This window comes from Litoribrevibacter euphylliae, assembly GCF_042646085.1.
In the GTDB taxonomy this organism is placed as follows: Bacteria; Pseudomonadota; Gammaproteobacteria; order Pseudomonadales; family Litoribrevibacteraceae; genus Litoribrevibacter; species Litoribrevibacter euphylliae.
The window spans coordinates 172,658-230,328 of the sequence record NZ_JBHRSZ010000006.1 but is presented as its reverse complement, the minus strand read 5'-3'; the positions used below and the strand labels follow the sequence as shown (position 1 = coordinate 230,328).

Here is a 57,671-nt window from a genome sequence, read left to right as displayed (position 1 = left end):
CCGTATGACCATCAATAGTGATCGTTCTTCCTGCTGCGCTTAGCGTTGTTTGGGTCAGGATGGATTCACCTGAATTTGTCACCTGCCCTCGAGCAGTAAAAATTAAAGGAGAGGTCGTTGACGACCAAGCACTACCCGCAGGTCTGCTACTTACGCTGTAATCATCGCCTTCACCCGGACGAATCACGGTCACAGAAAAGCTGGCGGAAGACGCAGCATTAAAACAGTTAGCATCCTGTTGCAACACAAATCCACTGGCCTCAACCTCAAACTCAACACTACAGCCTGTGCTCATGGCCAACTTATGAGAATGCCGTAACCCCGCCATGACATCTTCATAAAAAAAGCGCTCATCATAAGCGCTTTGAGAAAAGAATCTGGGGATTGCCGTTGCCGCAAGAATCCCCAAGATGATGATCACCATAACCAATTCAATCAGAGAAAAGCCTTGCTGCTTGGTCATGATGATAGGGCATTAACAGTTAGTATCTAGGTTAGCAGCTTTATTAACATTCACAGCACCTGAAGCCGTTACTTCATATGTAAAATTACAAGTAGCAGGAGCACCACCTGCGGTCCAAGTAGTAGTCGTAGTCCCTGTTGAAGTAAAGTCATCATTTAACCCTGCTGCAATGCCAATACCATTTGAAGCTGCAGAAGGATACCCAAAGGTTGTACTACCTGTATTTAGATTGTCTAAATCAATAACTTGCCCTTCTAAAGTAATAGATGCTTGCCCAGTACTAGCTCCTTCCGCTAGCCATGCGGAATGAACAATTGCCGCGGCTGATTTGGCTGCACCAGCGCCAGCCTCAATAACAGCTGCATTCGCATCCGAACTCAAATTTGCAAAACGAGGCAATGCAAACGCAGAAAGGATACCCAAGATCACGATGACCATGACCAATTCAATTAACGTAAAACCTGTTTGTTGTTTCGTCATAAACTTTCCCCTAAAAAGTTCGTTCAATAATCCGTCACGCATTTCCTAATTTCGGTTATAGCATCCTAGCTACACCCCATGTTTTTCTCTTAATCAAACATTGATTTAAGTATCAATGTCCGTAACCACGGCACCATTACGAGCGTTGTATTCAATATCATAGCCGTCATCGGTTCTACGGTATGTATAACGACAGTTACCACTGATGGTATCGACCTGATAATCCGGATCATTTAATAAGTCATTGTCTGCAGATGGCGCATTATCCACCAGTAAAGCATCCCACAAACGTTTGCATCGTTCTGCACTGTCCATGACATCGCTATTGTTCGAACCTGTCCCCTGACCTGCATCGGTCGGCCAGCCATCAGAGCTGGTGGCAATATCATCGTTACCGTATCCGGTCACTTCATCGACGGCACCACTGAACCCATTCGCAACCCACTGGCTTCGCACCAGAATCACCGCCGACGCTAAAGCCCCACCGACACCCTCCACAGAAGATTCATGAGCGTTGTCTTGTGCATCCATCATTCTCGGCAATGCAACCGCCGCCAAGATAGCAATGATTGCTGTCACTATGACGAATTCAATTAATGTAAAACCGTTACTTTGATTCACTGCCTGAGCATCAACCATTTGCATATTGTAAGTTCGCATATAAAAAGCTCGCATGTAAAAACTCAATCGTGTTTTAAATTCTTCCTGGCCTGCATTGGCCAAATAAAAATAAAACAAATAGCTCAGTAGGTTATCTTTAATTATTAAACAATTAATTTAACAAAGTATAGACAATATCCTACAAATATACTGTTTCATCTTTGAGTCCGATCAATTACGGCGAAATATCTCGATGATCGCTGCTGTTTTCAAGACAAACGGGCAACCTTTACCGTTTCATCGCAGAACTCAATTCCCACATCGGCAGGAATACACCCAACGCCAACACCACCACCATGATCCCCATAAACACCAACAGAATAGGTTCAATGGCTTGGGAGAGCATCTTTAAATCGTAATCCACTTCTTCTTCGTAAAAATCGGCCACATCGTGCAAAAGTTTATCAACCGATCCCGTTTCTTCACCAACCGCAATCATCTGAAGAATCAAAGGCGTAAACATACCACTGGCTGCGGAAGTCCGCGCCAACGAATCACCACGTTCAATACCTCGCCTCATATCTGCCACTGCGTTAGCGATATAGCGATTACCAATACTGGCACCAATGATGTTCAGACTTTGCAAAATAGGCACGCCGGATTCCGACATCATGGCAAAGGAGCGGGCAAAGCGACTAAGCGCTACCTTTTCAAAAATCTTCCCCATTAAGGGCAGTTTTAGCTTTATTCGATCCCACCACAGTTCACCGTCATCGGTTTTGATGTAATAACGAAATCCGAAAAAAGTCGCCAACATAACCAATAAGATCACCCACCAATATTGAACACTGAACTCAGAGGTTGCCATTAAAATCACAGTAGGCAGCGGCAAGTCAGCGCCCAACTTAGAAAACACTTTAGAAAACTGCGGGATCACAAATAAATTAATAATGAACATCGCAACGGTAATCGCAATCACCACACTGGCCGGATAGCGAATGGCCTGTTTCACACGACTGCGCGTTTCACGCTCTAGTTCAATATGATCAATCAGCTTCTTAAATGCGTCATCTAACTTACCAGTACTCTCTCCCACATGAACCATGCTGACAAAGATATGAGAGAAGACATCGCCATGATGCCTCATGGATACAGCCAGAGAATTACCCGTAACCAGCTCAGAGGCAATTTGATTCAACACTTCGGCCATACGTTCATTTTTAGAGGTATCCGCCAACCCTCGAATCGCTTGAACAATTGGCATACCAGAGCGAGTAAGCGCATACATCTGACGACAAAACATGCTGAGGTCGTCGAGCTTTACCTTAGGTTTTGGCAGGAATTGCTTAAGATCGATGTGATTGGAACTCTCTTCAACAGTCTCTTCGATACGCACTGGCGTAAGCTGTTGAGACTGAAGCATTCCTGCGGCCGCATCGACACTGGAGGCTTCGATAACGCCTTCCACTTTGTCGCCTTGCTGGTTTCGACCGAGGTAGCTGAACTTCGCCATGTGTTAATCCCCTAAATCCGGTAAATCGAGATCTAAGGAAATCTCACCTGAAGAAAGCGAATCACTAATGGCATTGCCTGTTTCCTGATTCTGGCTGGTCGCTTCTTGCTCTAACGTTTCATCATCTGGCAGATTAGATGCTCGCTCATCTAACGAAGCACTGATACGGAAAACTTCATGCACCGAAGTAACCCCCGCCTTCGCATAACTCATGGCACATTCAGTAAGAGAGACATAATGCGGATTGTCTTCGGCGGCTTGAGCAAAATCTGCCGCACTATTGCGACGTAACGCATCCAACATCGCATCATCCATCTCAAGTAACTCATAGACACCGATTCGGCCAGAATAGCCAGTGTTATTGCACTGATGACAACCGCGACCTTTCACAAACACAGTATCTGCATGTTTCGGGCTGATGTTTTTCACCCAGGCACGTTCTTGTGATGACAGCTCATCGGTTTGATTGCAGTATTCACAAACCTTTCGAATCAAACGCTGAGCAATCACAGCACGCAAAGAAGACGCCACCAGATAGGCATCACAGCCCATATCAATCAAACGCATGGCCGTAGAGATCGAGTCGTTGGTATGTAAAGTAGATAGCACCAAATGCCCGGTCATTGCCGCTCGCAAGCCAATCTCTGCGGTTTCCTGATCACGCATTTCCCCGACCAGAATGATGTCCGGGTCCTGACGCAAAGCCGTTCTTAGCACTGAAGCAAAAGTAAGCCCCACCTTGGTGTTCACCTGAACCTGAGTGATTCGAGGTAAACGGTATTCAATCGGATCTTCGGCGGTAATGACCTTCTGTTCAGGTCGATTCAATAAATTCAATGCCGAGTATAAGGTGGTGGTTTTACCACTCCCGGTTGGCCCGGTAACCAAAATCATCCCATGCGGCCGATGAATCAAGGTTTCAAAACGCTTGCGAATGCCATCCGGCATTCCCAATTGAGATAACTCAAGCGTACCCTGAGATTGATCCAGTAAACGCATCACTACGCTTTCACCGTAAGGCGTTGGCAGCGTCGATAAACGCACATCAATGCTCTTATTCAAGATACGAATATTAAAACGACCGTCCTGCGGTAAACGTTTTTCAGAGATATCCAAGCCCGACATGATCTTCAAACGAGAAACTAACGCACTGGCAATACGCTTCTCTTTCATCACCTGTTCTTGAAGTTCGCCGTCAATTCTTAAACGAACCCGCAGAACGCCTTCATCTGGCTCAATATGAATGTCCGAAGCTCTCACTTGCACAGCATCCTCAAAGATACTTTGCAGCATCCGAACCACTGGTGCTTCCGACGCTTCACCGCTGCTGGCAATTTCTTCCAAGTCAAAGTCGGTTGATGATTCCAGCTCATCTTCCAACTCCGTCGCCAAAGACGCAATCTCATCTCGACGACGATAAGCGCGATCCAGCGAGTTCATTAAATCCTGCTCTTTTACAAAGGCAGGCAATACCGGACGCTTCAAGTTGCGTTGAAGCTCATCAATCGCCATCAGATCCAACGGATCAAGCATCCCAACCAGATAACCGTCAGGCTGATCGGCTAACAGGATGGCACGAAAACGACGCGCTTGAGTCTCAGGTAAACGGGTAATTAAATCGGTTTTAAGCTGGAAACGGACTAAATCCACAAATGGGTAACTGAAGTGATCGGCCATCACTTCCAGCATTTGTTGTTCGGTCACAAATTTCAGATCAATCAGTGCCTTACCAATCTTCTTACCACTGCGCTTTTGTTCTTCCAGCGCCGTCATCAACTGATCTTCTTTAATCAGCCCTTTGCTTACTAATAAGTCACCGATACGTATTCTTGGTTGTGCCATGTTACTTCTGCTCCTCAGCTTGTTTGGCTAAGGCTTCCAACTGCTTTTTGATTTGATTGGACTTCCTGGCAGCAAACTCTCTGCCGCTGGCTGGTAATGTGCCCGACTGCAACGCCAAAGAATAAGCTCTGTACGATTTATCCAAGGCCTCAAGTGCTTCTAACGAGAACGCCATGGCTAACCACCAGCGACCATCTTCCGGTTGGCGTTGAACCAGTAAGTCGTAGGCTTTAACAGCTCTTAAGTGATCGCCTTGTCGTTGATAAGCGCTGGCAGCCAATGCCAACAACTCACTCGATGAAGTGATGTCCACATTCTGCTGATCAAGATAGTTCACCAACACTTTTGGTGTCTTACGCAACAACAAACGCGCTTTCAATGCCATGTACTTAGGTTGATTAAAATCCGTCAGTAATTCATCGACTAAGGCTTCACTTCTCAACACATCACCCTGTTGAAAAGACGCCAATGCCTTCTCGTAGAGTTGAACTTCTCTGGTTTTACTCTTGGTTAACGAGCTCTTCAACTCAGAGTCAAAAGCTTCCGCAACCTTTGGCTCAGGTTTTACAACTGAAGGCGCCGGTTTAACAGAGGTTTGCTTCTTAGATTCGGACGAGACTGATGACTCGGTATGAGAGGCGTTAACTAATTTGGGCTCAGACGATTGCACCGAAGCCTTCATTGGTTGGGTAGGAATTGGTTGCGTAGGCACTCGTTCCGTTTGCTTTGGCAAAGGGCTTTCGATGTCCGTTGGATTCTCTGTCTGCGCCAAGGGTAATACCTCAGTCACAGTAGCCGCTGCAGGTTGAGCTTGTTGTACTGATTGAGGTTCTTGTATTGTTTGACTCCGAAACTCAGCGTCGGCTTGCTGACTATCCATCACTTGAGACACCTTAGTTTGGGGCGTCTCACCTCTCTGAGCATCGGCTTGTGACTGCATAGCAAGGTCAGGCTTGACTGTCTGAGTGGCTTCGTCATTCGTCGTTACCGGTAAATCCGTTTCAGATTCATTGTCCGAAAGAAACTGAGCAAGCTGCTTTCCTAACCCAAATTCTTGATACCCCAAAAAGCCGACACCTGCTAAAAGAACCAACACAATCAAGCTCACTAAAGGCCGGACCCGACGCTTAGAACGGGATTGGTCCGACCTCCCTTGGATCAAACCCAACACCGAGGTATCGGGGCTATCCGGTTTCCTGTCGAGATCGTTTAAAACGTCGTTGATTAGACTCATGCAACTTTCGCCTTAAATAATCTCTGCCAAAAAGAACGCTTAGCAGGCACCGCTTCGGTATCAACTAATGCCTTTTTCACATGCTCTCGGGTGACAATACTCTCGCCTTGACTGAAGGCCAGCAACAATGATTTTTGGGCCACCACATTAATAACGCGCGGCGTACCGGAAGTACCTTTATGCAAGGTTTTCAACGCTGGATATTCGAACAACTTCGCGCCATTGTAGCCCGCCACATGAACGCGCTGCGTGACGTATTGCTCTAGATCTTCGAAATCCAGGCGATCCAACGATGCCGAAAACGCCAAACGCTGTTTAAGTTGGCGAAAACGATCTTTAGCCAGCAAATCATTCAACTCTGGCTGGCCAAAGAGCACCATTTGAATCAATTTCTGTTGTTCGGTTTCAAGGTTACTGAGCAGACGAACTTCTTCAAGAGTATCTTCAGGCAGCGACTGTGCCTCATCAATCACCAGAATGGTACGTTTGCCTTCTTGAGCAATTCGAATCAATTGATCATTAATCGCTTCAATCAGTTGGTAATGGTCGAGCTGTTCAGCGTTAAGGACATTAAGCTCACGTGCCAAGGCTCGTCGTAACACCTCGGGCGGCATGGCCGGATTGGGAATGTATGCCGTTACGTATTCCGATCCTGTCAATTGATTCAATAATTTACGACATAGTACAGTTTTCCCTGTACCCACTTCGCCCGTGACTTTAACAAAGCCTTCACCGGTTCCCAGTGCAAACACAAGGGTATTAAAGCAATCTTTATGCGTCTTCAGATTGACGAAGAATTGAGTGTTAGGCGACAGCGTAAAAGGCAGTTTGGTAAAACCAAAATGCTTACATAACTGATCCATAATTTCCCTGGGATGCTTAGCCAACCTATCACCTACTTTTTATATGTTCGTTAACGAGTGACGTTTGAGTTTCTCTGAATGCGTTGAACGGCGGTTACTGAAAAAAGTCCGGAAAGCGTTGACGAACCTGTTGCAGTTCTTTTTCCCACACTTTCCCTTCAACGATTTTAGGTTTGAGCAAGATCACCAGTTCCACCTTTTCAGTCACATCACGCTCTTGAGTGAAGAGCTTTCCTAGGCCTGGAATGTCTTTTAACATCGGAACACCAGCTTCTAATTGCTGGCTGCGTTCTTCCATCAAGCCACCAATGACAACCACCTGACCACTGCGAGCCCGCACAATGCTGTCGGTTTCACGAATGGTTGAGAAGGCTAATGGCAGAATCAAATCTCCACTGTCGCCTAAGGTAACGGTTTTGGTTTGATCTTCCACTTTAGAAATGGCTGGATGCACGTGAAGAATCACTTCTGAGTCTTCACCAATATGTGGCGTCACATCCAAGGCAATGCCGGAGAAGAATGGCGTTAAGGTAATATCAGGCGTATCGCTGGTTGAAGAAGAAGTACTGGTTGTAGTACTCGAAACGTCGGTGACGAAGAACTCGTCAGAACCTACTTTAATCACCGCTTTTTGGTTATTCACGGTGGCAATACGGGGGCTTGATAGCACGCTCACATCACCTTGCGACTCGATTAAACTGATAATGGCATTGAAGTCGGTGAAGTTAAGGCCGAACTTAAAAACACCCTCAACAGAAGGATCAATCAAGGTGCTGAGATTACCAGTATCAAACCCTACCACCACTTCATTAGAGGTATCGGTAATATTCGAGCCAAACCCATTTCCGAAGGTATCCCACTGTATTCCCGCCTGATAACCATCCGATAAGCTCACTTCCAAAATTTTGGCCTCAATGATCACTTGTCGTTTCAAGCTTAATTCAGCCCGTTCCAACATCTGTTCTACATGTCGTAATTCAGACGGAAAGGCTCGAACAATCAATAAACCGGTATGAGGGTCGGTAATCACTTTGCGGCCATCGTCGGCGCCAATAATCATGCTGACACTGGTCAGCAAGTTACGCCAGAAATTCGACTCAGTAGTGGTTTCAACGCGCGCACTCTGAAGTGTTTCGGAACTACGGGATGAAGTCGATGACGTGGAGCTGTTTTCTTCCGTGCTCGAACTTGAGACCTGACCGCTGCTGATCAAAGTCGACGATTGGCCAATTCGAACAATGTTCGGATAATTGATCGGGAACACTTTGGTTTGAATTTCACGAGGAACGATTTGATAACCATAATCCTTTGGCAAGAAATCGAAGTTATAAATATCGCGTACGGCTTTTAATGTTTCTTCCAACGTTACGTTTTTAAGACGAATGGAAATATCACCGGATACACCAGGATGCACCACCATGTTCTTACTGGTGCCATCCACCAAGCTCATAAAGAACTGTTTCGCCGGGGTATCTTTGGCAACCACATCGAAACGAACTGTCTCTTCAGACGTCACTTCCAACTCAGGCACCATCAAATCCGCCAACACATCCGGTAACTGATGCGACTCCTGAACCGCTGCCGGCTCTGATTTCATCACTGGCACTGGTTGAAGTTCTTTCTTTGGTACCGACTGACAACCAGCCACAAGCGCAACAGCCAAAACACCCAATGGACGCAGACTCGTTAACGTTTGGTTCAACAACTTTTGATTCATACCTGTCACTCGGTCTCTCTCTTTATCTGAAAACCTTTCGTATCATTAATCGCCAATACTTTAAGCTTTCCATCCACTCGCAGAATTACTCTGTCTTCTTCTATTTTGAGCACCTTGGCTCCGTCGATCTTTACGCCTTCCGAAACCAGTGTTTCGTTAATAATCGCGCGCTTTCTGTCATCCGATATTAATATTTGGGACAAACTATACGTCGTCGAGCGATAACTTTTAGTCGTCGAGACTGCCCCATAACCAGGTGGCCGCATCGGATCAGCAAGCGTTTTAGTACCGATCAATAACACGCATAAAGACACACAAGCGACGATCAGCCGTTTTAACCGTACACTCAATCTCACAGTGGCCTCACTTGCATGCCGATGAAGAAAGCTATTGATAAACACCGATCAAATCCTTACTGGTACTCAGGGTATACACCTCTAACGACAAACGTCCCATAGGGTAATCTTGCATTTGAAACGCCAAATTTTTCCAAAACACTTTTTCAGGCAATCTTTCCACTTGCGATAGGTATTTCTTCACCTGACCGTATTGGCCTTCCATCTCAAGCAATAACGTATGTTGATACAAGTTAGCCTGTGCATTTGCATCGCCTTGTGACATCTTAGTCATACCATTCAAGGTCACTGGTTTTGCAGACAGACTTTTCACCGACGTTAATTTCAACCCAGACTCTTTATTCAGCAATGAGGCCAATACATCCGACATTTGTCTGGGCTCAATGAGTTTATCGGTAATTGCCTGAATTTCTTGTTGGTAACGCAGCGTTTGCTCACGTTCTTTTTCGATCTTTTCACGAATAGACTTATTCGGATCAAAGGTCGATTCAGCAATCACCTCAGCAATTTCCACACGTACAGAATCAATCTGCTTTTTAAGATCCGCTTCCTGAGCCATCAAACGATTACGATCAGCCAATAAAGGATCAAACACCAACAACTGAAACATCATATAAAGCGCCACCAACAAGGTAGCGAAAATAATGCCGCGCTCACGGACTGTCAGCGCATTTAACTTTTCAGAAAGCAGCAGCCACTTATCCTTCATTCTTACCTGCCCCTGCTTCAGTACTCAAAATAAAGTGAAGATAATTTTGATTATCCTCATCCCGCTCCAGATTGAATAAATTAAAAGAACGCCCTCTGAATGAATTCGCTTGTTTTAATCCATCGATATAACCCGGTAACACATCCGGCTGAGAAACCAACCCGGTGAGACGCATGCTCTGTCCTTCGGAGAGCACATCGATACGGGTTAACCATACCTGATGATGATCAAACTGATTTAAGTCCTGAAACACATTCGAAAATGCCTGAGCATCTTTTAACGTATCAGACTTAAGATAATTCAATAGTCTAATCTTGTTGTGGTTTTGATCCCGCAAAGTGCTTAACTGAGCTTCCAACGCCTTACTTTTCACTTTCTTAGGGTACTTACGTTTAGTCTCTTCCAGCTGTTGTTTCTTTTCACTCAAGTGACTCTGCTGTTGCTGAACCTCACGTTCCAGCTCAGGCACGGGATAATAAAGCGCAGCTGATACAGCAAACAAAAGTAGAATAGCCACCCCAAAATACTGCAACATTTTAGACGCTGGTAATACGATTACCGGGGGTCTGAAGTCATCGCTGTAGAAATCGACTTTTTGATTAATCCTCAAGCCAACCTCCAATCACTGCACCGATGGCAGAAATACAATGATCGAGAATTTCAGGCGACTCCGACTCATGGGAAATATTCTCTGTAAACTGCCAATGCCAAGGTTGTACCTGAACGTCCAGCTTCTCATTCAAGACACCGGCCAGTCGCACGTTATTGACATCCGCAGGCATTAAAATAATTCGATTCACCAAGCCTTTACCCAGCTGACTTTCGTAATAGTCCAAGGACCGTTTAATATCGAACATTAACTCATCGCATTGTGCCCGATCATAATCAGACAACGCCTCTTCATTGAGACCGCTGAGGTGATCCACCCCAATACCAAGGTTTCTTGCTAGATAGAGATTACCACTCTCCAACAAACGCATTTGCCCTTCAGAGGTTCCTAAAGACACCATGCCTGTGCTCTCGCCCTCAGTCACTCCGGATGCAAACAATAAATTACTTAAGGATAGATCCTTAATTGTAATTCCTCTGATCTCAAGGCCTTTGTGTTCGCAGGTATCCACAATCTGCTGGATGAGTGCTTTTTCGGCTACCGCGACATAGACCATATTCATACGGCCTCGATAAGCATCTTCCGGTAACTTAAAATACTGAATCGTTACGGACTCTAAAGGCTGACTAATAACATCTTTTACTTTCCATTTAATGGCATCAGCCATCTCTGCTTCCGGCACATCCGGCGCATCAATCAGTAACAGGTTATAAAAGTCATCCGACAGCGAAATATAAACTTCGCCATAGAGCCGTTCGCTTGAAATTAAACGTCTTAAGGCGCCCTGCCATTCATTGTCTTCATAAGGCAGAAACCCGGAAGACTTAACATGGAGTCCGTTTTTAGTAGACACTTTCGCACACGCCACACCGTTCGACTCTATCGAAATACCATTCAGCAGTCCTAAGCGCTGCTTCTTTTTCAATCTCGGCAGGCGTATCATTCAGTTCCTTACAACGTATAACAACGTAGCGTTCTAGAGTTCAAAAAGAATACAATTAATATACGATTGTATTAGTTTAGCAACATTTTTAAACCTTATTACTAAAGATTAATCGCTAACCATTAGAATTTATTGACAAAATGCTTGATATCGTTCTTTACCAGCCAGAAATCCCGCCTAATACAGGCAACATCATTCGCTTGTGTGCAAACACAGGTTTTCAACTGCATTTAATTCGTCCGTTTGGGTTTGTGATGGACGATAAGAAATTGCGTCGTGCCGGCCTGGATTACCATGAACTGGCCAATGTAGAGATGCATGATTCGCTAGACGATTATCTGGCAGCACGTCAGCCCAATCGCGTTATGGCCATCACGACTAAAGGAAGAACAGGTCACACAGCCGTTGAGTATCAGTCTGGTGATGCACTGATCTTCGGCCCTGAGTCACGTGGTCTTCCTATTGAGTTTATTGAGTCGTTACCAGAAAACCAGCGCCTACGTATTCCTATGCTGAAAGACAGTCGCAGCTTAAACTTATCCAACAGCGCGGCCATTATGATTTATGAGGCTTGGCGACAATTAGACTTTGAAGGTGCAGAAGCCCTATAAGCCAGCTAATTTAGCGCTCTCGCTTAATTCACAAGAAAGGACAGAAACAGCCTCATGGATGGACCAGCCCAAGCAGAGTTAAGCGAACCTTATTACACTCAAGTCCCACTCCCGGATTCCAAAGCAACCCTATTCCTGCTTGGCTTTTGTCTACTCTTTGGTATTCACTTTAATATTCAAAATACCGGTGGCACCGGGTTGGAAATGCCATACAACGCGGTGGTGTGGTGTGTTATCAGCCTACTATTTTCTGCCATGCTGTTTCGTCTTGCCAAGACCCGACAATGGGTAGACGACCCGGCACTCAAGCTCCTCGGCTTGATTATGGTGGCATTGGTTATTCCCATCGCATTTCAGGAAATTGCGGAAACCACACAGGCTGGCACTCGGGTGCTTGCCATTCTTGCAGGCCTACTTCTGACAGTACTTTTTTTTCAAAGTATCTTGGCCTACGACAGCTGGCAAAAAGTATTTTACCTTTTGGTTGCCGCCAGTGTGATTGAAGCCGCACTGTGCTTGATTCAGCAATATTTCCCGAGCATTGCCACGCTTGGTGTCTACAAAGAAGATTACGGGCGCCCCTTTGGCTCATTTCAACAACCCAATGTCAGCGCCAGCTTTATCGCAACAGGCGTTATCTGCAGTTTATATCTGATACTGAAACCTCACGATGAAACGACCACTCAGCCTAAAATTGCATTGCTTATGTCTTGTGCGTTAGTCGGCTCATCTGCATTGATTTTACTAGGCTCTCGTGCCGGCATCTTTGGCACTCTATTGGCCCTCATTTTCTGCCTACCACTGATTTATAACTATTTAACCACCCACAGTGAGCTCTCAGCATCGTACAAACCTCGGTTGTTTTGGGGCTGGCTTGTGTCAGCCATAGTAGGTGTATTGTTCGCAATCATCAGCATTCAGCAAATGGAGTCTGGCGGACGCAACCTCGAAACCTTTCAATCCACCGCGAACCGTACAGGTATTTATCTGCAAGCCTTAGACATGATCCAAGATAAGCCGTTGTCTGGCTGGGGGTACGGTAACTTTGAACGTAACTTTTTAGATTACTACGCAGAGAAGTATGACTCAGGAGAGTACACTCACCAGATCATTACCAATCTCGATCATCCTCACAACGAGCTTTTATTGTGGGCCGTAGAAGGTGGAATTATTCCGCCCTTATTACTCTTAGTACTTGCCGGGGTTTTGATCATCCGAGCAATGCGTCATTTAGGCATCGTATATGGTCTGGCGGCTCTAGCGTTGCTCATTCCCTTATCGTTTCATGCGAATACCGAATACCCTTTTTACCAATCCATTGCGCATTGGTTGGTTTTCAGTTTACTCACCGCTTGGTTGCTGTGGATTACCAGCACATCTACGATTAAGTGTTTTAAATTCGATTTTTTTGCACGTTGCTTCGCGGTAATCATTCCTATCATCACCATTCCTGTGATGGTGCTGTGTATTCAAGCAACGTATCAGGTGACGAAATATCACTCGAACAATAAGCAAGACTTCCATCATTTGGGCGATGTCATTCACCCTAGCGGAATCTGGAAGCGCTTCTTTTTTGATGTCATGACCTACCGCCTGATTGTGGGTCTGCAACAACAAGACCAGCAACAAATCAAAGCCTATGTACAATGGGCGGAAGAGTTTCTGCAGCACACACCAAGATTGTCGATTTACTACAATTTGGCCAATGCTCACTGGGCGCTAAAAGACTACGAGCAATCCATTAAGATTATGGAAGAAGCCGCTTACTTGTATCCTACCGATACAAACCTAAAAACAGCCATCGAGAAAACCAAAGCTAATCTTCAGGCAATACAAGAGCCATCGGCTTCCCAATAATGGGTGTTTCAAACTCAAGTCAGACGCGAAATCGAACGCATAAAAAAAGCAGCTCAGATCCAAGATCATGAGCTGCTTTTTTAGCAGTTGAAGCAAGCCTTAGTGAGTCGCTTCAGCCTGATCTGCTTCCTGCTGCTTACGCTGCATCGCTTCTGCAAAGATCGCATCGAAGTTAACCGGTGCTAACATGAACGGAGGCAAACTGCCTTTAGTTACCATGCTATCGATAGTTTCACGTGCGTACGGGAAAAGAATGTTCGGACAGAATGCACCCAGTGCATGAGCTAGACGCGGACCTTCCAAACCTTGAATCGCGAAGATACCGGCTTGCTTGATCTCAACCAATAGCGCAACTTCATCGTCTTGCTTAGCGGTTAGCGTGATGGTTAAAACCACTTCATAAAGATCATCACCTACTTTCGCGTTACCTGTATTCAAGTCCATGTGAACTTGAGGTTTCCATTGACTTTGGAAAACCTGAGGTGCGCGTGGCGATTCAAAGGAGAAGTCTTTTAGATAAATTCTTTGTAGTGCAAAACCAGCGTTTTGCGGTTGCTCAGCGTTCTGAGCTGCCTGATTTTCTTCAGCCATAACGATACCTATATTTTATTATTTTCCCGTACTGTAATCGCGATGCCTGACATGACCAATAGCTGGAGAATGAGCCTAGATACAGCACGGAGTGCTAAGAGTGACTTAACACTACACAACGATTTTGACAAAAACAACCGTTGAAAAGCGAAGATTGATCCCCACAGGAATTCAGGAAGAAAATATAGATAAGAAGAAGAGGTTTGAAGAGGCAGAAAAGAGATCTATTTAAAGATCTCTAAACTTCCGAAGATAAAGTGCTTCCAATAAAGCACTTCAAATAGAGCGCTTTGAATCAATTAAGCAAGTTGTCTAAGTTCCCGGCACGTTCAAGCGCATAGAGATCATCACAACCACCAACATGATGATCACCAATCCAGATCTGCGGAACTGTACGCTGATTACTTTTAATCATCATTTCACGACGCACTTCCGGCTGACCATCCACAATGATTTCTTCGAAATTAACCGCTTTAGACTTAAGTAGCTGCTTTGCACGAATACAAAACGGACAATAGTTACTGCTATATATAGTTACATCAGCCATTAAATCACCTCAGGTAAAAACTATCGGAGTATGAGAATGAGCTAAAAGTTCAACGTCAGAGTATTAAAACAGCTCAGACGGAAACTTACTCAACCGGTAAATTCAGGCTCGTCCACTCAGCCATACCGCCAGACAAACGAGTCACATCGGTAAAACCATGTTTTCTAAGAACAGAACCTGCGGCGTTAGAGGTTTGGCCCATTTTACAAACCACAATCACAGGTTTTTCTTTGCTCGCTTCCAACTCACCAACACGGGAATCCAATGAAGCGTAAGGGATATTCACAGAGTTGATAATATGACCTTTCTTATAATCGGCCTTTTCACGCACATCTAAAATCACCGCGTCTTCTTTATTCATACGCATGATAACTTGTTGAGCGGACAAGGTTTTACCACCCTTACGCGTTTCAGAAATAATGAATAACACCAACAACACAACCCAAGCACCTACCAACATTGCATTGTTAGTAGCAAACTCAAAAAACTGTTCCATGAATAAAATCTCACCGTCAATATCTTGTGGCGCGTAATAATACAGTGTCACACCCTATTTGAAAATCGAAGGATGTAAAAGGCTACAAAAAGCCGATGACCACTAAACCTACCAAACATGATGACCGGATGACAGCCCCATCAAATTTGCGTAAAATTGTGCCTTTTTTAATCGCTGACAAAAACAGCCAGAGAACGCATGACTAAACAAACTACTGCACTGATTATTCTTGATGGCTTCGGCCACCGTACTGACTCCGATCAAAACGCCATCCTGAATGCCAAAACTCCAGTTTGGGACAGACTCATCCAAGAACAACCAAACACACTGATCAACACATCAGGTATGGCCGTAGGGTTACCGGAAGGTCAGATGGGTAATTCCGAAGTGGGTCACATGAACCTGGGTGCAGGACGCATTGTTTACCAGAACTTCACCTTGATCACCAAAGCCATCGAAGATAAAGCTTTCTTCCAAAACGAAGTTTTATGCGCTGCCGCTGATAAAGCCAAAGCCAGTAATGGTGCACTTCATATCCTAGGCCTTCTCTCTCCGGGCGGCATTCACAGCCATGAAGACCACCTTAAAGCCATGGTTGAACTGGCTGATCAACGTGGTGTTAAAGAAATTTATGTTCACGCATTTCTGGATGGCCGCGATATGCCACCGCGTAGCGCTGAGCCATCAATCAAAGCGATGGATGAAGTCTTGGCCGCAACAGGCAAAGGCCGTGTAGCAACCTTAGTTGGCCGCTACTACGCCATGGATCGTGACAATCGTTGGGATCGCATCGAATCGGCCTACAAAATGCTGACTGAAGGCGTTTCGGATTACACGGCTGCAAATGGTGTGGAAGGCTTAGCCGCAGCGTACGAACGTAGTGAAGACGATGAATTCGTCAAAACGACGGTTTGTGTTTCGGGTGATCAAACACCAGCGACCATTAATGATGGGGACGCGATCGTCTTTATGAATTTCCGTGCTGACCGTGCTCGTGAGATAACCCGTGCGTTCACCGAAGACGACTTTAAAGGATTTGAGCGTAACAAACGTCCTGCTCTATCGGATTTCGTGATGCTGACTGAATTCGCTGCGGACATTAAAGCCAACTGTGCTTATCCACCATCCGAGTTGAAAAACTCTCTAGGTGAATACGTCTCTAATAAAGGTTTAACGCAACTGCGTATTGCTGAAACCGAAAAATACGCCCACGTTACTTTCTTCTTCTCAGGTGGTCAGGAAGCTGAATTCGATGGTGAAACCCGAATTTTGGTTCAATCACCCGATGTTGCTACTTATGACATGCAACCTGAAATGAGCGCGCCAGAAGTAACTGATAAGCTGGTTGCAGCCATTAAGAGCGGTGAATATGACCTGGTGGTTTGTAACTACGCCAATGGCGACATGGTCGGACATACCGGTAAATTCGATGCTGCAGTAAAAGCGGTTGAAGCCCTTGATGAGTGTCTTGGTCGTGTTACCGCTGCAATTAAAGAAGCCGGCGGCCACTGCCTGATCACCGCTGACCACGGCAACTGTGAACAAATGCTGGATTACGACAGCGGACAAGCTCACACCCAACATACAACCGGCCCAGTACCATTGGTATATGTGGGTTCAGGCGTATCAGTACAATTGAAAGATGATGGCGCTCTATGCGATATCGCACCAAGCTTATTGTCATTGATGGGCCAGGAACAGCCGGAAGAAATGACCGGTCATTCGCTGATTAATAAATAAGACGTTCTGCGCCTTATTTCGGAACAGCAACCCGCTTGTAGTTCCAAACTAAGAAGCATCACTCAAAAGCACCATCAAAAAGCGGCTGTCTTGATGACGCCGCTTTTTTATTTTCCTTGCTTCCCCTAGAATCAGCACTCGCCTAATAAGAAAACACCTAAATCAGACATTATTAAATGCGCGCACTGTCTAAGTTTGTTTTTACCACACTTGCCCTTTGCTTCCTGCTGTCGTCAGGGATCTCAACCGCTGAAAATATTTCAGACGTTGAGAAAAATCTGTCTCAGCAAAAATCTGACATTGCCAAACTCAAGAAGAAGCTTAGTAAGTTAAAAGTCGAACAGAACAAACAGAATAAAGCGCTGCAAGCGACCAGCAGAAAAGTAAGCAACGCCCGCAAACAACTGCAAAAAACACAAAAGTCACTTTCATCGACTCAGAACAAGTTATCGCAGCTGCGTGAGCAAAACCGGGAAATCACTCGTGAGCTAAATAAAAGCAAACAAGACATCCAAACACTTCTAATTGCGGTCTACAAAAATCAGGACAACAACCAACTCAAGCTTTTACTGAGTGAAGAGTCACCTCAGAAGCTGTCCCGCTTGCTAAAGTACCACCAATACTTGCAACAAGAGCAACTCGATAAGATTCAAGTTCACTTAAAGACGTTGGAAAAATTCAAACAAAACGAACAAGCGCTGACAGCAGAACTGGTTAATCTTCAAAGTCTTAAAAAAGCCCAGCAACAAGAGCAAGACGATCTTTCTAACGCCAAGAAACTCCAACAACAGCAACTGGCAGAGCTCAAACGTTCAGTTACCACAGAATCCAAACGTCTAGAAAAAAAGCAAAAAGATCAACAACGACTCAACAAGCTGTTGAGCGACATGAAGAAAGCGCTGGAAGATATCAACGCCCTTGGCGGCAGTCGCCCGTTTAAATCGGACAAAGGCAAAATGCCGTGGCCCGTCAAAGGCCGCATTATGCGTTCTTTCGGCAGCGCTCTCGCCGGCGGTAAGCTAAAGTCTAATGGAATCTTGATTGGCGCCCCTTCAGGCCGAGCAGTTAAAGCCATCCACAGTGGACGCATTGTGTTTGCCGACTGGTTCAGCGGATTTGGTTTACTAACCATTATTGACCACGGTGATGGTTACATGAGCTTATATGGGCAAGCCGAGTCTGTGGTTCGGGAACCAGGGGAATGGATTAACCGCGGTGATGTCATAGCTTATGCCGGTAATACCTCGGACACCGACATCGAAGGGATCTATTTTGAGATCCGAAAACAAGGGACGCCAATCAACCCGAAAAGATGGTGTACAGGCCGTCCATAACGGTATAGCATTAATCAGTTATATCGTTTAAGAATAAGTGCTTTACTGATTAAATCTTTCCGCGGAAAGACCGGTAATCAATCAAAAGCAGACAATAAAATATTAAGACCTAAGTAACGGTCAGACATTAATTTTCCGAATTGTAGGTGTATAAATGAACTTGACTGCTAAAAGCAGCTTGGCATTTTTATTTTCAACAGCCTTGTTGATTAACTCAAATTCAGCCAGTGCAGACTCTTCTCAATCAGTCACGCCCGTTCTTAATCCAGAAACAATCAATTCGGAAATAACAGACGCCGATTTGCGACTTTCAGAACTTCCAAGCTCGGAAATCGCCCCCTACATTATGGCGGCCGAAGAAGCGGAAGCTCAGCAAACTACTGCAAGCGAAGCGTCTGAAGACACTCCAGAAGTTGCAGACCAAAGCGACATTCCTGAAGATGCTCGTCTTCCACTCAAAGATCTTCGTCTTTTCGCAGAGATTTTTAACAGCATTCGTACTTCCTATGTTGAAGACGTAGACGATAAAACGTTATTGCAAAATGCCATTCGCGGCATGCTGTCTGGTCTTGATCCGCACTCAGCCTACCTGGATTCAAAAGTCTTCGAAGAACTGCAAATCAACACCTCGGGTGAATTTGGTGGTCTAGGTATCGAAGTACAAATGGACAACGGTTTTGTTCGAGTAGTTACCCCCATCGATGAAACGCCGGCGTCTCGTGCAGGGTTGAAATCGGGCGACCTAATTATGAAACTGGACGACAAACCAGTGAAAGGCATGACGCTTGATGATGCGATTAACATCATGCGCGGCGAACCAGGGTCTGACATCGTTTTAACCGTACTTCGTGAAGGTGAAGAACAGCCACTTGAATTCACTCTGACACGTGATGTCATCAAAGTGACCAGTGTGCGCCACCGTTGGTTAGAAGACGGCTATGCGTATGTGCGCGTTTCCCAATTCCAGGTGCAGACTGGCGAAGACCTAAACAAAGCCATTTCGAAACTTCAGGAAGACGATAAAGAATTAAAGGGCTTAGTGCTTGATCTTCGAAACAACCCTGGTGGCGTGCTTCAAGCCGCCGTTGATGTGGTTGATACCTTCCTAACCAATGGCCTAGTGGTCTATACCGAAGGTCGCATTGGTAGCTCTAAATCACAATTCCATGCGACGCCGAAGGATGTTATCAACGGCGCTCCGATTGTGGTATTGATTAATGGCGGCTCAGCATCTGCTTCCGAGATTGTCGCCGGTGCACTGCAAGATCATCGTCGTGCAATCATCATGGGAACTCAAAGTTTTGGTAAAGGGTCTGTACAAACCGTCATTCCAGTAGACGCAGAAAACGGCATCAAGCTAACCACTGCTCGTTACTACACGCCAAACGGCCGCTCAATTCAGGCGCAAGGCATCGAACCAGACATCACTATTGAGCGCGCTAAAGTGGAAACCATCAAACCACGCGTTCAATACAAAGAGGCTGATCTTGCTGGTCATCTGGAGAACGAAAACGGTGACGGCGAGAAGCACGAAGAGAAAGAGCAGCTGGCTGAACGTGACTATCAATTGTCAGAAGCATTGAATGTACTGAAAGGTTTCAACATCCTTTCTACCAACCAGTAATAACCTCAAAACGTTATTACTATGCTGTATTCTTTTTTTTCAAAAGCCCTGTGTAACACAGGGCTTTTGTGTTTCACCCTACTGATTTTCCCTCTGTCTCTTTCGGCTAATAGCACACCGAAAGTCACCATCATCATTGATGACATTGGCAACAATGAACCCAGAGGTCTGAGAACCGTCAACCTACTTGGCCCGGTAACCTTAGCTATTCTACCGGATCGACCTTATTCCAAAGAACTGGCAAACAAAGCACATAAACTGGGCAAAGAGCTGTTGCTTCATGCGCCAATGGAAAATCTCAGAGACATACCATTAGGCCAAGGCGCTTTAATGAGCACAATGGATGCATCACAATTTCAGCGTCAACTGATTAGAAATATTGACGCCATTCCTCATCTCATGGGCATCAACAATCACATGGGCAGTTTGTTGACCACCAAGCATCTTCAGATGAATTGGACCATGACGATTCTTAAAGAGAAGAAGCTCTTATTTGTCGACAGTAAAACCAACCCCAAAAGCGTCGCCAAAGATGTGGCCGTCATGCACGACGTACCAACGGTCTCCCGTGATATTTTTTTAGATCACGTTCGTACGACCGCCTTTATCAATAAGCAATACGAAAAGTGCTTAAGTATTGCTAAAAAACAGGGTAACTGCCTGATGATTGGGCATCCTTACCCGGAAACCCTGGACTACCTTGAACGCGTCTTACCAGAACTTGAAGGCCGAGGTTTCAAACAACAACCGTTATCAAGCCTGATTGAAAAAGAAACGCTGGCTCGAAGAGAGCACCGTAAAACGAAAAAAAGCCCAACATCACCTGTTGAGCTTTCTATGAAAACAAGTCAGTAATTGAAATAGATTCGTATAAAGGTCGAAGGACCTATAGTCGAACTTCAACTCCCTGCTTCGCCATGTATTCTTTTGCTTCTGGCACTGAGTGCTCACCAAAATGGAAGATACTCGCCGCCAACACAGCATCCGCCTTCCCTTCCACAACACCATCAACCAGATGCTGAAGATTACCTACGCCACCGGACGCAATCACAGGGATCGAAACCGCTTCACTGATCGCACGCGTCACACCTAGATCAAAGCCTTGCTTAACACCGTCCTGATCCATACTGGTTAGCAAGATTTCACCCGCACCGTATTCCGCCATTCGCTTCGCCCACTCAACCGCATCAATGCCGGTTGGCTTACGACCACCATGGGTAAAGATTTCCCACTTACCTTCATCAACCTTTTTACAGTCAATAGCGACCACGATGCACTGAGAGCCAAAACGCTCTGCGGCCTCACGAACAAACTCAGGGCGTTTCACCGCAGCACTGTTAATGCTGACCTTATCCGCCCCTGCATTCAGCATGGTTCGAATATCGGACAGCTCACGAATCCCGCCACCTACAGTCAAAGGAATAAACACCTCACTGGCAATGGCTTCTACTGTATGTACAGTAGTTTCACGGCCTTCATGAGTGGCGGTGATGTCTAGGAAGGTGATCTCATCGGCGCCTTGTTCGTTGTAGCGTTTAGCAACTTCGACCGGATCACCGGCATCACGGATATCCACAAATTGGACGCCTTTCACAACGCGCCCATTATCTACGTCTAAACAAGGAATAATGCGTTTGGCCAATGCCATAATTTGTTCCTCTATATCGATAGCTGTACTATCAAGTCATTCATGGAGTCCCTCAGACATTTAAATTTCACTTTCTCAACAGCACATCCCTGTGCTGATTCGAAAGACGCAATATCCATGTTGCTGTGAAATTACAAATGTCTGAGGCACTCTCTTTAGGCTCGTGCCACCTGATACTTGTTTCATTTAGAAAACAATCGAAACTGGGCACTTACTTAGCAGAGATAAATTGAAGTAACTTCTATGCCTGCCCATCCCACGAAGCAAAGTTCTTCAGCAACTGCAAACCAGCCGTGTGACTTTTCTCAGGGTGGAACTGCACCGCAAACAAATTGCCGTGCGAGATAGCAACATCAAAATCCAACCCGTAATGACAAGTGGCTTTCACTTCATCAACACGATCCGCCTTCACATAAAAACTGTGCACAAAGTAGAAGCGACTGTTGTCTTCAATACCATCCCAAAGCGGATGATCCATTTGTTTTACCTGATTCCAGCCCATGTGCGGCACTTTTAGCTTCTCACCAGCTTCGTCTTTCAGAGCTTCTCCGAAGAAACGAACCTTGCCAGGCAACAAACCAATGCAGTCAACACCGCCATTTTCTTCACTGTGCTCCATCAGAGCCTGCATACCGACACAAATAGCCAACACAGGCTTTTCAGCCACAGCTTTCTTAACCACATCGTCCATACCAAGACGACGAATTTCAGCCATACAATCGCGGATTGCACCAACGCCCGGGAACACGACTCGATCAGCAGCTTCAATTTCTGCCACGTCCGAAGTCACAATAACTTTGCTATCACACACATGCTCAAAGGCACTGGCTACGGAATGCAGATTGCCCATGCCATAATCAATAATTGCAATGGTCGACATGAATTACTCACTCTTCAAAACTAATGTCTGTCTTTTATCTAAACAGGAAGGTGTTATAGACAACCTTTGGTAGAAGGCATCATACCCGCCATACGCTCATCTACTGAAAGCGCCATTCTTAATGCACGACCGAACGCTTTAAACACAGTTTCAGCCTGGTGGTGAGTGTTTTTGCCACGAAGATTATCAATGTGCAAAGTCACTTGAGCGTGATTTACAAAACCGTGGAAAAATTCAGAGAACAGATCAACGTCAAAACCACCCACTGAACCGCGAGTGAAATCGACATGCATTTCCAAACCTGGACGACCAGAAAAATCGATCACGACGCGTGAAAGCGCTTCATCTAGCGGCACATAAGCATGGCCGTAACGAGTGATGCCTTTCTTATCACCAATGGCTTTGGCAAACGCCTGACCTAAGGTAATACCGATGTCTTCAACCGTATGGTGCGCATCAATATGAAGATCACCCTTTGCCACAATATCCATATCAATCAAGCCATGACGAGCAATCTGATCCATCATGTGATCTAGGAAAGGAACTCCGGTATCAAAGCTTGCTTTGCCTGTACCATCAAGATCTACCGAGATCTTAATTTGGGTTTCCAGAGTGTTGCGTTCAACTGTGGCCTGACGTGCCGACATGCTTGTGCCTCCAAAGGGGATTCCCGCAGGAATCAAAATAAACAATCGCTATTATTCAAATGGGCGATTATTATAACGGCTTTCTAGCAGGACTGCATTTATAACTGCCGCGCCTGATTTAGCGCTTTTTCTGGCAGTCATTTCTTGGGGAAATCCACTGTATTTCTCCTTCTATTAGCAGATCGGCTAAGCTTAAAAGAAACACTTAAGAGAGCGTTTACGTGCCTGTTATTTTAAGAAAAGTTACCTCGCCAGAGGGTCAAGATCATATCGACCTCACCAAAACCCTTGGTGAACTTCAAGAACTCATACTCAACGACCAAGTAGTTGAGAATTCAGACGAGAAAACTCAAACGCTGCTTCAACAGCATAACCAACCAGATAATCAGTGGATTGCTTGTGCCTTCTTCAATGACCGTATCATTGGCGCGATGACAGTAGAAGAATCAACAGGTCAAATGAAGTTGAACAACTTTACCGTTCGCCAAGTGACTCGTGATCGAGGCGTTGGTCACCGTTTGCTGGACCTAACCATTGCAGAAGCAAAAGGCAAAGTGGTTTTGCTGGAACTTACTCGCGACCAAAACGTCCGAATGAAAGATTGGCTAAATCAGTACAATGCAGAGTTCGTTTCAAACACCTCTGCCACCAGCCTGTATAAAATTATTCCGAGTGAGCATGAAGTATAACGACAGGATTCAGAACTATCGCTTTGGCCGCATCACGATTTTTCTCGTGGTTGCAGCCTGTCTGTATGTATTAAGTGAAAAACCCGAGTTATTGAAACTGAGCGAATACAGCACTGAATATCGAGATCAGCTAGCTCAAAAGATGGATCGTTTGTCATTGCAGTATTTCATTGATACCAATGTGGACGGCGAGTGTACTCTGGTCATCATGCAGAACGGTGAACCACAAGCACTCACCGAATACGATGAAACCAGTGATCTAGCTTGTAAGCGAATACTCCCTTACATCAAACCACCACAGTCGCAACCGGCCTCCAGCAAGGCATCTTTTTCAGACCAAGAGCTACTCGACATTCCACAAACCGACGATATTCAGTAAGCCAATTCGGCTCAGGAGCAACACCTACGGAAGGGTAATATGCCACCAAGCTCTCATAACATAACCTCTTCTGATTTGTTTACTGATTACTTGGTAATTGGCGCCGGGGTCATTGGTTTATCCATTGCCAAGCATCTGTCAGATGCGGGAAAAGAATGCTTGGTGATCGAGAAGCAAGGTCTCTTCGGTGAAGAAACCAGCAGCCGCAATAGCGAAGTCATCCACGCTGGTATTTATTACCCTCAAGGCTCATTCAAAGCTCGGCTTTGCGTGACAGGCAAGCATCAGCTCTACAACTATTGTCAGCAAAGAGCAATTGAGCACAAACCTCTCGGCAAGTTGATTGTCGCCACCTGTTCAGAGGAAGAAGAGCAATTGTCTCTAATTGAATCAAAGGCTCAAGCCAATGGTGTCCTCGATTTAGAGCGATTATCTCAAGCGCAGGTTAATGCCCTGGAACCTAATGTCAAAAGCACCTCCGCGCTGCTATCCCCTTCCACCGGAATCATCGATGCCCATCAATACATGCTGTCATTGGTCGGTGATATTGAGGACGCATCCAACGCCATTGTTTATAAAGCTGAAGTCACAGGGATCGAACCGACAGCAAATGGCTGGACAGTCTCCATCAACAATCAGGGAGAACAGTTAACGGTTCAATGTCGTTGGTTAATCAATGCCGCAGGCTTGCATGCAAATGCCCTTGCAGAACTCTACATGACAGATGTTCCGCCGATCCATTATTGTCGCGGCTTGTATTTCAGCTATTCGGGCACGCCTGTTTTTCAGCATTTGATCTATCCGGTTCCAGAAAAGAACACCGTCGGCCTAGGCATTCACGCGACACTCGATATGGCCGGTCAGGTCAAGTTTGGCCCGGACACCCAATACCTGGACAGCATTGATTATCAGATGCCCGTAGATAAGGCGTTGGCAGAGATTAAAGCCAAGTGGGCTCAAGCTATCAAACGCTACTTCCCTACTCTTGACGAACAAAAGCTTCAACCCAGTTACGCGGGCATCCGTCCAAAGCTCAGCGGCCCAAATGAAGCCGCCCAAGACTTCAGAATCGAAGGTCCAAATGAACATGGCTTATCCAATTTAATTCATTTGCTAGGCATAGAATCACCAGGTTTAACGTCATCTTTGGCGATTGGTGAGTACGTCTTACAGCTAATTGATCAATACGAGTCCTGACTGTAAATGAATAACTTCCGTAACCTATTGTCTTTTCATAACATACTATCGTTCCATAAAAAGTTACTGACTCACTTTGTACAGGATAACTGTCTGCAAGTTGCAGCAGCGCTCACCTTTACCACGCTGTTCGCGGTAGTGCCGGTCAGTTTTGTACTCTTCACGGTACTTAAATCCATTCCCGCCTTAGCTGAGGCCAATGGTCAGATTCAAGCCTTTATCTTCGACCACTTCGTTCCAACCTCTGGCACCGAAGTAATGACTTACCTCCAACAGTTTGCCAGCCAATCAACCCAACTTACTTTTATTGGCTTAGCCATTCTGATCATCACTGCGGTGTTGTTATTACGCACCATCGAACAAAGCATCAACCAGATTTGGGGCATCGCCCAAGGCCGCAAAGGCATGGTCAGTTTTCTGATGTACTGGGCGATTATTAGTCTTGGCCCGATCCTGTTAGCCAGCGGTTTATTGATCTCCTCCTGGCTGGCCTCGTCCGAGTTCTTATCACAGACCCTAGCCTGGATCAACGTAGGAAACTCGTTGTACAGCCTTATGCCTTGGTTGCTCAACGTCATGGCATTCAGCCTGATCTACATCGTAGTACCGAACTGTTATGTGCCTTGGCGGGCAGGCGTTTCAGGCGCACTCGTTGCTGCGACCTTGTTTGAAATAGCGAAATATGGCTTCACTTGGTTTGTTACCAACTTATCGTCTTACCATTTGATTTACGGAGCCTTTGCTGCCATCCCCTTATTCCTGTTATGGATTCACATCTCCTGGCTGATCACATTGTTAGGTGTTGAATGGGTTAAAGGGCTGGTGACTTGGCAAGCCACACAACATGCTGCGAAAGAATCCATCTTCCACCAGAGTTTACGAATTCTCGAGTTTCTATGGCGCAATCATGCCGATGGTCAAACCACCACGGCAGAAAGCTTAGGCCATTACCTCACCGAAATAGGCTGTGATCACTGGAGTGACATTCGACGCTTCTTACTGCAAGAGAACTTGATTGCAGTAAATGCTCGTGGGGATTTTTTGATTGGCCGAGACTTCCACCAAGTAAAGATTTCAGACTTGATGAGAAATGCACCGTGGAATCTTTCTGAGTGGGCCCAACACTTTAAACATCATTCCAACGAGCCTTGGCAGCATGATCTGCTAACACACTGGCAACAGCTCGAAGAAAGCATTGATGCCCAATTCCCACAGAACCTACAACAAGTGCTGACGCTGTTGTCGTCGAAAATAAAGAGTAACCTCTCGGACGACGCATAAAAACTGTTTTATGAAGAAGAGTTGAGCCATTTAGGGATACGATAAACAAGTCAAATTAAGTCTATGCGTAAATTTAGAAACCTCCCAAGACCAAAGCAAACAGAAATAAATCGAATATTCCCGGATTTACAAGAAGCAATTGAAAGGCATGAAGGTTATACATATATAGGCATAACAGTATTTGACCATTGGCTCAGTCGTGATGAGGCTAATCAATTATTAGAAAATGTTCCTGAGGATGAGCAAAAGCGCAGGAATCAATTACTGTATAACTTCAGTAAGAAACTCCTATCAGAGGCAGAAGTCTTGAACTTTAAGTTCATTGGAAAGTGGACGAAAGCAAAACCACTCTTTAGAAAATTTACGTCGCAAGAAGCAGCATTAGAGTATTTGAATCCAGCAGCAGGAAATAACCATAAAAGATTCTTTGAAGTTGTCCTACCAGAATTAAAAATTATTTTTATGGAAGGCTGGGATGATACAAACATCATGTATCTGAAAGATGCATCTGTAAAACCACTCATACAACAATGGGCTAAAGAAGCTGGGGTTTATTGCTTAGATATGAAGAGATAACAAATTAATCCTTTCTCATCCATTGGAATAATATGTCTGCTTTGACATAAAAGTGGCCCTTTCTTTCCCACTATCAAATTGACCATTAAGTAAACCAAACCACCAAAGTCAAACGCAAAAAGCCGATCTCTGAGGATCGGCTTTCACTCTCAAAAGTAATCAAATCAGCTTATTTGATGCCCATGCAGTTTGCATAGTAAGTGGTCGTCGCTGGCCAGTCAGAGAACACCCCAATCACGCCTACGTCTTGTGCGAGTACGTGCAGCACTTCCATCATGTCGCCTTCGTTATCAATGACATCCTGGCCACCCAGGTCGCCATTTACAGATTGGTAGTACCAACCACCGTTATCTTTCAATAGACCTGAACGCTCAAGCGTCCAAGTGATCAATTCCAACCCAGCGGTTTTTGCATTGATCGCATACTGAGAGGGTACGATGTCGCCGTTGCCACTGACATCCAACAGCATCCACATTGGCGGAGCCAGCACTTTCACGCCGTCAGCTACCCATGATTCCATTTCAGCCAAGCTCACGTTCACATCGTACATACCGTCTAGGAATACCGCCTGCTCACCAAATTCTGGCGCGTTATTTACCCAGTAAACCACGTCGTCATAGTTGAAAGACTGAGGCCAAACGCGGTTTGGTTTGATGCCAGCTTCCACATACTCATTAATCATCTGCTGAGCGTAATCTTCCTGTGTGAACTCACCTTCATACGGCATTTCAACTTCAGGAGATTTCAGCTCAGGCGTGAAATCTGCCCCCAGAGAGTTGATCAACTGAATGCTTTCTTTGTGAGTCATCAAGGTGCCACGAGCGCTGTATAAATCAGTACGCCAGTCCGCAGTGGCATTCATGTACTCAGCGATGCTGGTTGCACTTTTGTTTGCAGCGTCCATCTTACCTTTCAGCGTTTTGAATTCCGCCAGGGTAATGTCAGAAGTACAGCATTTGATATCAGCCGCATTAACCAAGTTACCTTCGCTGTCGAATTCAGGTGGTACTGAACAGCTTTGTGCCAGAGACGTTTCAAGGATATTAGTCGTGGTATGAAGGTCACATTGCGCATGACGACAAACCAACTCGCGATCTTTGGTGAAGGTCACGTCACATTCAACAATACCGGCACCCATTTTTGCAGCGGCTTCATAAGACTCCTTGGTATGCTCAGGGAACTGCATAGGTGCACCACGGTGACCAATAGAGAATTTAGTACGACGGTTTGTTTTTCTTTCACAGCTTTGAAGCTTCTCTTTTAGTTCACTCGCATCCATATCTGACACAAGATAAAAAGGACGCGGTCCAAGTTCTGCTTTGGCATTACGGTTACGCAGGTAGTCAAAACGGCTTTTCATTTGTTCCAGGCGCTGTTCCATGTCTTGGCTTTTTGGCGCCGCTTGAACGGGAAGGCTAATGGCAATCAGTGACATCAGCACACTGATCATAAGTGCTAGTAATCGCATGGTATCTCCAACTTCGTAATTATTGTGAGGAATGAAATTCCCTTGGTTGTTGTTGAGTTAGATCTGAAGTTTCTGGATATAACTTAAGAAACATTATCATTTAGTTGAGCTAACGTTGGAGATGCTAGGAACTAAATATTACGGTTTTATGCGATTTTCTTTATGGGTGTTAGTCGTTTAGATGTCGTTTTTGAACGCCTCTTCAAAAAACGTAGCTCGAACGTCCTGTGATTAGTCTCATCTACCTCACACCGCTCGCTTTGAGTAGAAATTTCTGCACGCACAAAAAAGGCGCCTTGAGACGCCTTTAGATTGCAAGCTCACACCTTTGTATTAGGGAACCTCTGAACAAGTCCGCTCTAGCTCAGCAGTGCTTAAGAGAATCAGCCTAAGCCTTAGATGCCAGAACCGTTCCAGTGGCAACCATAATACTGCCGCCTACGCGATTGAAACGTTTTTCAGCCGCCGGATCTTGAAACGCTTCCCTCGCCTTAGATGCCATATAAGCATAAGCCAACATCACACACCCAAGTACCAAGGAAATAACCGTCGCAACCAAGAACACATCCATCGCACCGAGGTCAGTAAGATTCACAAAGGTTGGTAGCATCCCTAAATAAAAGATAATCACTTTCGGGTTACTTAAGGTGATGACCAAACCAGAAAAATAGTTTGCGAACCAAGAGTTTTCTTCAACCCCTTCAACATCGACTGCCGTTGGTTGACTGCGCCATAGCTTGATACCCAGCCAAACCAAGTAAGCAGCACCAACGTATTTAACAATGGTAAAGAAGCTACCCATGGTTTCCGCCATAACGGCCAAACCAAATACCGCCATTAATAGGAACACTAAGTCACCGGTCACAATTCCAAGTACCACGACGGAAGCATGTCCGAAACCTGAAGACAAAGCACGAGCAACCGTTGCAAACACACCAGGGCCAGGCATAGCTGCCAGTAATAACATGGTTCCAGCTAATGCCAATAGGGATAATAACGTCATAGATCTAAACTCCAGATCAATCAAGCCGATGCTTATTCAGAAGAACCAGCCAACAAAAATTGATCAAGAATTGTACTATATCTTCCAGAATCCTTCAGCTTTTTCATACCATTAGAAAAAACCGCTTCAAGCTCTTGGCTACGAGGGCTTTGGCGACTGAAAAAAATAAACATATCTGCTTCACGCAGAGGCTTGTCATGATGAGTAATGAGATCCCACTGTGATTTAGGAAACATACTCCGAATCATCTGATAACCAACGACTACACTGCCTGGCGCAGCGTCTAAGCGACCCGCCATTAACTTACGATAGTTCTGATTCTCATTGGCTACTGTTTCAAGCTGAATACCATGTCGCTTCAATTGTGAAATATGGCTGTAGCCAATAACACCACCAATGGAATACTTTTTAAGGTCTTCAAATGTCGTCCAGTTAAACGGACGATCTTTACGATAAAAGAATACTTCTTTATCTCGAATCACACTTTCACGGGAAATAATAAAGAATTGGGTGTCACCTCGGTCGGAGTTAATAAACCACGGAAAGGTACCGTCACTCTGCCCTAATTTCACACGCTCATAACTGCGCTTCCAAGGGTAATAGTTGAGCTCGACTTGGTAACCTTCCAGTTTAAAGGCTTCTTTAACCAGAACTTCAGCAATCTTACCGTTTTGATCGTTTTCAGAAGTAAAAGGCGCCCACTCACCGATATCCAGTTTCACGGTTTCAGCAAAACTAGACTGACTTCCCCCAATGAGCAACAGAAGCCCTAAAACGCCGAAAAGAGTCCTAATTCGTTTCATCGTCTATAGCAATTCCTATTTAGGTTCTCTCACTATAGACGCTGTAGAGACTTTTGAGTTCGCAGAGCTCATAAACGAATATCTCAAACCATCCTTAGGTTTTGAAACGACTCACTAAATCCGTTAACTCTTGCGACAGCTGACTCAAGGTCTGAGAGTTGGTATGTGATTGTACCGATGCTTCATTGGCTTTTTGCGCTTCATTATGAACATCGGTAATGTTCATATTAATGTCTTCTGCAACAGAGTGTTGCTCTTCCGCCGCCGCGGCAATCTGAGTTGCCATATCACCAATATTACTTACCGAGCGCTGAATCGACTCAAACACAGCTTTGGTTTTTTCAGTGGTTTCTACTGTTTGCTTAGAATGATCTAAGCTGCTGGACAACTTTTCAGAAACCACATTGGTGCGCTTATTCAATGAGGAGATTAAGTTATCAATTTCCTCAGTAGATTCCGCCGTTTTCTGAGCAAGCGTACGAACTTCATCCGCAACCACCGCGAAGCCTCGCCCTTGCTCTCCGGCACGTGCCGCTTCGATAGCCGCGTTAAGCGCTAACAGATTTGTTTGCTCGGCAATGCCACGAATGGTATCCAAAATGGAGGTAATATTATTCGCCTCTTCGGCCAGTTCCGACATCGCATTATTGGAATCCACGATAATGTCTTCCAAGATGTTCACCGACTCTGAAGTTTCCTGAATAAACTGACGTCCCTGACTGGCTTGTTGTTGGCTCTCATCCGCAGACGAAGCCGTTTCACTGCAGTTCTGTGCCACTTCGTTAGAGGTTGCGACCATCTCATGGAAGGCCGTAGATACTTGCTCAATAGAACGCGACTGTTGATCAGAAATCGAGCGTACTTGCTCAGAGACTCGACGCGCGCCTTCCGCTTCTTCACCCACTTGACTGGCATTGGATTTAATCTCTGTGATGAGTTTGTGCACCACTTCTACAAAGCTGTTGAATGCATCGGCCATCACGCCCGATTCATCATTGGATTTCACTCTTAATCGTCGAGTTAAATCACCTTCACCACTGGCAATTTCCTGCAAGCCTTGAGTAATGACTTGCATCGGTTTGGTGATCACACTCGATAACCACAAACCAATCAGCGCGAAAACTACGATCAAACTGACACTGACGACTCCAATCACAGAAGCCAGTTTATTTGCTGACTGAAATACTTCTGACTCTGGAATCAAGCCTATGAATTTCCAACCTAAATCTGGCGACTTATAGATGCTCGCGAACCAAGACTTACCGTCTAGCTCGACTTCGACCATGCCTTCTGAAGAGGCTAACACCTGATACACGTCACCTAACTCGGTCAACTTTTTGAAGTTATGTTCCAAGTTCGATGGATCTGCTAACACAACCCCCGTATCTTCGATAAGCATCAAATACCCTTGCTCACCAAACTTAACCTTTTGGACCATGCTGGTTAGTTTTCCAAGGGTGACATCCACCCCGACAACGCCTTTCAACCCCTCTTTTGCATTAAATACTTTCAAATAATCTAACAGCGGAGTTCCAGTGGTAACGTCTGCATAAGCAGGTGCTCTTACCGCTTCATTAGGATTCCCGATCGAAGAGGTATACCAAGGGCGCTTTCGAGGGTCGTAATATTCAACGTTCTTACCTTTTGGCCACTGAATATAGCCACCATTACTCATTCCCAAATAAACAAAGGCTAGATCCGGTCGCGACTCGCCAAATTCCTTTAACAACTGGAAGGCTTTGGCTTCAACCTCGCTGTTTTGATCCGGCGTCATAGGTGCCGATGACTTGTCCATATACGTCATCACTGAACTGTCCAGGTTCTGAATAATCTCAGTTGACGCTAAATACACCGCATCTTCCGCCAAACCATTGAGATATAGGCTAAAAGCATTATCGATCTGACGAATTTCGTTAACGCTTTGCTTTTCAAAAGAAGTAACAGCGCTGTCTCTCACCGTCATCAAAGAAATCACTGTTACTAACAACACTGGTATGATCACACCAGCTAAGAGAGTCACCACAAACTTAATTCGAATGCTCACTTACGTCCATCCCCTCAGATGTTCCTTCTGAGCTCATTCACTCAGACTATTTTTTATACACCTAAAACTTCAATAAAAGCATTCCCGCAATACTTTTAACCACTGAATTCTCGGCGCTATTCTCGACACTTGTCTAACTATAGTAGCGGCCAAGAAAAGCTCCACTTTATGAACTTTTGTTTAAATTTCGACCAGACTTTTTGGTAGCTATAAAAACCCTTTGTGATAATCAAGACAACAAACAAGTATTGCTATTGGATCTGCCTTCTATATCCTTAGCCCTCATTTATCCATGCGTAATCGCTCAACTAAACTCTCCGAAAGAAAGCAGTTCATGGCTCAAAAAACGCCTTTTAACCAAACCGTCCTCAGCTGGTTCGATCAACACGGTCGCAAAGATTTACCCTGGCAAAACCCTATTACGCCATATCGTGTATGGGTGTCAGAAATCATGCTGCAGCAAACGCAAGTCAAAACCGTCATTCCTTATTTCCAGCGCTTTATGGACACCTTTCCTACGGTGACGGATCTCGCCAATGCCTCTCAGGATCAGGTGCTGAGCCTCTGGACTGGGTTGGGTTATTACGCACGCGCCAGAAACCTCCATAAAGCTGCACAAATTGTTGCCGAACAACATCAAGGTGAATTTCCAAAGTCAGTAGAAGGTCTGGTGGAACTGCCGGGTATTGGTCGGTCGACCGCCGGCGCCATTGCATCGATCTCTATGGGCATTTCGGCACCAATTATGGATGGCAACGTCAAGCGCGTTTTGACTCGTTTTCATGCCATCGAAGGCTGGCCTGGCACCAGCAAGGTAGAAAAAGAACTTTGGGCGATTGCTGAAGCCAACACACCGCCGGAGCGGACGGGTCACTACACCCAGGCAATGATGGATTTAGGCGCAACCCTGTGCACCCGCTCCAAGCCTGCCTGTGGTATTTGCCCGCTTCAGCCGGAATGTAAAGCCTATGAGCTAGGCACACCGACTGCGTTTCCACACTCCAAACCAAAAAAAGAAAAGCCAGTGAAAAGCGCTCGCTTCCTGATGATCCTCAACGATCACAATGAATTACTGCTGGAACAGCGTCCTTCCAAAGGAATATGGGGCGGCTTGTACTGCGTGCCTGAGCATGCGCCGGAAAGCACCTATCACGCCCTACCCGATTACGTTGAAACCGAGGAATGGCCTGCGTTTCGCCATACCTTCAGCCACTACCACCTCGACATCACACCGGTGCTGTGTCGAATTGTGCAAGAAAACCAACTAATACAAGAAGGTCAGCCATCATCAGAAAATTCATCAAAAGCCGCAGGAATCATGGAGCCAAAAGGCCACCTTTGGTATAACATGCAGCAAGAATTAACCGTGGGCACAGCCGCACCTATGGTCATACTCATCGAGACCTTAAAACGCCATTTGGCAGGCTAGCGAGCTAAAAACATACGCCCTTTAACAGAGAGAGTTTCATCATGTCACGACTGGTTATGTGCCGAAAATACAAGCAAGAACTTCCTGGTTTAATCGTTCCACCTATGCCAGGGCCAAAAGGACAAGAGATCTTCGAAACTGTATCTCAGAAAGCCTGGCAAGAATGGCAAAACCATCAAACCATGTTGATCAATGAAAAACATTTGAACTTGTTGAACCCTGAACATCGTAAATTTGTTCAGGAAGAAATGGATAAATTTCTTGATAACGCTGATTTCGAACAGGTTGAAGGTTTTGTACCAGTGAAAGACGCTGGTGACGTGCAAACCGTTGATGCGACTAAAACTGAAGACAAGTAACAGCAAAACAACTAAGTATTTAACAAGCGATTAGGATTCGACCAAAACTGCTTACACTTTGATCAGATTGACATTTTTTTATCAAAAAACTGAAAAAATTCACTGATGATAGTTGACAGGTTTCTGAAATCCTTGTTTAATGCGCACCACTTAGCCCAGATAGCTCAGTCGGTAGAGCAGAGGATTGAAAATCCTCGTGTCGGTGGTTCGATTCCGCCTCTGGGCACCACTTTATTTCTTAATAAAGAGTTGAAGCCTCGTCAATAGAACGGGGCTTTTTCAATTTAAGTCATCGAGACTTACCCTTGCCCAGATAGCTCAGTCGGTAGAGCAGAGGATTGAAAATCCTCGTGTCGGTGGTTCGATTCCGCCTCTGGGCACCACTTCCCAGCTTTAATTCAAAACCCTCGGTCGATGCTGCTGCACAGCGCGTTACAATTCCGCCTCTGGGCACCACTTCTTACTCGAATTTGAAAATCCTCATATCAATGCTGCTGCACAGCGCGTTACAATTCCGCCTCTGGGCACCATCTCCCTCTAAGCCCTACTCTGTTGTTCCAGCCAATTTAAAATAGCTTGGTTTGTTTCTTCCGGTTTTTCTTGTTGAATCCAATGTCCGCAATCCAGACTGACCAAGTCCACATTCGGCACAAACTCGCTTAACCGTTCAAACTTGGGGATTATGTCGCGATCGCCATAGATCATCAAAGCGGGATGCTGAATGATCGGGTTCACGTCAGCCAGGATGTGCCAGTTTCGGTCAAGATTCCTGTACCAATTGATACTACCAGTGAACCCTGACGCCTCGAAGGCGGAGACAAAGACGTCTAGCTCGCTCTCGCTCATTATTGGATCACCTAAGGGTTGAACTGCTTTGGCAAGATTAATCATTGCCATGCCAGTTTCAGGTGGCGCAGGAGGTATGTTTTTACGAAACATATTACGTAGAAATTGAGCTGTATTTTCTTCTAACACCGCATCCGCAACACCGGGCTGTCGGTTGAAGTGAACAAAGTAGTAATCACCGCCAAGAATTTGCTCCATAAACTCGATCCAGGGAATGTCTCCTCGTTCTTGGTAAGGCAATGCCAAATTAATCAGTTTATGGACTCGGTTTGGATGCAGTAATGCCATTCCCCACACAACCATCGCTCCCCAATCATGACCAACAAAGGTAGCCTTTTCATACCCGTAGTGATCGAGAAGTGCCACGAGATCACCAGTCAAATGCTCAACATCATAAGCTGTTACATCTGTTGGGCTGAATGAATTACCGTACCCTCTCTGATTCGGAACGATCACATGATAACCCGCTGCTACAAGAGCCGGTATCTGATAACGCCAAGAAAAGGCATGCTCCGGCCAACCATGACAAAGCACAATCGGGTTGCCTGCGTTTTGCTGGCCAGCTTCAAAAACTTCCAGCTCAACTCCATTCACTGAAATAAGCGAAGGCTTGGGAAAATCGTCTGGATTAAACATTAAATTACTCCTCTATCCATTTGAGATAACCAGCCAATGTCTTGCTGGTAAGAGCAGATAATGTAAAACTCATCAGTGCCAAATATTGACACCAATAACTTCCTTAACAATGAATAACCTGACGATATGAATGTTCGCCAAAGACAAGATGCCATAGTTCGCAGCCTTCGCCGCAAAAGCACTTCAACCATCGCTGAATTAGCGGAGGAAGTCGGCGCATCCAGACGTACAGTACTGCGCGATATCAGCACGCTACGTGATGAAGGCTTTGTCATTCATTCTGAGTCCGGGCCTGGGGGCGGCCTGCAACTTGACCCTCAATCAATTCAAACCACGGCCCGGCTTTCGGTCGCCGAAGTCTTTGCGCTGCTTATCAGCGTTGCCTCCATGCGTGCAGCCGGCAATCTCCCCTTCTCTGAGCTTGCAGATGTGGGCCTCGCCAAAATAGAGAAAGCCTTACCATCGGATAAGATACGCGGCCTACGCCGTTTTTTAGACTGCCTCTACGTTGGGAAACTTGCACCGCAGGTGGACATATCCGATATGGGGGAAATGGACACAACTCTGTTGCCCGCCTTCGAGACGGCATTTTTGCAACAACACTGCCTGCGCTTTCAATACCGTGACGCAAAAGGAAAAGTAAGCCATCGTGAAGTGGAACCCCAAGCCATGCTGATCTTGCCGCCACTATGGTATTTAGTCGCCTGGGACCCGGCTCGTGAAGACTTCCGCCATTTTCGAATGGACCGGATCAGTACACCTGAAATCGTAGAAGGTAGCACCTTTCGGCGTCGATATGTGCCCTTTGAGGATGGGATTACACCAGTTCAAAGTTCGGGTGAAAAAATGCAGTGAGTCATTTGCTCAACTAAACAATGTACCGCTTTTCATCTAAAAAGTATTACCTCCTAATACCCCAAGAATCACTCACTTCAACTTGGATTGTTTCCATTGAGCGCCCAATTTCTTAGCTCTAAATTCCACTCCGATCATTACGAAAAAACAAACGGAGGGCGCTATGAAAACCTTGAATATAGCAACCAGATATCTCAAAACATTACTTATCACAACACTGGGGATTTCACTCAGTCAAATCGCAACAGCTGCTGGGTTAATGAGCCCGAAAGGCAGTAACCTTCCTGACCTGGAAATTAAGCAGCATCACGTTGAAGTCACGGTAGAAGATGGTTATGCCATCACCAGCGTGACTCAAGTCTTTGGCAACCCCAACGATGTCACACTTGAAGCCATTTATTCCTTCCCTGTACCTGAAAAAGCGGCTGTCGGTGAGTTCACCTACTGGATTGACGGCCAACCGGTGACCGGCGAGGTAATGGAAAAACAACAAGCCAGAAACATCTACGAACAAGAGAAAGCGCAAGGCCGGGAAACCGCTCTGACCGAGAAGGATGAGCACAAGTCGTTCGACAGTGCCGTCTACCCTGTCTTACCGAAACAAGATGTCAAAATACGCTTGGTCTATATTCAGGCCGTTCATGCGGATCACGGCATTGGCCGATACGTCTACCCGCTTGAAGAAGGCGGCGTCGATGAAGAGAAGCTGGCGTTTTGGTCATACAACGATAAGGTGACCGAAGCTTTTAGTTTCAATATGAAGATTCGTTCGTCTTACCCAATTGAAGACATTCGTCTTCCGAAACATCCTCAAGCCGTTGCTAATTCCACATCCAAGCAGGAGTGGTCAATCTCAATGCGTAACGCTCAGGCAGATAACGAGACAGAGAATGACACAATCTCTCAGGAAGCCCAGGAAGGAGTCGAAAGTGCTCAAATCACCTCCACCACAACACAAAACATAGTTCAAACACTGGATCAGGATATCACCGTCTACTGGCGTCATCAGAAAGGGCTTCCCGGTTCAGTGGATATGATTGCCAATAAAGAGCCAGGTCAGTCTCGTGGCACCTTCATGATGACCATCACACCGGGCGATGATTTGAAGAAAATTAACGAAGGCCGCGACTGGGTATTTGTTTTGGATTTCTCCGGTTCAATGCAAGGTAAATACCAGAGTTTGATCGAAGGCGTTAACCGAGGGCTTGCCAAACTTAATCCGAATGACCGATTCCGTATCGTGCTATTCAACAACAGCGCTAACGAGATCACCCGAGGCTATACGCTGGCAACGCCTGAGAATGTAACGCGCTATACACAAACGCTCGAAAACACTCAACCAAACGGCAGCACCAATCTATATCGAGGTTTGGAAGAAGGCATGGACGATCTCGATTCAGACCGTTCCAGTGCCATCATTCTGGTCACTGACGGCGTCGCTAATGTCGGCACCACCGAGAAGAAAGCCTTTCTGAAATTACTCGAGAGATACGATGTTCGATTATTCACCTTTGTCATGGGCAACAGCGCCAATCGACCTTTATTGAACAGCATGGCTAAAATCTCCAATGGCTTTGCAATGAGCGTATCGAACAGTGATGACATCGTTGGCAATCTGATGCTTGCAACCAGCAAGCTGACACACGAAGCCTTTCACGATGTGGAAGTGGAAATTGATGGCGTAAAAGTCAGAGATCTAACACCCGAGAAAATTGGTTCGGTGTACCGAGGCCAGCAGTTGATTCTATTCGGTCACTATTGGGGATCAGGCAAAGCCGATGTCACCATCAAAGGTAAGGTTTCTGGTGAACAGAAGGTCTACAAAACGTCTTTTGAGTTTCCTGATGACAGTCAGTTAAATCCTGAAATCGAGCGTCTGTGGGCATTCGGAAAGATTGAAGAACTTCAAAATAAGATTGATTACCTGGGCGAAGATGCCGATGCAAAACAAGCCATCGTCGATCTTGCCAAAGAATACGGTTTAGTGACGGATTACACCTCAATGATCGTGGTAAGAGAGGAAGTGTTCAAACAACTAAATATCGCGCGCAACAACGACAAGCGCGTTAAAACCGAACAGGCAGCGCGTCAACAACGTGCCTCTCAAGGTGTTCGTGATAATCGTAAAGACACGCAACAACCGGCGTTCCAATCACCTCGCTCATACCCAAGTGGTGGTTCCGGTGGCGGCTCCAGTGACTTCTGGTTGATCTTGATGTTATTACCACTGTTCGTTAGCACCTTTAAAAACAAACGCCGTAAGGTGTAAAGGAAACACTATCCCGAGGGCTTTTCAGAGGTATTAGCTTAGAAAGCCCGTCGGGATACATTCATTACCACCTCTAACCACAAAGCTCTACAACTACAACGCCATACAACCATAATGTAAAAGCCATGTTTATGTTCAGAAGAAGACCTCTCATCCAAATATTGACGCTATTTGCACTATCTCTTCCGGCGTATGCTTTCGACATCCCCGCTAATCACAACAACGAATGCGTGGTGCTGCTGCATGGGCTGGCAAAATCCAAACACTCCATGAAAAAACTGGATAAAGCACTGCAAACAGCCGGTTATGCGACAGTGAATTACGACTACCCATCTCGATCAGACTCGATTCCAAGCCTCGCAGAAACACACATTAACAACGCACTAAGCCAATGCCCCAAAGCCCTCAAGATTCACTTTGTCACTCACTCGATGGGTGGCATTTTGGTAAGGCAATATCTGGCAGATCATTCAATTCCTAACCTGGGACGAGTCGTCATGTTAGGGCCGCCTAATCAAGGCAGTGAGGTTGTGGATAAGTTACATAACCTACCCGGTTTTGAATGGATCGGCGGCCCCTCATCACTGCAATTAGGCACTCAAGAAAACAGTACGCCAGCACAACTTGGCCCAGCCAATTTCGAACTTGGGGTCATCGCGGGTTCTCGCACAGCCAACCCCATCCTATCTCTGTGGCTACCCGGTTCTGACGATGGAAAAGTCACCGTTGCCAATACAAAACTTGAAGGAATGAAACAGCACATCGTACTGCCCGTCACTCACCCTTTTATGATGAAGAATCGAAAAGTCATTGCTCAGGTAAAACACTTTTTAGCACAAGGGCAGTTTGCAACCGAAACAATTCAAGGGACGTAAGACTAAAATTTTCGCTCGTCCTTTACACGACGCTTGGACTCAAAGACTTTAGGTTCCCACAAACGCATCCCAGTAATAACACTGGTGCCAAAGCGTTCCTCAACCGGGAGCTTTTCATCCTGTAGATGCAAACTGTGGAAAGTTTCAGCCAGCTTATCAAGTTTGCGTTGGAAGGTTTCATTAGACGCTCTCGATAGCATGCCCACCAAGACCTGACGTTTTTCGCCTGGGTCATTAAATCGGTGACTGAAAAATTCCATCACCAGCTTTTCTTCAAAGAAGCGCTGAATGGGCCCGTTTTTTTGCCAGCTAAAGTTTCGGTCTACCAGCAGCTTAATACGATTACCTGGTAACAACTCAATCAATTTCAACCGATCCAGCTTGGCCAGGTATTGTATAAGCTCGGTTTCGCTGAACTCATAAACACTCAGAATATCCTCAAAGCTCCATCGATTTAGGGCACTGTTTGCCACAATGAGCAAAGAAATATCGTTAACAATTTCCTTCTCTTGCTCAATGGTCAGTGTCCGAATCTGGCTGGATTGGCGAGCAATATCCACCAAATCGCTAAACTCCATCCCCAACAATTCGCAGATTTGATCCAATCGTTTTAACGAAAAGTTCTCTTCTGCAAACAGCCGTTTAACACTGGCCTCGCTCAGATCCAGCGCATTAGCTACATCAAGGTATTTGAGACCGCTGGCTTTAAGGCTTGCCTTTAAAGCCTTAATCAGAGAGGAGCTACGCGACATGAAAATTCATTCCTTTGAGATGTAAATCGAGATTCCTGAACGTACATTTTAGCGAACTAATTTTTAATACACTAAAGGAAACCGGCAAATGAACAACAAAAAACCCCGCCTAAAGCAGACAGGGTTCTTTATCAAATGCAATTCACAGACCTATTGATAATTACAAATTCGCTATCGCCAACACGCCCAAGTAGCCCACGGTATACGCCATCAACAACCAGTGGAAGAACTTCATATAGGTAATGAAGGTCAGCTCGGTAAGTTTACTCAAGGCAATCACACCCGCCGCAGAACCAATAATGAGTAGCGACCCACCCACGCCTACCGCGTAAGTCAGACCCAGCCAATCCGCCGTATCCATTTCAATACCAGATTTCAAGATTGCTGCAGTTAACGGCACATTATCAACCAATGCCGACAAAATCCCTACAAAGTAGTTTGCAACATACACAGGCATTACCTGATACAACTGAGGAAGGAAGTCCAACACCGACAGTTCTTTCAACATGCCTACTAACAAGAGAACGCCTAAGAAGAAGAGCAAGGTATCGAATTCCACTTCACGCACATATTCCAACACGTTTGGCTTGGTTTCGCTCTTGTAGATGATTCGATGAGTAATGAACATTACCGATAGGCCAAACAAGAACGTCAGCACAGGCGGTACAGAGAAGGCCACACTCATAACTAACGTGCCAACAATGGTCATCAGGAACAACAACGCAATCAGCTTATCAGCGAAGGCGATTGGGCGTTTAAATTTCGGCAAGGTCACTTCTTCATTGATGCCACGCATCAGGAACAAGGCCAGCATCATCACACCAAATACTGCAGGCGCGATTAACAAAAACAAGTCAGTAATGGTGACTTTATCCGCCAGGAAGATCATCAAGGTGGTTACATCCCCAGTGATTAAAGATACACCACCTGAATTCACCGCAAACACAATCAAGGCTGCAAATTTCAGCGTTTGCTTGGGCTCTAATTTCAAAGAAGCCAGCAGAGAAAGCATGATCAATGAGGCGGTAATGTTGTCGGCCAAAGATGAGAATAATAAGCCCAGCAAAGCAATCATAAACATCAACGATCTGAGCTTAATCTTACTCGGTAACAACCGATAAACGAGCTGCGTAATCAACCCCTGCTGGTTGAGATAAGCAACAAAGGTCATCGCCGCCATTAAGAATAACCACAGCGTTGCGATCTCCAGAAGGTTTTCATTTAACCCTTCCTTTACGTGCTCAATGTTTCCTCCTTCGGGAAACATAAATGCTAAGATCCACACCAGAGATCCAATAAAAAGCGTTGATTTTGCCTTATTCAAATGAATAACATCTTCAATGATGATTAAGACAAACGCCAGCGCGATCAAACTCAATATCAGCACGTGCATTTTCAATTCCTGCCTTATCTGTCAAATTTTTCGAACGGATTATGCGCCTCCATTTTTTGAAAATAAACGGATATTTTTATCACCCGATGAAGTCACATCGTATGATTCGACAAGGCTTCAAGTGAATAGGAACTGAATAATGAAGCAACACCTAAAACACAGTTTGTTAATTTTATGCACCGTTTTTTTAGTAGCCTGTTCAGACTCAGGTCAGCTCACGCCCTTGTCCAAACACGATGTCATTGTTGCGTTTGGCGATAGCCTTACCGAAGGCGTTGGCACGGATAAGGCCAACGCCTATCCAGCCGTATTAGAAGAACTGACCGGGCAAGGAGTGATTAACGCTGGCATTTCAGGAGAAATGACTGCGCAAGGATTAACACGCTTCGAGAAAACTCTGGAAGACTATCAAGCCAGCCTGGTTATTTTGTTGGAAGGCGGGAACGACATCCTACGAAACCGTTCTTCGACTCAAACAAAGCAAAACCTGGCAAAGATGATAGAGATTGCTCATCGGAACGATATTCAAGTGTTGTTAGTGGGTGTTCCGCAAAAGCAGCTGTTCTCAGACACCGCGCCCTTCTATCTTGAACTAGCAGAAGAATACCAAGTGCCATTGGAGGCCGAACTCGTCTCAGACCTTCTGCGCAGCCCGCAATACAAGTCAGACCCGATTCATTTAAACGCGGCAGGCTATCGGAAGTTAGCGGAAGGCTTGTATCAAAGGTTGATTGACGAAGGCGCTATCGACAAATAAGCCTCGATGATTTGCTGTGCTTCGGGGTGCCGTCTGACCACTTGACGGTAATGTTTAATGGTTTGTTCTAGGTAGCGGCGATGTGTAGGCTCGGAGAAATCCCACATCTGATCACCGGTTGAAGATAAAGGGTGAGTTGCTGAGAAAGACACCCGAAATATTTCGTAGATGCGGCCTTTATCTTCCACCAGCGTTTCGGTTTCCAACCCCAGCCCCTGCTCTGCCAAGAAAGTACGAACTCGATAATGATGGTAAACCGGGCACAACAGAAAAGTGATATTTCCTAAGCATTCAGAGTGTTTAGTCTCTCTAATTGAATTCAACAAACCTTGAATAATCTCAATCATCAAGTCACCACCCACACCGGCGATAATGATCAAATGGCGACACTCTTTAGGAAATTCGAGAAGATTTAATTGCGCAGCACTCTGGCAGTGAATCTGCCAATACTTTTTAAACTCATTCGCCTCATCTGACAATCGAGTTTCTAACTGAGTCATCAATTCCGGCACCACATCCACAAAGTGAATCACCGGACGGTTATCTGTCTCTTTTGAACTCTGACTCTCTTTCGAAGTATCAGCAAGCAACGCTTGGCCTAACAAGCCATGATCACAACAAGTGTCCCAAATATGCTGATAATCCTGCTCGACCAGGTCAATAATGGTTTGAAGTCGCGGGCTGAGTTTCATGGCTACAACAGAAAAGCGGGCGTAAAAAGAGCTGTATCCTACCCCAATTAGTCGACGACTGCCTTAAAATATCGCTCGACTGTTCCTCTAGAAATCCTTAAAGTACGCAGCTCATTTTTTGCCCACATCAATTCAGGATTTCTCTCGTGCTTTCGACAGCAAACATCACCATGCAATTTGGCTCCAAGCCGCTCTTTGAAAACATCTCTGTAAAATTCGGCGAAGGCAATCGCTACGGTCTGATCGGAGCCAATGGCTGCGGTAAATCGACCTTCATGAAAATCTTGGATGGATCACTGGCACCAACCTCAGGCACAGTATCATTAACGCCTAACGAGCGTATCGGTAAACTGAATCAAGATCAGTTCGCGTTCGAAGAATACACTGTGATTGATACCGTTATCATGGGCCACGCAGAATTGTGGGAAGTGAAGAAAGAGCGCGATCGTATCTATTCACTACCAGAAATGTCAGAAGAAGACGGCATGAAAGTCGCCGACCTTGAAACTCAGTTCGCTGAAATGGACGGCTACACCGCCGAAGCGCGCGCCGGTGAAATTCTGTTAGGTGCAGGTATCGCTGAAGAATTGCATTTCGGTCTGATGAGCGAAGTAGCTCCGGGTTGGAAACTGCGTGTACTTCTTGCTCAAGCCTTATTCTCTGATCCAGATATTTTGCTACTGGACGAACCAACCAACAACTTGGACATTCACTCGATCCACTGGTTGGAAAGCGTGCTTAACGAACGTAAAAGCACCATGATCATCATCTCGCACGACCGTCACTTTTTAAACTCAGTCTGTACCCACATGGCGGACATCGACTACGGTGAGCTGCGTATCTATCCGGGCAACTACGATGACTTCATGATTGCATCGACAGCAGCGCGTGAACGTCTGCAAGCGGATAACGCTAAGAAGAAAGCACAAATTGCCGAACTTCAACAATTTGTGAGCCGTTTCTCTGCCAATGCATCGAAAGCAAAACAAGCAACCTCTCGCGCTAAGCAAATGGAAAAGATCAAACTGGATGACATCAAACCTTCCAGCCGCGTCAGCCCGTTTATCCGCTTCAATCAAGAAAAGAAATTACATCGCCAAGCCTTCATTCTTGAAGATATGGGCTTTGGATATGAGAGCGAGCACCTGTTCGATGGTGGCAACCTGATCCTTGAAGCCGGTTCTCGTTTGGCCGTCATCGGTGAAAATGGGGTCGGTAAAACATCTTTCCTAAAGTGTTTGATGGGTGAATTAAACGCAACTTCGGGTGAAATCAAATGGGCTGAAAACGCCAAGCTGGGTTATTGCCCGCAGGACAGCAACGACGATTTCGCTTGCGACATGACCTTGTTTGATTGGATCAGCCAATGGCGCCGTCCGGAAGATGATGAGCAATCATTACGCGGAATTCTTGGCCGCATGCTGTTCTCTTCTCACGACATCGGCAAGAAAGTCAGCGTCTGCTCCGGTGGTGAAAAGAACCGCTTATTGTTCGGAAAACTGATCATGAGTAACGCTAACGTATTGATCATGGACGAACCAACCAACCACTTGGACATGGAATCCATCGAAGCCTTGAACATGGCACTGGAAATGTTCGAAGGCACTTTAATCTTCGTGAGCCACGACCGTGAATTCGTTTCGTCGTTGGCCACACAAATCATTGAAATCAAAGACCAGAAACTGGTGCATTTCCAAGGCACTTACGATGAGTACTTGGCATCTCAGGATTTGGAAGGCTAGCCCCTTTCAGCGTTACCATTCAGAAGCAGCAATAAGCATAATGCTGCTTCTGATAGCCTGTACCAAAAGTAACCCGAAAAGCTGTGCAAATAGCCAAGAATAATGGCACATTAGCTAACCTGAGAATTCCAGATAATCCGCAGGTAAGAAAATAATGATCAACTGGCAAGTATTAGCGTTTAATCAACTGTCTTTGGAACAGCTTTATCAGATCCTCAAACTGCGCATAGATATTTTTGTCGTTGAACAAAATTGCCCATATTCAGATTTAGATAATCTCGATCAGCAATGCCGCCATCTTATGGCCATCGAAAACGATCAAATCACTGCCTATACCCGTTTGATTCCACCTGGAATTGTTCATAAAGGTAGCCTATTAGAGAACCAAGCGGCCATTGGTCGAGTGGTGATTTCAGAACAAGCGCGCGGTCGCAAGTTGGGTTACGAATTAATGCAGCGTTCCATTGATGCGGTATGGGAAGAAACACCCAATATCCCGATTAAAATCGGTGCCCAGCAACACCTGGAAAACTTCTATGGAAAGTTAGGTTTCAAGACCATTTCGGATATGTATCTGGAAGACGATATTCCGCATATTGATATGTTGCTTGATCCTGAGAATAATTAAGCTCCTGCTCACAAAGCTAAGGCAATGGACATGCTGGCGCAACTCATCACTCAAGCACATGCACTGATCGAACAAGCCGATGGTAGTTTTCCGGTTCAAGTATTTCATTGTCGAGAGAAGCAACAGCTTCACCGTGTCCATTTTTTCCAACCAACCTTGATGTTGGTTCTGCGCGGCGCCAAACAGATCTCAGGGCCAACGCCGACTCAATGCCCGGAAGGCAATATGTTGTTGGTGTCGAGCGGATACGAGTTTCCCTTTGCCAATATCCCCAACGATTTCTATATGGCATTGGTGATTCCCTTCTCACCAGAAGATTTCCCGAATAAAGCCGCCAATAACGACGATGTACCAAGCATTGAGATTCAACAGGCACCGAAATCTATCCTGACACTGGTGTTGCAGTTAATGAATTTGAGTAAGAGCGGCTTACCCGTTGATGTTTTACACTCTCGCCGTAGAGAACTGGCCGCATTACTGAGCCATCTTCAACTGGATGCCAACCTACGTTGCCCTGCCACGCCAACGTGGCGAACGAAGGTAGTTGATCTTTTGCAAACTGACATCGCTAAAGAGTGGAAGTTGGAAGAGGTCTGCCAAGCCCTTGCTACCAGCGAATCCAATTTACGACGTAGACTGCAACAAGAAAACACCGGCTTTCGGGAATTACTCGAAGATTTGCGCCTCACCTACGGCCTTGGACTGATCCAAACCAGCCACTTTCCTATCAATCAGATTGCATTGGAATGCGGCTACCAATCGGCGTCACGTTTCAGTGAACGCTTCAAAAAGCGCTTTCAAACAACTCCGAGTGAATTGAGACAAGCGCTTTAAATCGTTTTTAAAGAACGAGTTTTTACAACACCTAGTTTTTAAAGAAGTAGTTTTTCAACAAGTAATTTTTCAAAAGCACCTTTGGCGGTTTCAGGCAACAACTTGAACGTTTCCGGCGAACACGGATTTCTCAGACCGATAGACTCATTGCTATCAATTAGATCTCAACAGATCTGATCACCCTTAATCCGAACACTCTTAATCCAAACACCCGAAGGAGTTTCTGATGAAACTACGTTCCTCTTTACTTAGCCTTGCGTTAACCAGTGTATTTACTGCGACTGCATCCGCAGACATGACACTCACCAGCACCGACATTCGTACCGGTGAAAAAATGCCAAAAGCCCATGAATTTGCAGGCTTCGGTTGTGACGGTCAGAACCTGTCGCCACAACTAAGCTGGGCGAATGCGCCAACAGGCACTAAGAGCTTTGCAGTCACAGCGTATGATCCGGATGCCCCGACCGGCAGCGGCTGGTGGCATTGGGTGGTCACGAATATCCCAACGTCGGTAACAAGCTTGGAAACCGGTGCAGGCGCGGAAAACAGCACAGCCTTGCCAGCAAGCAGCCAAACCTTCCGAACCGATTACGGTAGCAAAAGCTTTGGTGGTGCTTGTCCGCCGGAAGGTGATAAGGCCCATCGCTATCAATTCAAAGTGTTTGCTTTGGATGTAGAAACACTGGAATTACCCGCGGAAGGCAGTGCCGCTCTGGTCGGTTACTATCTCAATGCTCATGCCTTAGAAATAGCAACACTGGAAGCCTTATATCAGCGCTAATGCGCTGCTATGAGATGACTAGTAATACATCACTAATAATAAATGGCTAACACATTAAATAGGCCAAAGCCGGTATAAGGAAGATGGTATTTTCGAAGCTGTACTATCAAAGCACAGTCATCGAACCAAAACAGGGCACTAAACGTCATTATCCTACGGTTCTATGAGCTCTTCCTTATACCCCTTTCTCTGTATCTGAACACTCCATACAGGTATTGCTCACACGGATAATGGGCAACCGCTATTTTTGCGCAAAATCGTTAATTCTTTCCTATTTATTGTCCTGAGATGACATCGAATTTCTAGAAACTCTGCTAACTTGAAACTTAGCCTCCAAGCCAGTCATAAACAGGTTTGGTGCAGCTTTTTATTTACCCAATAACCAAACATAAGTTGAGGGATTTAAAACGTTATGAGCGAAGACTAGGCTAGGCAAAATTCATCGAAAAGGCGTAGGGGCCGGCCCTCCGGTTTATATCTTGATAAATGAGCATTTGATCGGACTGGCGCCCCAGAAGAATTTTAACAACGCATCGTCGAGCGCAATAGTTTTTAAAACCTCAACTGGCGGTTTTTCGCAGTCACAAATAGAGCCCAGGCAGTAGTCGATCATTAGCAGTATCAGCGCCGGAATAACGAGCAATTACTAAATGGAGATTAGTTCGATGTCTACTGATACCCCCCCTGTTGAAGAGCAAACGAAGAGCAGCGATGAAACAGCCAGCTTGTATAAAGTTCGTGCAGACCAAGGTGTGCCAGGTTCAGACGAGCCAAATTTAAGTAAGTACGACCACGATCACTCGGTGATGAATATTCAGTACGCAACGGCTGTTCGTTTTGAAACACCAGTAGTGCCCAGTTTTTCTGTGTTTGGATCTCTCTTATCCGTACTCAGTTTGTTATTAATGACGGTTTTATCCGTTGCCATGTTCATGCAGCTTACCGGACTTGGCCAAGCCTATGACGTAATCCCCTTAGCCATTTTCGAGAACCTACCGACCGGGGAGTTAGCCAGCTGGACTTGGGTTCCCTTCTTATTCACCATCTTTGGTGCGGGGTTAGGTTTTCTCTATGAAGGCTCGTTGTTAGTCACAGGTCAGCCTTTCCAGCTGATGAAAACCAAATTCGGACAATTCATTCAAAGCATTCGATTCTTGAACCTTGCTCCAGTGGTAGCGTCTCTGTTCTTCTTTACCTGTAGCATGATGATTGCACAGGTAGAGCTGCGAACCGCACTACTCTACCTTTCAGGTGCAGCAGCATTTGGTTTAGGCTTTGCCCTCTTTTATGGGGGGGCACAAACCGCTGTCAGCCTAACCTTATTGGGTACTCAAGTGGCTCAAATTATTATTGTGCTCAGTGCTACCGTCACACCGCCAGGTGGGGAGCTGGTCACTCAGTTATTGATTGGTCAGGCATTACTTCAAATGACCTCTCTTTTGATCGGTACATCAAACCCGTATAAAAGCACCGCGTTCCATATCATCAGTTCCATTTCCGGCGTATTGCTATTCATGGCTATCATGGAAGCAACGATCGCTTCTCCAGGTTTCTCCGAGAAAATGGCCATCGCCTTACCACAGGGCAGTTTGCTTCTTTGGGGCTTTATTGCCAGCTGCGCCATTGGATTAATTGCGGTGGCAGTGGTATCTCCCAAGACACTTGCATCGTGGCGCTCTCAAACCAGCCAATTGATTTGGGCACCTCTGTATTTCTTCCTAGTCAGTGCCAAGCGTTTTCCAAAACCGTTCAACCTCAGCACCGTGTATGACAACAACCCGCCTGAACAAACTCAGCTCAAGCCTTACTATCAAGTACATACCGAGTTTTTACTACAAAGCTTGTCGATTCCTGCCGCTGTTAAATTGGAAAAGAACGTTACTATCTTTAAGAAACTAGTGAACAAGATCGTGGGCATCTTTAAAGTCATTGCTTTACTGGATCATTTCTTCCCGCAAGCCAAGATATCCGTTCCTATCGAGACAAAGCCTCGATTACCGATTTGGAGTGACGGCGAAGAATACTGGCCGAACTTGTTCACCAAGAAAATCTTTGGTCTGACCATTCCTGGTTACGGCGGCCACATGGAGAAAACACCGGAGCCCGTTATTGATGCGTACAAAGCAGGTCAATTGATGGCGTACCTTACTGAGTTTGGAGTAGCCGCAACCTTCGCCAAAGCTTGTCTAGAAAAAGGGCCGGGCTATTTGGTGTCAGACTTCAGCTTCCTAGAAAACTATGAAACAAAACCTGACTATGAGTCCTACGGCGGTAAGGCCTACTTCAAAATCAACAATGACAAAGAATGTTTAGAACTGATTTCCATAGTAGCACCACATTCAGATCAGGAAATTCCGGCGGATCCAAACAGCGGTACCTTCCGGTATGCTGAAAGTTTAGTTCTGGCTTCGATGTACTACCAAGTCATCAGCGGCAAGCACTTAGCTGAAATTCACATGACCTATAATCTGGTGGAAGTGGCCATGCATAACGCCTTTGATGTGCAAGGCCAATGGACGCATCCATTCCGTACTTTCTTATACCTGCATTTCTTCTCCCACGAGTTGGCCGAGGAAATCACCACTGAGCACTTGGTGCAAGAAGGCGCGGTGTTTACCCAGATCTTCGCCACGACACACGACAGCCTGATTAACCACCTCAACGACTGCTATCACGACTTCCACTACGGTGAAGATGAGAACTTTGAAGAACGAGCGGCGTTAATGACGATGCCGCCTAAACCGGGGGAAACACAAGATAAAATTCTTCCAAACGCCTGCATCAATTGGGAGTTGGAGTACTTTGGTATTTGGCATAAGTACACCACCGCACTGATCGATATTATTTATCCAAACGATGATGCAGTGAAAGAAGACCAATACCTTCAAGACTTCCACTCTGCGTTGTTAGAGGTACTGGTGAACGGCTTACCAAACCGCTATCAAGCATTCAAAACCAAAGAAGGTGTTGCGCGTTTTGCGGCAGATACCATCCATCACACGGTTGTTCGTCATCAGGTCTATGGCACCACGGGTGTGAAAGCCGCGTTAGATCCTCGTATTGGTTCACCACAAATTCCGAGAGATCTTGGTACACCGGCAGTTGATGAGTGGCGTTCACTGGCTTACGTGGCCTTAGCCACAGGTCGAGCTCGTTTCACCCTGTTGATGAACGATTTCACCTATCTGTTGGATGGCATTGATGCCAATTACAAACAGCAAATGAAACCGGTATTTGATCAGCTGCAAACAGATTTAAAAGCACTTGAGGAGAAGTGGAACAGTACAGAGGACGAAAAAGAATACAACATTAACTACTTCCGAGCGGTGCCTTCTAAACTACACACCGGCCCAGGATACTAATTTCGGAACAGACCCGTTTAAGTCGGAAAAACAAAATCAGAGTTGGCTTTGACCAGCTCTGATTTTGTATCCCGTTAATAACCGCCGTTAGCAATCACTCCACACAGCCAACTCATTACCGCTTGGCTCTTCAAATTGAAAACGACGACCACCAGGAAAGGTAAATATCGGTTTCACAATCTTACCTCCCGCTTGCTCTACCTTCTCAAGCGTTGCCTCCAAGTCATCACTGTAGAAGACAATCAAAGCACCGCCTTGTGTGGTTTTCGAACTCATATCCGCTTGAAAAAAACCGCCGTCCAATCCTTGGTTGGAAAACGCCGCATACTCAGGGCCATAATCCTCAAATGCCCAACTAAAAGCTTGTTCGAAAAAGCGTTTGGTAGCAGTCAAATCCTTCGCCGCAAACTCAACGTAATTTATCTTTTCATGTTCGTTCATTACAAAATCCTTCTCGTTCGTCATGCCATTAAACTTGGACGCAAAAGCTCAATACCGTTTTGTGAATAACTCACAGCTTAGACCACTTGTCCTCTAAGCGTTAAATCTCATATAAAATGCTTGATTTTTAAAATAATCCACAGGCAAAAGCGCAAAATAAGTGTATTATTTTTGACCTGAACAAAAACGTACCACTTTCTTCTAAGCCTTACAATTCGTGGCCTTGAGCAACTTACTAGACACTTATTAAGTAAGTTATACACAGATTAAGTGGATAACTTTTACGTACATTAGATAACCAATTCATATAATTTGAATCAAAAATTCAAATGTCAACGCATTTTTTTATGATTATTCACATTTGAGTAAAGATTAAATTCATATTTAGAACAACAATTCAAGAGTGTTCCAAAAAAAAGACAAAATAAACATAAAGCACTGATTTTATTACACTTTTATAATTCAGTATATTTTTGATACGTTTTCGAGTTTTCCGCATAAAACGGGCGTTCAAGGCACTTCCGCATAACTTAATAACAGAGTTATCCACAAAAATTGTGAATAACCCCGATTTTTCATTATTTTGTAAAGAATTAGACTTAATTCTTTAATCTACACATTACATTACCTTCCAAACTCGTTGCATCTGAAGTGCTTCCCGTACTTCCGTTGCTTTACGTTCAGAAGACATTTGTTCTAACAAAGCCAGTGCGGCTTGGTAACTGACCACACTGCCATTGGAGGTAATTACGTTTCCATCGATTACATAATTGGTATCGTATTGAACATCCACCTTTGGGTAAGCACTCTCAAGACCGGATTCCCCACCCGCCCATGTCGTCGCTTTCTTACCATCAAGCACACCGGCTTCTGCTAATACAAACGCTCCCGAACAGTTACTGGCCATCCATTCTGCCGTTTTTGACGTCTGTTCGATGTAATCAATCAGTTGTTGATTCTCTAACAATGGATCCATGTCATAACTGCTCGGCATCAAGAGCACATCAACTTTAGGTCGATCTTTCACATGGGCATCGACCTTCAGCGTGATGCCCTCTTCGGTGGTGATCAACTCAGAGTCACCGACATTAATAACAAGCGTTTCATAATCCGAGAACCAACTCTTCTTGCTGGCAATGCCAAACACCTCGATCGGGGCTGTCACATCCGAACTCAACACCCCATCAAATACGATGATGCCTATGCGTTTGTCATCCGCCATTGCAGGTGTCGACATTGCCACACCAGATACGGTAGCACTGAGTAACACCGCGCCCACTGTAAAACCACGAATTCTACCCGTCATAACAGGTCTCCTATTCATAAGTGCAATTAAATTAAACGTAAATAAAAGGTGAGTTGGATTTTATGCCTAAGCCTAAAGTGCTTAAATATCACGAATAGAACTTCACTAATGATATTAATTCACTAATACTTTTAGCCTGATAAGTAATAATGTGATCAGCAATAATGCGCCTAATTACTCACTTGAAAGACGACCAATATGGATAAGCTAAATCTGTTAAAACTCTTTATTACCGTGGTGGATCGCGGCAGCTTTGCTTCTGCTTCGTCAGCTTTAGGGCTATCACCCTCAACAGTGAGTAAAGCCATTGCGCGTTTGGAAAGTGATCTCAAGCTTTACTTATTTCATCGCACCACACGCCAACTGACCCTGACCGAAGCCGGCACCGCTTATTTAGAAACGGTTCGAAAGTTACTGGCAGAACTGGAGCAGTGTGAGAATCAACTGGTTCAAAGCAACGATGCGCCACAAGGCCGTTTAAGGATCAATGCACCCGTTTCCTATGGTCGGCGTTATCTTTTGCCCTTACTGGGCGAGTTCCATCGCCAATACCCTCATATTACCGTCGACCTGAGTTTCGACGATGCCTATGTGGATATGATTGAACAAGGCATCGATATCTGTATTCGCAGCGGCTCACTGGATGAATCTTCCATGATTGCCAAGCAACTCAGCCCCATGGATTTCATCACCTGTGCTTCCCCTGACTATCTGGAAAATCTAAAAAGCGCGCCTTCGATTTCTGAGGACGACTACTACGATCACCCTTGGATTCGTTTTCGTTTTAAACAGACGGGTAAGCTGATGCCTATTCTCGTCAACCAACCCGAACACGCGTTGGCTCGAAGCCCTGGCGAAGATTTTATCGTGGATGACGGAGAGGCCATGGCCCAACTCTGCGCCCAAAGCTTAGGTCTAACACAAATGCCGCATTTTCTGGCGAGAGATTGGTTAAACTCTGGGGAACTGGTGCCGGTTACACCTTTTGTCCGGGGTAAGGGCTTTGGGGTCTGGATGGTCTACGCACAACGTCAGTTCCAGCCTGCCAAGATACGAGCCTTTTTGAATTTCATGAGCACTCAGATAGAAGCACGCGGTGAAACGCAATTTAAGACATGGGCTGAAGACCTTAGGATTCACTCAAACGACACTTCTTCAAATTAAACCGCTGAATGACAGGGTATGAACGCCCTTGTTCTGTGACTTTACTTTCAAATAGTACAAAGGAATTCACCCTGTACTGGATGGGTTGGAAGCTCTGACGATAGAAGGCATCCAATATATCCAGATCCTTTTTTAAGGGGTTAGATCGCCACCGACCTCGAGCCAGAGTAATGTGTGGATGATAAGGACGTGAATCCACCTCGAGTTCACACGCTTCCATCACAGGTATCAACGCCTGATGCAGATTGCTTAAGGCATCACAAGGGTCTAAACCAGCCCACAGCACCGAGGGTTTTTGCTTCTTACCAAAGTACCCCAAAGACGACATTGTCAGCTCAAACGGCTGACAGATCAGAGATTGATTGCATTGCTGAAGAACATGAAGCACCCTCTCTCGCTCTATCTCACCAAAATAATGTAGTGTGATATGAAACAGCGCCGGTTTTACCAAACGAAGATGCTTTGATTGAGTAGGAAGATAAGACGCTAAGTCCGCTTTTATCGTTTCGGATAACTCAAGCCCTAGAAACAATACAGACATGACAAACGACCTTTATGTATGACTCATTCAGACTCGTGCATGTATTCCAGATCCAGGAATCAATCACTTGTTGTCTCATTCTTGAAGAGTTCAATCAACGGATCTTTACACGATTGAGTTTCAATACACCGCTGATTAGCCTCCGCCTGTAGTCTGATCTCCTTAAAATCTGGCAGATAACTTTGAAAACTTTTAAATACCTGTTCACGGAGCCCTTGATCAAGTAAACGATTCACCCTCGCAATTCGTTGTTTACCTGCTTCGGTATCCGGACAGCTGGCACGAATGGGCGCAAAACTGGTACCTTCTTTCAGCATTAAATACTCTAAAGAGTGATCAGGATATTCTTTAACAAAGTTTTGAAATTCTTCAGGAAACAACAAAGCACTGTCCACATCTCTATTCGCTGTATTGGTAATTCTCAGCATGCTAACAGGCCCTTGAGATACCGTAATGTAGTGAACTTTTATGGCCGGATCTGCTTTAGCCTTTTCAACGATACGAGCCATTTCACCAAATAAAGGACGTTTCTCCATGATCAACATACTGCCACCTGTTTTGGTCGCTTCAAGCACATCGACAATCGAGACCACACGGGTTTTCCCTTGATTCGATAATCGCTGATAAAGCTCAGACCTTACTGCCACACCGTAATCTACTGTGTTCATGATCGAGTGAGAATAAACTCTGTGCTCTGTATTCGGTAATTTCCAACTGCCCGAACTACAAATATCAGAGTGTTTATCCTGCATCATACGCTGCCAACGTGCGGTATTAGTGTTAACTACTCGCCCGGTCAAACCAGCAGCCACATAGGCACCGACCAAATCAAACCCTATGCCTTTTCCATCTCTGGAACCGTAAGGAGGAATATTAAAGGTATGCCAGCCATAGTCTTCATCCGCAGAGATCGTAGAAGTGCACACAAGCATGAAAACAAACATTAGCCAGCACGCATACTCGTGTACCCAGGCCTTTTTAATTACACAACTCAAGACTTCTAGACCACCCTACTGATTCCTGAACAACACCATCTTAATGCCTACAACCACTAACACCCACTAACTCCCAACATAGCAGAGAACCTACACATCAGCTTATGTACCAGCATATTCCCAAAAACAAAACCATCATATTCGTACCTTAATAACAGCTCTATCAAAATTTCCAGAGCAAAACATTTCAATAGCCTTACATATACTATAAAGTACATCTCATTCATTGGATTAAACGTTGTCAGACAGGATGTCGTATTATGAAAATATTCATCAAACTCATGTTGTTGGTATTGGTTGGCGCAGTTGTCGCTCCGATGTTTATCAAAGGGCCCGACGGCGAACCCATTGTCACCCTGCAAGAGGTTCTACCGTCTTCTTCCTCTTCTGAATCCGCTTACGTTAGCCCGTCTTCAAGCTCATCCAAATTAACCACCGTTTATAAGTGGAAAGATGAAAACGGCCAATGGCATTTCTCGGATAACCAAGCAACAGGCCAAAACCATGAAACACTGAAGTACAACCCGAAAGCCAACATCATTCAGTCGTTGGCAAAAAAAGAAGAACCTAAAGATGGCGCAGCAGCGATCCCTGGCGTAAACGGCGAATACATCGCAGCGGTTTCAAGACGATCTCCACGCAGTCAGGAAGAAGAACTCGAAGAAGAGTTAGAAGGCTTGGATCCTGAAGTTGTTAAGCGTGTTAGACGCGCACTGGGATCTAACAACAACGCTAATAACAATGACATCACAGGTGGTGCAGGCATTAGTTTAACCACCATTCCAATGTCTGAAATTCCAAAGCTCATCGAACAAGCCAAAGAAGTTCAGGCGCTGTTAGATGAACGCAACGAAGAGCTAGAAAAGGCGATTAGCAAATCCGTACGATAAGGCCTTTCGCTCTTTTCATAATTAAGCCCTGACATTCGTCGGGGCTTTTTTATTGCCTACAAGTCATTACCTACAAAGAATGTCCTACCAGAAGTGACTTAGCTCACACGATCAAAAAAGCTTCCCCCAAAAACCGCGCCCAAAGGGCACTTCGAACCCCGGTAGTGACCCGAATCTGCAATACAGTTGTCACAGTGACTCGTCAGGATAGGCCCCTTTATCTGGGCCGGGTCTCCGACCAATCCAAGAGATCACGAACAACTACAACCCCCATTAAATAGCTCAGATAAAAACAAGACAAAGGAAGCTAACACATGATCAAACAACTACTCCCTATACTAACCGCAAGCGCATTAACATTAGGCGCTGCAACGAGTGTTTCGGCCAACGATACACCTCTATGTACCGACTTCGATAACCTGGATAACGCACCGTACTTTTATTATCCAGACAAAGACGGTTTCCGTTTCTTCTGGAACAAGTGGCTATCTGCGGACATCCCGTTCCACATGGGCCACGACACCATCATTGGTGAAGGTCAAACAGCCACTGTGGTTGGTAAATTCGACTACGGCGCTATTGCCCATAAAGATCTGGAATTCGAATACGTTAAAGCCTATATCTACGGCGGAGAGATTTCCGATTGGGAATACATCGGTAAATACAAGACCAATAGCGATGGTAAAATCTACGTAGACGTCGATGGTCTAGACGCTGGCCACTATCAAGTGAAAATGGTTGTGGTGGGTGATCTATCAGAAGCCAACTCTTACATCACTGTTGTGAAGCCTGGCACCAAAGCGGTTGTATTCGACATCGACGAAACCCTGACCACCAGCGATCTTGAGCAAATCTTAGATTACACTGGCATCGAAGCCGCCGACGCGCGTGGCGGTGCAGCCGAGTTGGTCAACAACTACGTGGCAAAAGGCTATCACCCTCTGTTCATCACCGCTCGTACTTACTGGTACGCAAAAGGCACACGTCATTGGTTGAGCGACCACCTGAATGTACCGGAAGCAACCCTTCGCACCACGCTAAGCAACGAAACCGGTTTATTCAAAACCGCTGAATACAAAGCTGCAGTGCTAGAAGAAGTGACCGCTGCAGGTATTGAAGTGGTTCGTGCTTACGGCAACGCAACGACGGACATCGAAGGCTTCAACCAAGGTGGTGTACCACTGGAAGAAATCTACATCGTCGGTAAGAACGCTGGCGCAATGGGCTCTCAAGCCATCGACGGTGAAGATTACTGGTCACACCTTTACAGTATTGTAGAAGACACACCTGATAGCGGATGTGCGCGTTAAGAAGGGCTTAGGTTCTAAACTGGATAAGGCGGTGTTACACCGCCTCGTCTAAATTAAATTAACGCTTAA

The 57,671-nt window shown here is 45.5% G+C and carries 56 protein-coding genes and 2 tRNA genes (2 of these 58 running past the window's edge); 27 read left to right on the top strand and 31 right to left on the bottom strand.

Going from position 1 to position 57,671, the window contains the following annotated elements; all coding sequences use genetic code 11:
- The 12 genes from ACFOEK_RS15045 to ACFOEK_RS14990 form a co-directional block, all read right to left on the bottom strand.
- A protein-coding gene (locus ACFOEK_RS15045) for a Tfp pilus assembly protein FimT/FimU (protein WP_386722279.1) crosses the window boundary here: on the bottom strand, positions 1 to 463 show its 5' portion. The gene continues 14 nt to the left of window position 1, outside the view; only the first 463 of its 477 coding nucleotides appear in the window; the start codon lies at positions 461 to 463; the stop codon falls past the left edge of the window.
- 12 nt (positions 464 to 475) lie between these two features.
- The gene (locus ACFOEK_RS15040) at positions 476 to 943 is read right to left on the bottom strand and encodes a type II secretion system protein (protein WP_386722278.1); all 468 of its coding nucleotides are present in this window, start codon (positions 941 to 943) and stop codon (positions 476 to 478) included.
- A 105-nt stretch (positions 944 to 1,048) separates the two neighbouring features.
- The gene (locus ACFOEK_RS15035) at positions 1,049 to 1,603 is read right to left on the bottom strand and encodes a prepilin-type N-terminal cleavage/methylation domain-containing protein (RefSeq protein ID WP_386722277.1); all 555 of its coding nucleotides are present in this window, start codon (positions 1,601 to 1,603) and stop codon (positions 1,049 to 1,051) included.
- 229 nt (positions 1,604 to 1,832) lie between these two features.
- Entirely contained in the window at positions 1,833 to 3,056 is a 1,224-nt protein-coding gene (locus ACFOEK_RS15030) for a type II secretion system F family protein (RefSeq protein ID WP_386722276.1), read from the bottom strand.
- Between the two features lie 3 nt (positions 3,057 to 3,059).
- Complete coding sequence (locus ACFOEK_RS15025) at positions 3,060 to 4,898, bottom strand: GspE/PulE family protein (RefSeq protein ID WP_386722275.1); 1,839 nt, start codon at positions 4,896 to 4,898, stop codon at positions 3,060 to 3,062.
- 1 nt (position 4,899) lies between these two features.
- Positions 4,900 to 6,132: a tetratricopeptide repeat protein gene (locus ACFOEK_RS15020; protein WP_386722274.1), complete on the bottom strand. Its 1,233-nt coding sequence runs from the start codon at positions 6,130 to 6,132 to the stop codon at positions 4,900 to 4,902.
- Complete coding sequence (locus tag ACFOEK_RS15015; RefSeq protein ID WP_386722273.1) at positions 6,129 to 6,995, bottom strand: ExeA family protein; 867 nt, start codon at positions 6,993 to 6,995, stop codon at positions 6,129 to 6,131. Before ACFOEK_RS15015 ends, ACFOEK_RS15020 begins: the two co-directional genes overlap by 4 nt.
- 94 nt (positions 6,996 to 7,089) lie before the next feature.
- Entirely contained in the window at positions 7,090 to 8,712 is a 1,623-nt protein-coding gene (gene mshL / locus ACFOEK_RS15010; RefSeq protein ID WP_386722272.1) for a pilus (MSHA type) biogenesis protein MshL, read from the bottom strand.
- 5 nt (positions 8,713 to 8,717) lie between these two features.
- On the bottom strand, positions 8,718 to 9,062 hold the full coding sequence (locus ACFOEK_RS15005; RefSeq protein ID WP_386722271.1) for a hypothetical protein: 345 nt from the start codon (positions 9,060 to 9,062) through the stop codon (positions 8,718 to 8,720).
- A 37-nt stretch (positions 9,063 to 9,099) separates the two neighbouring features.
- Positions 9,100 to 9,777: a hypothetical protein gene (locus tag ACFOEK_RS15000; protein ID WP_386722270.1), complete on the bottom strand. Its 678-nt coding sequence runs from the start codon at positions 9,775 to 9,777 to the stop codon at positions 9,100 to 9,102.
- Positions 9,767 to 10,387 carry a hypothetical protein gene (locus ACFOEK_RS14995; protein WP_386722269.1) on the bottom strand — a complete coding sequence of 207 codons (621 nt, stop codon included), beginning with the start codon at positions 10,385 to 10,387 and terminating at the stop codon, positions 9,767 to 9,769. The genes ACFOEK_RS15000 and ACFOEK_RS14995 overlap by 11 nt, the downstream gene beginning before the upstream one ends.
- A complete protein-coding gene (locus ACFOEK_RS14990) occupies positions 10,377 to 11,330 on the bottom strand; it encodes a hypothetical protein (protein WP_386722268.1) in 954 nt (317 codons plus the stop codon). Before ACFOEK_RS14990 ends, ACFOEK_RS14995 begins: the two co-directional genes overlap by 11 nt.
- 140 nt (positions 11,331 to 11,470) lie before the next feature.
- Here ACFOEK_RS14990 and trmL point away from each other — a divergent pair, with 140 nt between their 5' ends.
- Together trmL and ACFOEK_RS14980 are read left to right on the top strand one after the other, a co-directional pair.
- Complete coding sequence (gene trmL / locus ACFOEK_RS14985) at positions 11,471 to 11,941, top strand: tRNA (uridine(34)/cytosine(34)/5-carboxymethylaminomethyluridine(34)-2'-O)-methyltransferase TrmL (protein ID WP_386722267.1); 471 nt, start codon at positions 11,471 to 11,473, stop codon at positions 11,939 to 11,941.
- A 54-nt stretch (positions 11,942 to 11,995) separates the two neighbouring features.
- Complete coding sequence (locus ACFOEK_RS14980) at positions 11,996 to 13,798, top strand: PglL family O-oligosaccharyltransferase (RefSeq protein WP_386722266.1); 1,803 nt, start codon at positions 11,996 to 11,998, stop codon at positions 13,796 to 13,798.
- A gap of 99 nt (positions 13,799 to 13,897) precedes the next feature.
- Here ACFOEK_RS14980 and secB read toward each other — a convergent pair whose 3' ends face one another.
- From secB to ACFOEK_RS14965, 3 genes are all read right to left on the bottom strand, one after another.
- On the bottom strand, positions 13,898 to 14,389 hold the full coding sequence (secB, locus tag ACFOEK_RS14975) for a protein-export chaperone SecB (protein WP_386722265.1): 492 nt from the start codon (positions 14,387 to 14,389) through the stop codon (positions 13,898 to 13,900).
- 295 nt (positions 14,390 to 14,684) lie between these two features.
- The gene (gene grxC / locus ACFOEK_RS14970) at positions 14,685 to 14,936 is read right to left on the bottom strand and encodes a glutaredoxin 3 (protein ID WP_386722264.1); all 252 of its coding nucleotides are present in this window, start codon (positions 14,934 to 14,936) and stop codon (positions 14,685 to 14,687) included.
- Between the two features lie 85 nt (positions 14,937 to 15,021).
- Positions 15,022 to 15,432 (bottom strand): rhodanese-like domain-containing protein, encoded by a 411-nt coding sequence (locus ACFOEK_RS14965; protein ID WP_386722263.1) that lies wholly within the window; start codon positions 15,430 to 15,432, stop codon positions 15,022 to 15,024.
- 198 nt (positions 15,433 to 15,630) lie between these two features.
- Between ACFOEK_RS14965 and gpmI the strand changes: the two genes are divergently transcribed.
- From gpmI to ACFOEK_RS14945, 4 genes are all read left to right on the top strand, one after another.
- The gene (gpmI, locus tag ACFOEK_RS14960) at positions 15,631 to 17,172 is read left to right on the top strand and encodes a 2,3-bisphosphoglycerate-independent phosphoglycerate mutase (protein ID WP_386722262.1); all 1,542 of its coding nucleotides are present in this window, start codon (positions 15,631 to 15,633) and stop codon (positions 17,170 to 17,172) included.
- Positions 17,173 to 17,348: 176 nt separating this feature from the next.
- A complete protein-coding gene (locus tag ACFOEK_RS14955) occupies positions 17,349 to 18,506 on the top strand; it encodes a murein hydrolase activator EnvC family protein (RefSeq protein ID WP_386722261.1) in 1,158 nt (385 codons plus the stop codon).
- A gap of 154 nt (positions 18,507 to 18,660) precedes the next feature.
- On the top strand, positions 18,661 to 20,130 hold the full coding sequence (locus tag ACFOEK_RS14950) for a S41 family peptidase (protein ID WP_386722260.1): 1,470 nt from the start codon (positions 18,661 to 18,663) through the stop codon (positions 20,128 to 20,130).
- Between the two features lie 21 nt (positions 20,131 to 20,151).
- Complete coding sequence (locus ACFOEK_RS14945) at positions 20,152 to 20,985, top strand: divergent polysaccharide deacetylase family protein (RefSeq protein WP_386722259.1); 834 nt, start codon at positions 20,152 to 20,154, stop codon at positions 20,983 to 20,985.
- 31 nt (positions 20,986 to 21,016) lie between these two features.
- Here ACFOEK_RS14945 and hisF read toward each other — a convergent pair whose 3' ends face one another.
- The 3 genes from hisF to hisB form a co-directional block, all read right to left on the bottom strand.
- On the bottom strand, positions 21,017 to 21,778 hold the full coding sequence (gene hisF / locus ACFOEK_RS14940; protein ID WP_386722258.1) for an imidazole glycerol phosphate synthase subunit HisF: 762 nt from the start codon (positions 21,776 to 21,778) through the stop codon (positions 21,017 to 21,019).
- A gap of 241 nt (positions 21,779 to 22,019) precedes the next feature.
- Complete coding sequence (gene hisH / locus ACFOEK_RS14935; protein ID WP_386722257.1) at positions 22,020 to 22,658, bottom strand: imidazole glycerol phosphate synthase subunit HisH; 639 nt, start codon at positions 22,656 to 22,658, stop codon at positions 22,020 to 22,022.
- Between the two features lie 53 nt (positions 22,659 to 22,711).
- Positions 22,712 to 23,305 (bottom strand): imidazoleglycerol-phosphate dehydratase HisB, encoded by a 594-nt coding sequence (gene hisB, locus ACFOEK_RS14930; RefSeq protein ID WP_386722256.1) that lies wholly within the window; start codon positions 23,303 to 23,305, stop codon positions 22,712 to 22,714.
- A 221-nt stretch (positions 23,306 to 23,526) separates the two neighbouring features.
- On the opposite strand from hisB, the gene ACFOEK_RS14925 reads away from it, so the two are divergent.
- From ACFOEK_RS14925 to ACFOEK_RS14905, 5 genes are all read left to right on the top strand, one after another.
- Entirely contained in the window at positions 23,527 to 23,994 is a 468-nt protein-coding gene (locus tag ACFOEK_RS14925; RefSeq protein WP_386722255.1) for an acetyl-CoA sensor PanZ family protein, read from the top strand.
- Positions 23,984 to 24,373 carry a hypothetical protein gene (locus ACFOEK_RS14920; protein ID WP_386722254.1) on the top strand — a complete coding sequence of 130 codons (390 nt, stop codon included), beginning with the start codon at positions 23,984 to 23,986 and terminating at the stop codon, positions 24,371 to 24,373. The genes ACFOEK_RS14925 and ACFOEK_RS14920 overlap by 11 nt, the downstream gene beginning before the upstream one ends.
- Before the next feature lie 39 nt (positions 24,374 to 24,412).
- Positions 24,413 to 25,570 (top strand): NAD(P)/FAD-dependent oxidoreductase, encoded by a 1,158-nt coding sequence (locus tag ACFOEK_RS14915; protein ID WP_386722253.1) that lies wholly within the window; start codon positions 24,413 to 24,415, stop codon positions 25,568 to 25,570.
- 6 nt (positions 25,571 to 25,576) lie between these two features.
- Positions 25,577 to 26,851 (top strand): YihY family inner membrane protein, encoded by a 1,275-nt coding sequence (locus ACFOEK_RS14910; protein ID WP_386722252.1) that lies wholly within the window; start codon positions 25,577 to 25,579, stop codon positions 26,849 to 26,851.
- A gap of 63 nt (positions 26,852 to 26,914) precedes the next feature.
- The gene (locus ACFOEK_RS14905; RefSeq protein ID WP_386722251.1) at positions 26,915 to 27,427 is read left to right on the top strand and encodes a hypothetical protein; all 513 of its coding nucleotides are present in this window, start codon (positions 26,915 to 26,917) and stop codon (positions 27,425 to 27,427) included.
- Positions 27,428 to 27,596: 169 nt separating this feature from the next.
- On the opposite strand, the gene ACFOEK_RS14900 is transcribed toward ACFOEK_RS14905, so the two are convergent.
- From ACFOEK_RS14900 to ACFOEK_RS14885, 4 genes are all read right to left on the bottom strand, one after another.
- Positions 27,597 to 28,895 (bottom strand): glycerophosphodiester phosphodiesterase family protein, encoded by a 1,299-nt coding sequence (locus ACFOEK_RS14900; protein ID WP_386722250.1) that lies wholly within the window; start codon positions 28,893 to 28,895, stop codon positions 27,597 to 27,599.
- 388 nt (positions 28,896 to 29,283) lie between these two features.
- Entirely contained in the window at positions 29,284 to 29,898 is a 615-nt protein-coding gene (locus tag ACFOEK_RS14895; protein ID WP_386722249.1) for a LysE family translocator, read from the bottom strand.
- Positions 29,899 to 29,930: 32 nt separating this feature from the next.
- Positions 29,931 to 30,701: a substrate-binding periplasmic protein gene (locus tag ACFOEK_RS14890; RefSeq protein WP_386722248.1), complete on the bottom strand. Its 771-nt coding sequence runs from the start codon at positions 30,699 to 30,701 to the stop codon at positions 29,931 to 29,933.
- Positions 30,702 to 30,795: 94 nt separating this feature from the next.
- On the bottom strand, positions 30,796 to 32,745 hold the full coding sequence (locus tag ACFOEK_RS14885) for a methyl-accepting chemotaxis protein (RefSeq protein WP_386722247.1): 1,950 nt from the start codon (positions 32,743 to 32,745) through the stop codon (positions 30,796 to 30,798).
- 334 nt (positions 32,746 to 33,079) lie between these two features.
- Here ACFOEK_RS14885 and mutY point away from each other — a divergent pair, with 334 nt between their 5' ends.
- The 4 genes from mutY to ACFOEK_RS14865 all read left to right on the top strand — a co-directional run bounded on the left by mutY (position 33,080) and on the right by ACFOEK_RS14865 (position 34,916).
- Positions 33,080 to 34,174, top strand: a complete 1,095-nt coding sequence (mutY, locus tag ACFOEK_RS14880; RefSeq protein ID WP_386722246.1) for an A/G-specific adenine glycosylase — start codon at positions 33,080 to 33,082, stop codon at positions 34,172 to 34,174.
- Positions 34,175 to 34,215: 41 nt separating this feature from the next.
- Positions 34,216 to 34,533 (top strand): oxidative damage protection protein, encoded by a 318-nt coding sequence (locus tag ACFOEK_RS14875; RefSeq protein ID WP_386722245.1) that lies wholly within the window; start codon positions 34,216 to 34,218, stop codon positions 34,531 to 34,533.
- A gap of 153 nt (positions 34,534 to 34,686) precedes the next feature.
- Positions 34,687 to 34,762, top strand: a tRNA-Phe gene (locus ACFOEK_RS14870).
- Positions 34,763 to 34,840: 78 nt separating this feature from the next.
- Positions 34,841 to 34,916 (top strand) — tRNA-Phe (locus ACFOEK_RS14865).
- 154 nt (positions 34,917 to 35,070) lie between these two features.
- Here ACFOEK_RS14865 and ACFOEK_RS14860 read toward each other — a convergent pair.
- Entirely contained in the window at positions 35,071 to 36,015 is a 945-nt protein-coding gene (locus ACFOEK_RS14860) for an alpha/beta fold hydrolase (protein ID WP_386722244.1), read from the bottom strand.
- 126 nt (positions 36,016 to 36,141) lie between these two features.
- Between ACFOEK_RS14860 and ACFOEK_RS14855 the strand changes: the two genes are divergently transcribed.
- The 3 genes from ACFOEK_RS14855 (at position 36,142) to ACFOEK_RS14845 (ending at position 40,014) form a co-directional block, all read left to right on the top strand.
- On the top strand, positions 36,142 to 36,870 hold the full coding sequence (locus ACFOEK_RS14855; protein WP_386722243.1) for a helix-turn-helix transcriptional regulator: 729 nt from the start codon (positions 36,142 to 36,144) through the stop codon (positions 36,868 to 36,870).
- 163 nt (positions 36,871 to 37,033) lie between these two features.
- Positions 37,034 to 39,139 (top strand): VIT and vWA domain-containing protein, encoded by a 2,106-nt coding sequence (locus ACFOEK_RS14850; RefSeq protein WP_386722242.1) that lies wholly within the window; start codon positions 37,034 to 37,036, stop codon positions 39,137 to 39,139.
- A 131-nt stretch (positions 39,140 to 39,270) separates the two neighbouring features.
- Positions 39,271 to 40,014 carry an esterase/lipase family protein gene (locus tag ACFOEK_RS14845; RefSeq protein WP_386722241.1) on the top strand — a complete coding sequence of 248 codons (744 nt, stop codon included), beginning with the start codon at positions 39,271 to 39,273 and terminating at the stop codon, positions 40,012 to 40,014.
- A gap of 2 nt (positions 40,015 to 40,016) precedes the next feature.
- Here the strand turns inward: ACFOEK_RS14845 and ACFOEK_RS14840 are convergent, their stop codons facing one another.
- Positions 40,017 to 40,766 (bottom strand): helix-turn-helix domain-containing protein, encoded by a 750-nt coding sequence (locus ACFOEK_RS14840; RefSeq protein WP_386722240.1) that lies wholly within the window; start codon positions 40,764 to 40,766, stop codon positions 40,017 to 40,019.
- 160 nt (positions 40,767 to 40,926) lie between these two features.
- Positions 40,927 to 42,159: a sodium:proton antiporter NhaD gene (gene nhaD, locus ACFOEK_RS14835; RefSeq protein WP_386722239.1), complete on the bottom strand. Its 1,233-nt coding sequence runs from the start codon at positions 42,157 to 42,159 to the stop codon at positions 40,927 to 40,929.
- A 139-nt stretch (positions 42,160 to 42,298) separates the two neighbouring features.
- On the opposite strand from nhaD, the gene ACFOEK_RS14830 reads away from it, so the two are divergent.
- A complete protein-coding gene (locus ACFOEK_RS14830; protein WP_386722238.1) occupies positions 42,299 to 42,916 on the top strand; it encodes an arylesterase in 618 nt (205 codons plus the stop codon).
- Here ACFOEK_RS14830 and ACFOEK_RS14825 read toward each other — a convergent pair.
- Complete coding sequence (locus ACFOEK_RS14825) at positions 42,880 to 43,608, bottom strand: tRNA (adenine(22)-N(1))-methyltransferase (protein ID WP_386722237.1); 729 nt, start codon at positions 43,606 to 43,608, stop codon at positions 42,880 to 42,882. The two genes, ACFOEK_RS14830 and ACFOEK_RS14825, sit on opposite strands and share 37 nt — an antisense overlap.
- A gap of 146 nt (positions 43,609 to 43,754) precedes the next feature.
- Between ACFOEK_RS14825 and ACFOEK_RS14820 the strand changes: the two genes are divergently transcribed.
- The 5 genes from ACFOEK_RS14820 (at position 43,755) to ACFOEK_RS14800 (ending at position 50,955) form a co-directional block, all read left to right on the top strand.
- Positions 43,755 to 45,350 (top strand): ABC-F family ATPase, encoded by a 1,596-nt coding sequence (locus ACFOEK_RS14820; protein WP_386722236.1) that lies wholly within the window; start codon positions 43,755 to 43,757, stop codon positions 45,348 to 45,350.
- 154 nt (positions 45,351 to 45,504) lie between these two features.
- A complete protein-coding gene (locus ACFOEK_RS14815; RefSeq protein ID WP_386722235.1) occupies positions 45,505 to 45,978 on the top strand; it encodes a GNAT family N-acetyltransferase in 474 nt (157 codons plus the stop codon).
- Positions 45,979 to 46,008: 30 nt separating this feature from the next.
- Positions 46,009 to 46,812: a helix-turn-helix transcriptional regulator gene (locus ACFOEK_RS14810; RefSeq protein ID WP_386722234.1), complete on the top strand. Its 804-nt coding sequence runs from the start codon at positions 46,009 to 46,011 to the stop codon at positions 46,810 to 46,812.
- A 226-nt stretch (positions 46,813 to 47,038) separates the two neighbouring features.
- Positions 47,039 to 47,593 carry a YbhB/YbcL family Raf kinase inhibitor-like protein gene (locus tag ACFOEK_RS14805; RefSeq protein ID WP_386722233.1) on the top strand — a complete coding sequence of 185 codons (555 nt, stop codon included), beginning with the start codon at positions 47,039 to 47,041 and terminating at the stop codon, positions 47,591 to 47,593.
- Positions 47,594 to 48,258: 665 nt separating this feature from the next.
- Complete coding sequence (locus tag ACFOEK_RS14800; protein ID WP_386722232.1) at positions 48,259 to 50,955, top strand: hypothetical protein; 2,697 nt, start codon at positions 48,259 to 48,261, stop codon at positions 50,953 to 50,955.
- A gap of 87 nt (positions 50,956 to 51,042) precedes the next feature.
- On the opposite strand, the gene ACFOEK_RS14795 is transcribed toward ACFOEK_RS14800, so the two are convergent.
- Positions 51,043 to 51,396 (bottom strand): VOC family protein, encoded by a 354-nt coding sequence (locus tag ACFOEK_RS14795; RefSeq protein ID WP_386722231.1) that lies wholly within the window; start codon positions 51,394 to 51,396, stop codon positions 51,043 to 51,045.
- Between the two features lie 619 nt (positions 51,397 to 52,015).
- On the bottom strand, positions 52,016 to 52,702 hold the full coding sequence (locus ACFOEK_RS14790) for a DJ-1/PfpI family protein (RefSeq protein WP_386722230.1): 687 nt from the start codon (positions 52,700 to 52,702) through the stop codon (positions 52,016 to 52,018).
- 198 nt (positions 52,703 to 52,900) lie between these two features.
- On the opposite strand from ACFOEK_RS14790, the gene ACFOEK_RS14785 reads away from it, so the two are divergent.
- Entirely contained in the window at positions 52,901 to 53,866 is a 966-nt protein-coding gene (locus tag ACFOEK_RS14785; protein WP_386722229.1) for a LysR family transcriptional regulator, read from the top strand.
- On the opposite strand, the gene thpR is transcribed toward ACFOEK_RS14785, so the two are convergent.
- Positions 53,832 to 54,407, bottom strand: coding sequence for an RNA 2',3'-cyclic phosphodiesterase (gene thpR, locus ACFOEK_RS14780; RefSeq protein WP_386722228.1), 576 nt, complete (start codon positions 54,405 to 54,407; stop codon positions 53,832 to 53,834). The two genes, ACFOEK_RS14785 and thpR, sit on opposite strands and share 35 nt — an antisense overlap.
- A 59-nt stretch (positions 54,408 to 54,466) precedes the next feature.
- A complete protein-coding gene (locus ACFOEK_RS14775; protein WP_386722227.1) occupies positions 54,467 to 55,339 on the bottom strand; it encodes a hypothetical protein in 873 nt (290 codons plus the stop codon).
- 323 nt (positions 55,340 to 55,662) lie between these two features.
- On the opposite strand from ACFOEK_RS14775, the gene ACFOEK_RS14770 reads away from it, so the two are divergent.
- Together ACFOEK_RS14770 and ACFOEK_RS14765 are read left to right on the top strand one after the other, a co-directional pair.
- Entirely contained in the window at positions 55,663 to 56,292 is a 630-nt protein-coding gene (locus ACFOEK_RS14770) for a DUF4124 domain-containing protein (protein ID WP_386722226.1), read from the top strand.
- 314 nt (positions 56,293 to 56,606) lie between these two features.
- Positions 56,607 to 57,602: an LNS2 domain-containing protein gene (locus ACFOEK_RS14765; protein ID WP_386722225.1), complete on the top strand. Its 996-nt coding sequence runs from the start codon at positions 56,607 to 56,609 to the stop codon at positions 57,600 to 57,602.
- Between the two features lie 48 nt (positions 57,603 to 57,650).
- Here ACFOEK_RS14765 and ACFOEK_RS14760 read toward each other — a convergent pair whose 3' ends face one another.
- Positions 57,651 to 57,671 carry the 3' end of a DUF3592 domain-containing protein gene (locus ACFOEK_RS14760; RefSeq protein ID WP_386722224.1) on the bottom strand. Its footprint extends 492 nt past the window's final position, so only the last 21 of its 513 coding nucleotides appear in the window; its start codon lies beyond the right edge, outside the window — the gene reads right to left on this strand; the stop codon is at positions 57,651 to 57,653.

Bases quoted from the DNA above. Each gene is read 5' to 3' on its own strand.
- mshL (WP_386722272.1), bottom strand. From the start codon at position 8,712: ATGAATCAAAAGTTGTTGAACCAAACGTTAACGAGTCTGCGTCCATTG.
- ACFOEK_RS14805 (WP_386722233.1), top strand. From the start codon at position 47,039: ATGAAACTACGTTCCTCTTTACTTAGCCTTGCGTTAACCAGTGTATTT.
- ACFOEK_RS14765 (WP_386722225.1), top strand. From the start codon at position 56,607: ATGATCAAACAACTACTCCCTATACTAACCGCAAGCGCATTAACATTA.
- ACFOEK_RS14860 (WP_386722244.1), bottom strand. From the start codon at position 36,015: ATGTTTAATCCAGACGATTTTCCCAAGCCTTCGCTTATTTCAGTGAAT.
- ACFOEK_RS15030 (WP_386722276.1), bottom strand. From the start codon at position 3,056: ATGGCGAAGTTCAGCTACCTCGGTCGAAACCAGCAAGGCGACAAAGTG.
- thpR (WP_386722228.1), bottom strand. From the start codon at position 54,407: ATGTCTGTATTGTTTCTAGGGCTTGAGTTATCCGAAACGATAAAAGCG.
- ACFOEK_RS15035 (WP_386722277.1), bottom strand. From the start codon at position 1,603: ATGCGAACTTACAATATGCAAATGGTTGATGCTCAGGCAGTGAATCAA.
- ACFOEK_RS14875 (WP_386722245.1), top strand. From the start codon at position 34,216: ATGTCACGACTGGTTATGTGCCGAAAATACAAGCAAGAACTTCCTGGT.
- ACFOEK_RS14965 (WP_386722263.1), bottom strand. From the start codon at position 15,432: ATGGAACAGTTTTTTGAGTTTGCTACTAACAATGCAATGTTGGTAGGT.
- mutY (WP_386722246.1), top strand. From the start codon at position 33,080: ATGGCTCAAAAAACGCCTTTTAACCAAACCGTCCTCAGCTGGTTCGAT.
- ACFOEK_RS14825 (WP_386722237.1), bottom strand. From the start codon at position 43,608: ATGAAACTCAGCCCGCGACTTCAAACCATTATTGACCTGGTCGAGCAG.
- ACFOEK_RS15040 (WP_386722278.1), bottom strand. From the start codon at position 943: ATGACGAAACAACAAACAGGTTTTACGTTAATTGAATTGGTCATGGTC.
- ACFOEK_RS14915 (WP_386722253.1), top strand. From the start codon at position 24,413: ATGCCACCAAGCTCTCATAACATAACCTCTTCTGATTTGTTTACTGAT.
- ACFOEK_RS14785 (WP_386722229.1), top strand. From the start codon at position 52,901: ATGGATAAGCTAAATCTGTTAAAACTCTTTATTACCGTGGTGGATCGC.
- ACFOEK_RS14855 (WP_386722243.1), top strand. From the start codon at position 36,142: ATGAATGTTCGCCAAAGACAAGATGCCATAGTTCGCAGCCTTCGCCGC.
- ACFOEK_RS15015 (WP_386722273.1), bottom strand. From the start codon at position 6,995: ATGGATCAGTTATGTAAGCATTTTGGTTTTACCAAACTGCCTTTTACG.
- ACFOEK_RS14895 (WP_386722249.1), bottom strand. From the start codon at position 29,898: ATGACGTTATTATCCCTATTGGCATTAGCTGGAACCATGTTATTACTG.
- ACFOEK_RS14905 (WP_386722251.1), top strand. From the start codon at position 26,915: ATGCGTAAATTTAGAAACCTCCCAAGACCAAAGCAAACAGAAATAAAT.
- ACFOEK_RS14810 (WP_386722234.1), top strand. From the start codon at position 46,009: ATGCTGGCGCAACTCATCACTCAAGCACATGCACTGATCGAACAAGCC.
- ACFOEK_RS15020 (WP_386722274.1), bottom strand. From the start codon at position 6,132: ATGAGTCTAATCAACGACGTTTTAAACGATCTCGACAGGAAACCGGAT.
- ACFOEK_RS14770 (WP_386722226.1), top strand. From the start codon at position 55,663: ATGAAAATATTCATCAAACTCATGTTGTTGGTATTGGTTGGCGCAGTT.
- hisH (WP_386722257.1), bottom strand. From the start codon at position 22,658: ATGTCGACCATTGCAATTATTGATTATGGCATGGGCAATCTGCATTCC.
- ACFOEK_RS14800 (WP_386722232.1), top strand. From the start codon at position 48,259: ATGTCTACTGATACCCCCCCTGTTGAAGAGCAAACGAAGAGCAGCGAT.
- ACFOEK_RS14830 (WP_386722238.1), top strand. From the start codon at position 42,299: ATGAAGCAACACCTAAAACACAGTTTGTTAATTTTATGCACCGTTTTT.
- ACFOEK_RS14890 (WP_386722248.1), bottom strand. From the start codon at position 30,701: ATGAAACGAATTAGGACTCTTTTCGGCGTTTTAGGGCTTCTGTTGCTC.
- ACFOEK_RS14990 (WP_386722268.1), bottom strand. From the start codon at position 11,330: ATGATACGCCTGCCGAGATTGAAAAAGAAGCAGCGCTTAGGACTGCTG.
- ACFOEK_RS14920 (WP_386722254.1), top strand. From the start codon at position 23,984: ATGAAGTATAACGACAGGATTCAGAACTATCGCTTTGGCCGCATCACG.
- ACFOEK_RS15025 (WP_386722275.1), bottom strand. From the start codon at position 4,898: ATGGCACAACCAAGAATACGTATCGGTGACTTATTAGTAAGCAAAGGG.
- ACFOEK_RS14845 (WP_386722241.1), top strand. From the start codon at position 39,271: ATGTTCAGAAGAAGACCTCTCATCCAAATATTGACGCTATTTGCACTA.
- trmL (WP_386722267.1), top strand. From the start codon at position 11,471: ATGCTTGATATCGTTCTTTACCAGCCAGAAATCCCGCCTAATACAGGC.
- ACFOEK_RS15000 (WP_386722270.1), bottom strand. From the start codon at position 9,777: ATGAAGGATAAGTGGCTGCTGCTTTCTGAAAAGTTAAATGCGCTGACA.
- hisB (WP_386722256.1), bottom strand. From the start codon at position 23,305: ATGTCGGCACGTCAGGCCACAGTTGAACGCAACACTCTGGAAACCCAA.
- ACFOEK_RS14775 (WP_386722227.1), bottom strand. From the start codon at position 55,339: ATGCTTGTGTGCACTTCTACGATCTCTGCGGATGAAGACTATGGCTGG.
- ACFOEK_RS14790 (WP_386722230.1), bottom strand. From the start codon at position 52,702: ATGACGGGTAGAATTCGTGGTTTTACAGTGGGCGCGGTGTTACTCAGT.
- ACFOEK_RS14955 (WP_386722261.1), top strand. From the start codon at position 17,349: ATGCGCGCACTGTCTAAGTTTGTTTTTACCACACTTGCCCTTTGCTTC.
- ACFOEK_RS14840 (WP_386722240.1), bottom strand. From the start codon at position 40,766: ATGTCGCGTAGCTCCTCTCTGATTAAGGCTTTAAAGGCAAGCCTTAAA.
- ACFOEK_RS14945 (WP_386722259.1), top strand. From the start codon at position 20,152: ATGCTGTATTCTTTTTTTTCAAAAGCCCTGTGTAACACAGGGCTTTTG.
- ACFOEK_RS14910 (WP_386722252.1), top strand. From the start codon at position 25,577: ATGAATAACTTCCGTAACCTATTGTCTTTTCATAACATACTATCGTTC.
- ACFOEK_RS14980 (WP_386722266.1), top strand. From the start codon at position 11,996: ATGGATGGACCAGCCCAAGCAGAGTTAAGCGAACCTTATTACACTCAA.
- ACFOEK_RS14950 (WP_386722260.1), top strand. From the start codon at position 18,661: ATGAACTTGACTGCTAAAAGCAGCTTGGCATTTTTATTTTCAACAGCC.
- gpmI (WP_386722262.1), top strand. From the start codon at position 15,631: ATGACTAAACAAACTACTGCACTGATTATTCTTGATGGCTTCGGCCAC.
- ACFOEK_RS14900 (WP_386722250.1), bottom strand. From the start codon at position 28,895: ATGCGATTACTAGCACTTATGATCAGTGTGCTGATGTCACTGATTGCC.
- ACFOEK_RS14850 (WP_386722242.1), top strand. From the start codon at position 37,034: ATGAAAACCTTGAATATAGCAACCAGATATCTCAAAACATTACTTATC.
- grxC (WP_386722264.1), bottom strand. From the start codon at position 14,936: ATGGCTGATGTAACTATATATAGCAGTAACTATTGTCCGTTTTGTATT.
- hisF (WP_386722258.1), bottom strand. From the start codon at position 21,778: ATGGCATTGGCCAAACGCATTATTCCTTGTTTAGACGTAGATAATGGG.
- nhaD (WP_386722239.1), bottom strand. From the start codon at position 42,159: ATGCACGTGCTGATATTGAGTTTGATCGCGCTGGCGTTTGTCTTAATC.
- secB (WP_386722265.1), bottom strand. From the start codon at position 14,389: ATGGCTGAAGAAAATCAGGCAGCTCAGAACGCTGAGCAACCGCAAAAC.
- ACFOEK_RS14815 (WP_386722235.1), top strand. From the start codon at position 45,505: ATGATCAACTGGCAAGTATTAGCGTTTAATCAACTGTCTTTGGAACAG.
- ACFOEK_RS14795 (WP_386722231.1), bottom strand. From the start codon at position 51,396: ATGAACGAACATGAAAAGATAAATTACGTTGAGTTTGCGGCGAAGGAT.